Annotated in this window: 50 protein-coding genes, 4 tRNA genes and 2 pseudogenes (1 of these 56 only partly in view); 26 read left to right on the top strand and 30 right to left on the bottom strand. The window is 67.7% G+C overall.

Annotated features, from left to right (window positions below; translation table 11 throughout):
• Window positions 1-177 precede the first annotated feature (177 nt).
• Window positions 178-1845: an FAD-dependent oxidoreductase gene (locus ACFP3H_RS22045; RefSeq protein WP_378608860.1), complete on the bottom strand. Its 1668-nt coding sequence runs from the start codon at window positions 1843-1845 to the stop codon at window positions 178-180.
• Window positions 1846-1958: 113 nt separating this feature from the next.
• On the opposite strand from ACFP3H_RS22045, the gene ACFP3H_RS22040 reads away from it, so the two are divergent.
• Window positions 1959-2450: a SixA phosphatase family protein gene (locus ACFP3H_RS22040; RefSeq protein WP_378608859.1), complete on the top strand. Its 492-nt coding sequence runs from the start codon at window positions 1959-1961 to the stop codon at window positions 2448-2450.
• 2 nt (window positions 2451-2452) lie between these two features.
• On the opposite strand, the gene ACFP3H_RS22035 is transcribed toward ACFP3H_RS22040, so the two are convergent.
• Window positions 2453-2656 (bottom strand): hypothetical protein, encoded by a 204-nt coding sequence (locus tag ACFP3H_RS22035; protein WP_378608858.1) that lies wholly within the window; start codon window positions 2654-2656, stop codon window positions 2453-2455.
• A 48-nt stretch (window positions 2657-2704) separates the two neighbouring features.
• On the opposite strand from ACFP3H_RS22035, the gene ACFP3H_RS22030 reads away from it, so the two are divergent.
• From ACFP3H_RS22030 to ACFP3H_RS22010, 5 genes and pseudogenes are all read left to right on the top strand, one after another.
• Window positions 2705-3073 carry a VOC family protein gene (locus ACFP3H_RS22030; protein ID WP_378608857.1) on the top strand — a complete coding sequence of 123 codons (369 nt, stop codon included), beginning with the start codon at window positions 2705-2707 and terminating at the stop codon, window positions 3071-3073.
• A gap of 88 nt (window positions 3074-3161) precedes the next feature.
• Window positions 3162-3401 (top strand): annotated as a pseudogene (locus tag ACFP3H_RS22025) (MerR family transcriptional regulator); the annotation flags it as partial.
• A 180-nt stretch (window positions 3402-3581) separates the two neighbouring features.
• A complete protein-coding gene (locus tag ACFP3H_RS22020) occupies window positions 3582-4598 on the top strand; it encodes an aldo/keto reductase (RefSeq protein ID WP_378608873.1) in 1017 nt (338 codons plus the stop codon).
• A gap of 307 nt (window positions 4599-4905) precedes the next feature.
• Entirely contained in the window at window positions 4906-5280 is a 375-nt protein-coding gene (locus ACFP3H_RS22015) for a GNAT family N-acetyltransferase (RefSeq protein ID WP_378608856.1), read from the top strand.
• Window positions 5277-6263 (top strand): pirin family protein, encoded by a 987-nt coding sequence (locus ACFP3H_RS22010; protein ID WP_378608854.1) that lies wholly within the window; start codon window positions 5277-5279, stop codon window positions 6261-6263. Before ACFP3H_RS22015 ends, ACFP3H_RS22010 begins: the two co-directional genes overlap by 4 nt.
• On the opposite strand, the gene ACFP3H_RS22005 is transcribed toward ACFP3H_RS22010, so the two are convergent.
• Complete coding sequence (locus ACFP3H_RS22005; RefSeq protein ID WP_378608853.1) at window positions 6264-6743, bottom strand: SRPBCC family protein; 480 nt, start codon at window positions 6741-6743, stop codon at window positions 6264-6266.
• A complete protein-coding gene (locus ACFP3H_RS22000) occupies window positions 6740-7072 on the bottom strand; it encodes an ArsR/SmtB family transcription factor (protein WP_378608851.1) in 333 nt (110 codons plus the stop codon). Before ACFP3H_RS22000 ends, ACFP3H_RS22005 begins: the two co-directional genes overlap by 4 nt.
• Before the next feature lie 124 nt (window positions 7073-7196).
• Here ACFP3H_RS22000 and ACFP3H_RS21995 point away from each other — a divergent pair.
• Window positions 7197-7349 (top strand): annotated as a pseudogene (locus ACFP3H_RS21995) (FAD-dependent monooxygenase); the annotation flags it as partial.
• Window positions 7350-7531: 182 nt separating this feature from the next.
• Here ACFP3H_RS21995 and ACFP3H_RS21990 read toward each other — a convergent pair.
• Window positions 7532-8410 (bottom strand): LysR family transcriptional regulator, encoded by an 879-nt coding sequence (locus ACFP3H_RS21990; protein ID WP_378608849.1) that lies wholly within the window; start codon window positions 8408-8410, stop codon window positions 7532-7534.
• 139 nt (window positions 8411-8549) lie between these two features.
• On the opposite strand from ACFP3H_RS21990, the gene ACFP3H_RS21985 reads away from it, so the two are divergent.
• From ACFP3H_RS21985 to ACFP3H_RS21975, 3 genes are all read left to right on the top strand, one after another.
• The gene (locus tag ACFP3H_RS21985) at window positions 8550-8870 is read left to right on the top strand and encodes a DMT family transporter (RefSeq protein WP_378608848.1); all 321 of its coding nucleotides are present in this window, start codon (window positions 8550-8552) and stop codon (window positions 8868-8870) included.
• A gap of 31 nt (window positions 8871-8901) precedes the next feature.
• Window positions 8902-9291, top strand: coding sequence for a DMT family transporter (locus ACFP3H_RS21980; RefSeq protein WP_378608846.1), 390 nt, complete (start codon window positions 8902-8904; stop codon window positions 9289-9291).
• A 67-nt stretch (window positions 9292-9358) separates the two neighbouring features.
• Window positions 9359-10042: a hypothetical protein gene (locus ACFP3H_RS21975; protein ID WP_378608845.1), complete on the top strand. Its 684-nt coding sequence runs from the start codon at window positions 9359-9361 to the stop codon at window positions 10040-10042.
• Between the two features lie 10 nt (window positions 10043-10052).
• Here ACFP3H_RS21975 and ACFP3H_RS21970 read toward each other — a convergent pair whose 3' ends face one another.
• Complete coding sequence (locus tag ACFP3H_RS21970; protein ID WP_378608843.1) at window positions 10053-10583, bottom strand: CGNR zinc finger domain-containing protein; 531 nt, start codon at window positions 10581-10583, stop codon at window positions 10053-10055.
• 38 nt (window positions 10584-10621) lie between these two features.
• Here ACFP3H_RS21970 and ACFP3H_RS21965 point away from each other — a divergent pair, with 38 nt between their 5' ends.
• Genes ACFP3H_RS21965 through ACFP3H_RS21955 form a run of 3 tightly spaced genes read left to right on the top strand, consistent with a single transcriptional unit; the run spans window position 10622 to window position 12364 of the window.
• Complete coding sequence (locus tag ACFP3H_RS21965; protein WP_378608842.1) at window positions 10622-11623, top strand: EamA family transporter; 1002 nt, start codon at window positions 10622-10624, stop codon at window positions 11621-11623.
• A 43-nt stretch (window positions 11624-11666) separates the two neighbouring features.
• Window positions 11667-12038, top strand: coding sequence for a type II toxin-antitoxin system RelE/ParE family toxin (locus ACFP3H_RS21960; RefSeq protein WP_378608840.1), 372 nt, complete (start codon window positions 11667-11669; stop codon window positions 12036-12038).
• Window positions 12035-12364, top strand: coding sequence for a helix-turn-helix domain-containing protein (locus ACFP3H_RS21955; RefSeq protein WP_378608839.1), 330 nt, complete (start codon window positions 12035-12037; stop codon window positions 12362-12364). The genes ACFP3H_RS21960 and ACFP3H_RS21955 overlap by 4 nt, the downstream gene beginning before the upstream one ends.
• A gap of 99 nt (window positions 12365-12463) precedes the next feature.
• Here the strand turns inward: ACFP3H_RS21955 and ACFP3H_RS21950 are convergent, their stop codons facing one another.
• From ACFP3H_RS21950 to ACFP3H_RS21880, 15 genes are all read right to left on the bottom strand, one after another.
• Window positions 12464-16417: a DNA-directed RNA polymerase subunit beta' gene (locus ACFP3H_RS21950; RefSeq protein ID WP_378608837.1), complete on the bottom strand. Its 3954-nt coding sequence runs from the start codon at window positions 16415-16417 to the stop codon at window positions 12464-12466.
• Between the two features lie 105 nt (window positions 16418-16522).
• The gene (gene rpoB, locus ACFP3H_RS21945) at window positions 16523-20023 is read right to left on the bottom strand and encodes a DNA-directed RNA polymerase subunit beta (protein WP_378608836.1); all 3501 of its coding nucleotides are present in this window, start codon (window positions 20021-20023) and stop codon (window positions 16523-16525) included.
• 576 nt (window positions 20024-20599) lie between these two features.
• Window positions 20600-21682 carry an ABC transporter ATP-binding protein gene (locus ACFP3H_RS21940; RefSeq protein WP_378608834.1) on the bottom strand — a complete coding sequence of 361 codons (1083 nt, stop codon included), beginning with the start codon at window positions 21680-21682 and terminating at the stop codon, window positions 20600-20602.
• 230 nt (window positions 21683-21912) lie between these two features.
• Entirely contained in the window at window positions 21913-22296 is a 384-nt protein-coding gene (gene rplL, locus ACFP3H_RS21935) for a 50S ribosomal protein L7/L12 (RefSeq protein WP_378608832.1), read from the bottom strand.
• A 62-nt stretch (window positions 22297-22358) separates the two neighbouring features.
• Complete coding sequence (gene rplJ / locus ACFP3H_RS21930; RefSeq protein WP_378608831.1) at window positions 22359-22922, bottom strand: 50S ribosomal protein L10; 564 nt, start codon at window positions 22920-22922, stop codon at window positions 22359-22361.
• Between the two features lie 410 nt (window positions 22923-23332).
• The gene (gene rplA, locus ACFP3H_RS21925; RefSeq protein WP_266293661.1) at window positions 23333-24046 is read right to left on the bottom strand and encodes a 50S ribosomal protein L1; all 714 of its coding nucleotides are present in this window, start codon (window positions 24044-24046) and stop codon (window positions 23333-23335) included.
• A gap of 157 nt (window positions 24047-24203) precedes the next feature.
• Window positions 24204-24638 (bottom strand): 50S ribosomal protein L11, encoded by a 435-nt coding sequence (rplK, locus tag ACFP3H_RS21920; RefSeq protein ID WP_019049397.1) that lies wholly within the window; start codon window positions 24636-24638, stop codon window positions 24204-24206.
• A 217-nt stretch (window positions 24639-24855) separates the two neighbouring features.
• Entirely contained in the window at window positions 24856-25704 is an 849-nt protein-coding gene (gene nusG / locus ACFP3H_RS21915; protein WP_378608829.1) for a transcription termination/antitermination protein NusG, read from the bottom strand.
• Window positions 25705-25804: 100 nt separating this feature from the next.
• A complete protein-coding gene (secE, locus tag ACFP3H_RS21910; RefSeq protein WP_378608827.1) occupies window positions 25805-26167 on the bottom strand; it encodes a preprotein translocase subunit SecE in 363 nt (120 codons plus the stop codon).
• Between the two features lie 32 nt (window positions 26168-26199).
• Window positions 26200-26272: transfer RNA gene (locus ACFP3H_RS21905), tRNA-Trp, on the bottom strand.
• Between the two features lie 183 nt (window positions 26273-26455).
• Window positions 26456-27523 (bottom strand): fused (3R)-hydroxyacyl-ACP dehydratase subunits HadA/HadB, encoded by a 1068-nt coding sequence (locus ACFP3H_RS21900; RefSeq protein WP_378608872.1) that lies wholly within the window; start codon window positions 27521-27523, stop codon window positions 26456-26458.
• Window positions 27524-27651: 128 nt separating this feature from the next.
• Window positions 27652-27822: a 50S ribosomal protein L33 gene (gene rpmG / locus ACFP3H_RS21895; protein ID WP_056814348.1), complete on the bottom strand. Its 171-nt coding sequence runs from the start codon at window positions 27820-27822 to the stop codon at window positions 27652-27654.
• 36 nt (window positions 27823-27858) lie between these two features.
• Window positions 27859-27934, bottom strand: a tRNA-Met gene (locus ACFP3H_RS21890).
• Between the two features lie 62 nt (window positions 27935-27996).
• Window positions 27997-28069, bottom strand: a tRNA-Thr gene (locus ACFP3H_RS21885).
• Window positions 28070-28305: 236 nt separating this feature from the next.
• Window positions 28306-28388 (bottom strand) — tRNA-Tyr (locus tag ACFP3H_RS21880).
• Between the two features lie 173 nt (window positions 28389-28561).
• Here ACFP3H_RS21880 and ACFP3H_RS21875 point away from each other — a divergent pair.
• Complete coding sequence (locus ACFP3H_RS21875) at window positions 28562-29053, top strand: YajQ family cyclic di-GMP-binding protein (protein ID WP_056814350.1); 492 nt, start codon at window positions 28562-28564, stop codon at window positions 29051-29053.
• A gap of 119 nt (window positions 29054-29172) precedes the next feature.
• Here the strand turns inward: ACFP3H_RS21875 and htpX are convergent, their stop codons facing one another.
• Complete coding sequence (gene htpX / locus ACFP3H_RS21870) at window positions 29173-30036, bottom strand: zinc metalloprotease HtpX (protein ID WP_378608825.1); 864 nt, start codon at window positions 30034-30036, stop codon at window positions 29173-29175.
• A 36-nt stretch (window positions 30037-30072) separates the two neighbouring features.
• Window positions 30073-31095: a polyprenyl synthetase family protein gene (locus ACFP3H_RS21865; protein WP_378608824.1), complete on the bottom strand. Its 1023-nt coding sequence runs from the start codon at window positions 31093-31095 to the stop codon at window positions 30073-30075.
• A gap of 145 nt (window positions 31096-31240) precedes the next feature.
• Between ACFP3H_RS21865 and ACFP3H_RS21860 the strand changes: the two genes are divergently transcribed.
• Window positions 31241-32506: a geranylgeranyl reductase family protein gene (locus ACFP3H_RS21860; RefSeq protein ID WP_378608822.1), complete on the top strand. Its 1266-nt coding sequence runs from the start codon at window positions 31241-31243 to the stop codon at window positions 32504-32506.
• Between the two features lie 9 nt (window positions 32507-32515).
• Here the strand turns inward: ACFP3H_RS21860 and ACFP3H_RS21855 are convergent, their stop codons facing one another.
• On the bottom strand, window positions 32516-33013 hold the full coding sequence (locus ACFP3H_RS21855; protein WP_378608821.1) for a DUF2505 domain-containing protein: 498 nt from the start codon (window positions 33011-33013) through the stop codon (window positions 32516-32518).
• A 62-nt stretch (window positions 33014-33075) separates the two neighbouring features.
• Between ACFP3H_RS21855 and ACFP3H_RS21850 the strand changes: the two genes are divergently transcribed.
• The 4 genes from ACFP3H_RS21850 to ACFP3H_RS21835 all read left to right on the top strand — a co-directional run bounded on the left by ACFP3H_RS21850 (window position 33076) and on the right by ACFP3H_RS21835 (window position 39908).
• Window positions 33076-33516 carry a DUF3592 domain-containing protein gene (locus ACFP3H_RS21850; protein WP_378608819.1) on the top strand — a complete coding sequence of 147 codons (441 nt, stop codon included), beginning with the start codon at window positions 33076-33078 and terminating at the stop codon, window positions 33514-33516.
• Between the two features lie 74 nt (window positions 33517-33590).
• A complete protein-coding gene (locus ACFP3H_RS21845) occupies window positions 33591-34730 on the top strand; it encodes a glycosyltransferase family 4 protein (protein ID WP_378608818.1) in 1140 nt (379 codons plus the stop codon).
• 51 nt (window positions 34731-34781) lie between these two features.
• Window positions 34782-35495 (top strand): demethylmenaquinone methyltransferase, encoded by a 714-nt coding sequence (locus ACFP3H_RS21840; protein WP_378608817.1) that lies wholly within the window; start codon window positions 34782-34784, stop codon window positions 35493-35495.
• Window positions 35496-35693: 198 nt separating this feature from the next.
• Entirely contained in the window at window positions 35694-39908 is a 4215-nt protein-coding gene (locus ACFP3H_RS21835) for a molybdopterin-dependent oxidoreductase (protein ID WP_378608815.1), read from the top strand.
• A gap of 4 nt (window positions 39909-39912) precedes the next feature.
• On the opposite strand, the gene ACFP3H_RS21830 is transcribed toward ACFP3H_RS21835, so the two are convergent.
• Entirely contained in the window at window positions 39913-40956 is a 1044-nt protein-coding gene (locus tag ACFP3H_RS21830) for an aldo/keto reductase (protein ID WP_378608814.1), read from the bottom strand.
• An 83-nt stretch (window positions 40957-41039) separates the two neighbouring features.
• Between ACFP3H_RS21830 and ACFP3H_RS21825 the strand changes: the two genes are divergently transcribed.
• Complete coding sequence (locus ACFP3H_RS21825; RefSeq protein ID WP_378608812.1) at window positions 41040-41678, top strand: TetR/AcrR family transcriptional regulator; 639 nt, start codon at window positions 41040-41042, stop codon at window positions 41676-41678.
• 136 nt (window positions 41679-41814) lie between these two features.
• On the opposite strand, the gene ACFP3H_RS21820 is transcribed toward ACFP3H_RS21825, so the two are convergent.
• Window positions 41815-42405, bottom strand: a complete 591-nt coding sequence (locus ACFP3H_RS21820; RefSeq protein WP_378608811.1) for a TIGR03086 family metal-binding protein — start codon at window positions 42403-42405, stop codon at window positions 41815-41817.
• Window positions 42406-42596: 191 nt separating this feature from the next.
• Here ACFP3H_RS21820 and ACFP3H_RS21815 point away from each other — a divergent pair, with 191 nt between their 5' ends.
• The gene (locus ACFP3H_RS21815) at window positions 42597-42851 is read left to right on the top strand and encodes a hypothetical protein (RefSeq protein WP_378608809.1); all 255 of its coding nucleotides are present in this window, start codon (window positions 42597-42599) and stop codon (window positions 42849-42851) included.
• On the opposite strand, the gene menD is transcribed toward ACFP3H_RS21815, so the two are convergent.
• From menD to ACFP3H_RS21800, 3 genes are all read right to left on the bottom strand, one after another.
• On the bottom strand, window positions 42848-44479 hold the full coding sequence (gene menD / locus ACFP3H_RS21810) for a 2-succinyl-5-enolpyruvyl-6-hydroxy-3-cyclohexene-1-carboxylic-acid synthase (protein ID WP_378608807.1): 1632 nt from the start codon (window positions 44477-44479) through the stop codon (window positions 42848-42850). The two genes, ACFP3H_RS21815 and menD, sit on opposite strands and share 4 nt — an antisense overlap.
• Before the next feature lie 254 nt (window positions 44480-44733).
• Window positions 44734-45150: a hypothetical protein gene (locus ACFP3H_RS21805; protein ID WP_378608806.1), complete on the bottom strand. Its 417-nt coding sequence runs from the start codon at window positions 45148-45150 to the stop codon at window positions 44734-44736.
• Window positions 45151-45589: 439 nt separating this feature from the next.
• Window positions 45590-46036, bottom strand: coding sequence for a DUF6918 family protein (locus tag ACFP3H_RS21800; RefSeq protein ID WP_378608804.1), 447 nt, complete (start codon window positions 46034-46036; stop codon window positions 45590-45592).
• Between the two features lie 141 nt (window positions 46037-46177).
• On the opposite strand from ACFP3H_RS21800, the gene ACFP3H_RS21795 reads away from it, so the two are divergent.
• From ACFP3H_RS21795 to ACFP3H_RS21775, 5 genes are all read left to right on the top strand, one after another.
• Entirely contained in the window at window positions 46178-47071 is an 894-nt protein-coding gene (locus tag ACFP3H_RS21795; RefSeq protein ID WP_378608803.1) for a 1,4-dihydroxy-2-naphthoyl-CoA synthase, read from the top strand.
• 28 nt (window positions 47072-47099) lie between these two features.
• Window positions 47100-47492 carry a VOC family protein gene (locus tag ACFP3H_RS21790; protein WP_378608801.1) on the top strand — a complete coding sequence of 131 codons (393 nt, stop codon included), beginning with the start codon at window positions 47100-47102 and terminating at the stop codon, window positions 47490-47492.
• A gap of 277 nt (window positions 47493-47769) precedes the next feature.
• Window positions 47770-48897 (top strand): o-succinylbenzoate--CoA ligase, encoded by a 1128-nt coding sequence (menE, locus tag ACFP3H_RS21785; protein ID WP_378608871.1) that lies wholly within the window; start codon window positions 47770-47772, stop codon window positions 48895-48897.
• A gap of 314 nt (window positions 48898-49211) precedes the next feature.
• Window positions 49212-50195 carry an ATP-binding cassette domain-containing protein gene (locus ACFP3H_RS21780; protein WP_378608799.1) on the top strand — a complete coding sequence of 328 codons (984 nt, stop codon included), beginning with the start codon at window positions 49212-49214 and terminating at the stop codon, window positions 50193-50195.
• On the top strand, window positions 50192-51016 hold the full coding sequence (locus ACFP3H_RS21775) for an ABC transporter permease (RefSeq protein ID WP_378608798.1): 825 nt from the start codon (window positions 50192-50194) through the stop codon (window positions 51014-51016). Before ACFP3H_RS21780 ends, ACFP3H_RS21775 begins: the two co-directional genes overlap by 4 nt.
• 48 nt (window positions 51017-51064) lie before the next feature.
• On the opposite strand, the gene ACFP3H_RS21770 is transcribed toward ACFP3H_RS21775, so the two are convergent.
• Window positions 51065-52333 carry the 3' portion of an AfsR/SARP family transcriptional regulator gene (locus ACFP3H_RS21770; RefSeq protein WP_378608796.1) on the bottom strand. It continues 2232 nt past the right edge of the window, so only the last 1269 of its 3501 coding nucleotides appear in the window; the start codon falls outside the window, past its right edge; it ends in the stop codon at window positions 51065-51067.

The following is a 52333-nucleotide window of genomic DNA, read 5'->3' as shown; positions in this document are numbered from 1 at the left end:
TGTTTTTTGGCGGCTGGCGCCGCGGTTCTCGGCGCTTAACTCCGCCTCTTCCCTCGCTCCGGGTACTCCTTCGTCGCACCCTCTACTCAGTCCAGAGGCGGAGGCGCGCCGAGAACACCCAGGTGGGCCTGGCCCAGGTGTTTGAACTGGGTTTATTGGGCTGGCGGGGCTGGGCGGTCAGCCTTTCGCGGCTTTGAGTAGGTCTTCGCGGGTGGTGAGTTTTATGCGGGGGCGGCCTGCTGCTTTGCCTGCTGTCTTCTCGGATTGGTCGATGGTTTTCCAGCCCTTGCGGTCGACCAAGTCGGGTTGGCGTTCGGTGAGCAGGGTGCGTAGGGCGGTGCGGTCGGCGGTGGGGGTGGTGAGTTTGCCTGCGGTGAAGTCGGCGATGAGGGATTCGACGGTTTCCTCGGCGTCGACGCGGTTGGAGCCGATCACGCCGCGTGGGCCGCGTTTGATCCAGCCGGAGACGTAGACGCCGGGGACGGGTTCGCCGTTGTCGATGACGCGGCCGTGTTCGCTGGGGACGACGGCGCGCTGGTCGTCGAAGGGCAGGCCGGGGACGGGTCGGCCGCGGTAGCCGATCGAGCGCAGGACCAGGCCGGTGTCGAGGGTTTCGGTGCGGTCGGTGGGGGTGGCCACCACGTGGCCGTTCTCCTCGGTCAATTCGTTGTGCGCGAACTCGAGGCCGGTGACGGTTGTCGCGCCGTGCACGGCCACCGGGGCGGCCAGGTAGCGGAAGACGATGCGCTTGTTCGCCGGATCGGACTTCGCCGTCGAGCACTCCTGCGCGAGTTCGTATTTCAGGCGCTGTGCGGGCTCGATGTCCGGGTCGTCGAGGGCGGCGCGGCTGTGCGGGTCGAGGTCGAGTTCGGCGGGATCGATGATCACGTCGACACCGGCGCGGTGGGTGAGCGCCAGGAACTCCGGCGAGGAGTAGGCGGCCTGCAACGGTCCACGGCGGCCGAGGACGACGACCTCGCGGATATTGCTGTGGCGCAACGCGTCCAGGGCGTGATCGGCGATATCGGTCGTGGCGAGCTCGTCCGGGTCGGCGGTGAGGACCCGGGCCACGTCGAGGGCGACATTGCCGTTGCCGACGATCACCGCCCGCTCCCCGGACAGGTCGAACACGCGGTCGGCGAAGTCGGGGTGGCCGTTGTACCAGGCCACGAACTCCGTCGCCGAATGACTGCCGGGCAGGTCCTCGCCGGGGATGCCGAGGGCGCGGTCGCTCGACGCGCCGACCGCGTAGATCACCGCGTGGTGGTGGTCGAGCAGTTCGGCGTGGTCGATGTGCTCGCCGATCTCGACATTGAGGTAGTACTGCAGGGTGTCGCGCCGGAACGCCGACTCGAACATCGTCGCGACGCCCTTGGTGCCCGCGTGATCGGGGGCCACGCCCGCGCGGACCAGGCCCCACGGGGTCGGCAGCCGATCGAACATCTCGACCTCGACATCGCTGCGGCGCAACAGTTCATCGGCGGCATAGCAGGCCGCCGGACCCGCGCCGACGATCGCGACTCGCAGCGTGCCCAGGCTCTTGGGCGGGCGCGCGGGAGTGCGCATCGGGTCGAAATTCGACTCGAGCGGGTGGCGCTGGAAGTAGGCGGCGTTGATCTCGCGGTAGCGCGACAGCGAGGCGAGCAGGTCGTCCTCGGAGAAGATCGCGTCCACCGGGCAGGCGTCGACACAGGCACCGCAGTCGATGCAGGTGTCGGGATCGATGTGGAGCATCTCCGCGGTCGCGAACTCCGGTTGGTCCGGGGTCGGGCGGATGCAGTCGACCGGGCACTCGGTGACGCAGCTCGCGTCGTTGCAACAACGCTGCGTGATGACGTAGGCCATGGGTGCGGATCCTCGAAACGTGGTGGTCGGTGGCTCGCGCTGGGGACGCGGCTTTCAGTGTGCCTCGAGTGTGACGGTCCTCTCAGCGGGTCAGGAGGGATTACGGTGGATTCATGGTGGCGACCCTGATTGTGATGCGGCACGGCAAATCGGCCTATCCCGACAATGTCGAGGACCACGCGCGCCCGCTCGCGCCGCGCGGCGAACGCGAAGCCGCGCTGGCCGGGGACTGGTTGCGCGCCACGCAGCCCCGCATCGACGCCGTGCGCTGTTCGACGGCCGAGCGCACCCGCCAGACCCTGGCGGCCACCGGCATCACCGCACCGGTGGAGTACACCGACGACATCTACGAGGCGAACCCGCACACGCTGATCGAACTGATCAGCCTCACCGACGACACGGTCTCCACCCTGCTCGTCGTCGGCCATGTCCCCGGAATCCCGTGGACCGCCTGGGAATTGGCGGCCAACCGCGAATCCGACCAGGCGACCGAACTGAGTCGCAAGTTCCCTACCTCGGCACTGGCGGTGCTCGAATTCGACCGGCCCTGGGCACAACTGGGCCCGGGAACGGGCGAACTCACCACGTTCCACGTGCCCCGCTGAGCTCACTTCAGGAGCTTGCCCCCGACCACGACGCCGACGCCGAGTAACGCGAGGAGCAGGAAGGCGACCCACCCGTTCGTCAGAAACCACACCACCCCGAGCACGAGGACCACCGGCGCTACCGCGATCGCGGTGATCACGGGACTCTCCTTGACCGTTTCCCAGGCCGAACGGGCCCTGATGCGGTCGATATCCTTACCAGCCATGTGATCCACACTACGTTTCTGTCGGACCCAGGTGTCATGCTCGGTCACATGGATTGGAAAATCGAACTCGTTGCCATCCCGGTCACCGATGTCGACCGGGCCAAGGATTTTTACACCAGCATCGGCTTCCACGCCGATCACGACCACACGCCCAGCCCGGAGATCCGATTCGTGCAGCTCACCCCGCCGGGCTCGGGGTGCTCGATCTGTATCGGGCGCGGGCTCACCGGCGCGGCGCCGGGCAGCGTCGAGGGGATGCAGATGGTGGTCGCCAGCGCCCAGCAGGCCTATGAGCAGCTCGTCGCGGCCGGGGTGGAGGCCACGCCCGTGCAGGACATGGGATGGGGGCTGTTCACCTTCTTCAAGGATCCCGACGGCAACCAGTGGGCCGTGCAGGAGCTGCCGAACTACAGCTGAGCCCGCCGTCCCGGCCAGAATCGAGGCTTGCTTGGAGTGCACTCCAGGTCGATAGCGTCGAGGCAGTTCCACGGGAAGGACGAGCACGGTGGATCAGGACGGGGCCCTGCGCGCCGACAGCGAGGATTGGGAACGCCCGAAGTACTCGATCGGTCAGGCAGCCGAACGCTCGGGCCTCAGCCGCGACACCCTGCGCTGGTACGAGCGGATCGGCCTGATGGGCTACATCGGCCGCGACCACACCGGCAACCGCCGGTTCAGCGACCGCGACCTCGAGTGGCTGGCGCTGATCGGGCGATTGCGCCTGACCGGCATGCCGGTGGCCGACATGATCCGCTACGCCGAACTGGTGCGCGCCGGCGAGCAGACCTACCCGCAACGGCTGGCGATATTTCGCCGGACCAGATCCGACGTGCTCGACAAGATCGCGGAACTACAGCAGACCGTGGCCGTACTCGACTACAAGATCGCCGTGTACGAGGGCCGATCCGAGCGAAGGAAGCGATACATGAGCACCACCGCGACACTGCCCACCACCACTCTCGGCGCCGACGGTCCCCGCGTCGGCGCCCAGGGGCTGGGCTGCATGGGGATCAGCGAGTTCTACGGCGACACCGATGCGGCCGAATCGCGGGCGACCCTCGAACACGCGCTCGAACTCGGCGTCACCCTGTTCGACACCGCCGACATCTACGGCTCCGGCCACAACGAGCGATTCCTCGCCGATTTCGTGCGCGCCCACCGCGAGAACCTGGTGATCGCCACGAAATTCGGCATCGTACGCAAAGAGGAGGACCCGTCCTACCGGGGCTTCGACAACTCCCCCGGCTACATTCGCGCCGCCGTCGAGGCCAGCCTGCGCAGGCTCGACGTCGACGTGATCGACCTGTATTACATGCACCGACGCGACCCGGCCGTCCCGATCGAGGACAGCGTCGGGGCGATGGCCGAACTGGTCGCGGCGGGCAAGGTACGCGCGCTCGGCCTATCGGAGGTGACCGGCGAGGAACTGCGCGCCGCGCACGCCGTACATCCCATCGCGGCGCTGCAATCGGAATGGTCGCTGTTCTCTCGCGATGTGGAGCGCACCGCGGTGCCCGCCGCCGCCGAATTGGGGGTGGCGTTCGTGCCGTACTCGCCGCTGGGTCGCGGGTTCCTCACCGGCGCGTTCCGGTCGGCGAAAGACCTCGGCGACACCGACTTCCGACAGTTCCAACCGCGCTTCACCGGCGACAACGCCGAGCACAACGCCGAACTGCTCGCCCCGTTGGCAGCCATCGCCGCCGCGCGCGGCATCACCCAGGCCCAGGTCGCGCTCGCCTGGGTCCACGCCAGGGCGGCCGTGCACAACCTGCCGGTGGTTCCGATTCCCGGCACCCGCAAGCGAACCCGGCTGGCCGAGAACGTCGCCGCGGCGGCGGTGGTGCTGTCCGACGACGAACTCGCGACGCTGGAACCGATCGCCGGGCAGGTGGCGGGCAATCGGTACGCGGATATGTCGTTCACCTCGGCCGGGCGCGAATAGGTTCTCGCGCAGCGGTACGCGGGTCGCGGTTCACCGGTCGCGGTTCACCGGTCGTGGGTCGTCGGTCGCGGTTCACCGGTCGTCGGTCGTCGGTCGCGGTTCACCGGTCGTCGGTCGTCGGTCGCGGTTCACCGGTCGTCGGTCGGTGGCCGAGGGGCGTCGGTCGGTGGTCGCGGGTCTCGGGTCGCGGGTCTCGACTCGCGGCTTACAGATCGTGGATCGGGACGGGTGGAATAGTCGGTGTGGGCGAGTAGTTCTTGGTGACAGAGCGCGGCGATCGTTGGGGTCGCCGTCACGGTGGGCGCGGTTGATCGCGCCGATCATCAGCGCACCGGTACCGGTGTGGGAGGAGCGTCAGCGCATGTCCGAGGCCACCGCCGTCGAACCGGAACGTCGTGTTGTGCGCAATGCCGAGAAGAGCCGTTACGACGTGTTCTTCGACGGTGAACTCGCGGGTTTCACCGAGTACATCGAGCGTGACGACGACACCGATTTCATCCACACCGAGATCGATGAAGCGTTCGCGGGCAAGGGTCTGGGCGGCGTGCTGGCCAAGGGCGCGCTCGAGGACGTGATCGCGCGCGGACGCACCATCACCGCGCACTGCCCGTTCATTCGCGGCTACCTCGGCAAGCACCCCGAGTACGACGCGCACGTGACGGGCAAGGGCGTCGCCTCGTGAGCGACCTGGAGGCCCACCCCGTCGAGGCGCTGTGTGAGCCGTCGGCGGGGGCGGGTCCGGTCGTCGAGGTGTATCCGGCCAGGGAGGTGCCGCTCGGTGGCGTGCGCGGGGTGTACGTGGAACGCACACTGCCGCAACGGGATCTGCCCACCGTCGGGGCGTGGTGTTTTCTCGACCGGTTCGGGTCGGCGACCGTCACGCGGACCGGCGCCTCCCCCGACATCCTGCCGCACCCGCACATCGGCTTGCAGACGGTGACCTGGCCGTTCGACGGGCGCATCCGGCATCGGGATTCGGTGGGTTCCGATGTCGAGATCGAACCGGGCCAGTTGAACCTGATGACCTCCGGGCGCGGCATCGCGCACTCGGAGTTCGGGGTGCCGGGCGCGCACGCGGGCAACGGGCTGCAACTGTGGATCGCGTTGCCCGACAGCGCGACCGGGATCGACCCGCATTTCGAGCAGCATCGGTCGCTGCCGGTCTACGAGCAGCCGGGGGTGCGGGCCACCGTGCTGATCGGGTCGCTGGGTGGGGTCACCTCGCCCGCGCGGGCCTACACCCCGATCGTCGGCGCCGATATCGTGCTCGATCCCGGCGCCGAGGTGCGGCTTCCGGTGCTACGCGAATTCGAGCACGCGGTGTTGGTGACCGAGGGTTCGGTGACGGTCGAGGGCACCGAACTCACCGCCGGACCGCTGCTGTACCTGGGCACCGACCGGGGCGAACTGCGCCTGTCGAGCACCGACGGCGCGCACTTCGCCCTGATCGGGGGCGTGCCGTTCACCGAGGAACTGGTGATGTGGTGGAACTTCGTCGGGCGCAGTCACGAGGAGATCGTCGCGGCGCGCGAGGCGTGGGAAGCCCACGACACCGGTCGATTCGGCGGGGTCGACGGGCACGGGAGCGAGGAGCGCATCCCCGCTCCCCCGCTGCCGCCGCTGCGGTTGAAGCCGCGCAAGCGGGCCACCGGGCGCGCACACTGATCAGCGTTCGGCGGCCAGCAGGGCGTCGAGGGCACGGTAGCTGTCGTTGAGGCCGACCTCCATGCCCGAGGCGAGCATGCCCGCGCATTCCTCGGCCGTGTGGAAGATGCTGTCGGTGACGACCCGGGTGCGGCCGTTGCCGAGGTCGACGAAGGTGGTGTCGTCGATGCTGATGTGGGCGGGCATGCCGTCCCATTCGAAGGACTGCACGATGCGCTGTTTCGGGGTGATCTCGCGGAAGCGGCCCTCGAAACCGTAGGACTCGTCGCCGTCGTGTTCGATGAAACGCCAGTGCCCGCCCTTGCGGAACTCCCAGCGTTCGACGTCGACCACGTGGCCGCGACCCCACCAGCGCGAGAGCTGCTCGATGCGGCTGTAGGCGTCCCAGACCCGGTCGAGCGGGGCGTCGAAATCGCGTTCGATGTGCAGTTGGCGGTCCGAGGTGGAGCTGATGACCGCGTCTTTGGTGGGTGTGCTCATTGCTCTGGCTCCGTTCGTCGCAGGAATTCTCCGAGACGGTCCATCCGGGCTTCCAGCATCTGCCGGTAGCCCTGCATCCAGGCCACCTCCCGATCGAAGACGTGCTCACCGATCCGGCAGTACCGGATCCGCCCACGCTTCTCGGTGACCACCATGCCCGCGTCTTCGAGCAGGCCGATGTGCTTGGAGATGCCGGTGAGGGTCATCTCGAACTGCTCGGCCAACTCGCTGATACTCGCGGGGCCCGCGCCGAGCCGCTCGAGGATGCCCCGCCTGGTGGGGTCCGCGAGCGCCCCGAACGAGGCGTCTAGGAAGTCATACTGAACCATCTAGTTCAGTATTGCGCGCCGCCGGTGCACGGTCAACCCCTTTCGACAAATCCTGGACGGATCCCGGAATCGACTACTACGCTCTGTCGTAGACATTGGCGGGCATCATCGAGGGGGAACACGCATGGACGAGACCACGTGCTGCATCGTCGGCGGCGGACCCGCCGCAACCATGGCCGCCCTGCTGCCGGCCAAGGCCGGAGTCGAAGTCACCGTGTTGGAGAAGCACGCCGACTTCCTCCGAGATTTCCGCTGGGACACCGTGCACCCGCCGACGGAGTTCCCAGCGCGGCGAACACGACCTACTCATCGCGCCCGCGCTGCGCGGGACACTGAACACCGCGCCGCTGCCGTTGCGGATCGTCGATGCCGTGCCGGCGCTCGCCGGGCTCACCGCCTACCTCGGCGGGATCGGCCTTCGCCCGGAGCACGCGCCGAGTTCGCGCGGCGGCCATGAGGTCAGGCGAGGTCGCGGACGATTCGGGCGAAGGTGCGGACCGCGGGGCCGCGTTCGCCGGTGCGCCACAGTAGTCCGTATTCGAATGGGGGCGCGTCGGTCAGCGGGAGGAAGGCGACGTCGGGGCGCGCGTGGTAGTCGCGGGCGCGGGCGGCTACCGGCGTGATGCCCCTGCCCTCGCCGATCAGGCACAGCGCCTCGGGGAAGTCCACTCGGACCGGTAGGTGCTCCACCGGCTTTCCCGATGGCGTGCTGCGCGGGTAGTGGATGTCGTGCAGCGGTTGCGCGGGTGTCGCGAAGGTGATCAGCGGCGCCTGTGCCAGGTCTTCCAGTGACGCCGAATCCTGCTGTGCCAGCGCGTGATCCGCGGGGACGGCGAGTGCGGCGGGTTCGGTGAACAGAACGGGGCCGGGGGTGAGACCCGGTTCGCTGATCGGGAATTCGCTCAGTTGCAGGTCGATCTCACCGGCTTGGATCGGGCCGTAGGGATCGGCCAGCGAGACCTCCCGAATCCGCACCTCACATCCCGGGCACTCGACCTCGAAGGCGTCGGCGGCGCGCACCAGCAGCGTGCCGCACCAGGGGGTCGAGAACGCCACCTCGAGCACCTCGGCCACGCGGTGCGCCGCCGCGGTCGCGTTGCCGATGGCCTGCTGAACCCGCTGGTACGCGGGTTGCAGATCGTCGCGGAAGCTGCGGCCGAGCGCGGTGAGTTCGACCCGGCGGCTCGTGCGTTCGAACAGCGCGCCACCGATTCGGCGCTCGATCTTCTTGATCGTCTGGCTCACCCGCCCCGGCGAAACCCGCACCCGCTCGGCGGTTCTGGCGAAGTGCAGTTCCTCGGCGAGGACGAGGAAGGTCTCGATCTCGTGCCGTTCCATCCCGAGCTCCCTCCGCGAAAGCCGAGTGTAGCCAGCAATCGATTACTTCAGCTAACCGATCACGACGAAAAGTGTCATTGTTCCCGATTCCGTTGGCGCCCATGCTTTTTCTCATAGCCAACCAACAGATCGGAACGACATGAGCTGGATCTACCTCGGTATCGCCGTGATCTTCGAGGTCATGGTCGCCCTGGCCGCGAGCAACGCGAAAGGCTTCACCCGGCCGGGCTGGACCGCCGCGACCCTGGTCAGCGGCGCCATCGCCACCTTCTTCCTGAGCCGGGCACTGCTCACCTTCGACGTGGGCGTCGGCTACGCGCTGTGGACCTCGATCGCCGGCGTCGGGATCGTCGTGGTCGGCGCGCTGTTCCTCGGACAGCGACTGAGCTGGAAGAAGGGGCTCGGCATCGCCATCGTGATCGCCGGCGTCGCCGGGCTCCAGCTCAGCGGTGCCGCGTAATCCACCGTCGACAACCTCGAAAGGACTTCTGATGAACACAACCTCCTCGAACACCCGAGCCTGGCTGATCATGGGACTGGCAGGCGTCTTCGAAGTCGGCTACGCGCTCGCCGTCGGCGGCAGCTCCGGGTTCACCGTGCTCGGCTGGTCGATCGCGGCGGTGGTCTTCTTCCTGCTCACCCTGTTCGCCCTGAGCGTCGCGCTGAAAACCATCGACGTCGGCATCGGCTACGCGGTCTGGGCGGGCATCGGCGCGGTCGGCGCCGCCCTGTTCGGCCCGCTGTTCTTCGACGAGACACTCACCCTGACGCGCGCGGGCTGGCTGGCCGTCATCATCGGCGGGGTGATCTGGCTCAAGCTCGCCGACAGTCCCGCCTTCGCCACCGAGCAGCGCGCCAAGGCCGAACCGGCGCCCGTCTAGCGGCGCATTGTCACCCGGCTCGGCTACCGTTGAGGCCAGGAGTTCGCACGGGTGGGTGGTGATGGAAATGATGTTCGACCCGCTGGCCGATATCGAGCGCGCCCTGGCCGAACAGGCCGGGTGGACGTGGTTCGACGACTACCTGCTGTACACGTGCGGGGTGGCCGATCTGCTCGCGCGCGGCGAGGTCGCGCTGATCCCGCACACGGCCACGCGGGTGCGGATCGAACCGGGCGAGGTGGGGCTGGCCGAAGGGGCGGTCAACTGGTACACGTGGCGGGCCGGCGGCGACGGCGGCCGCACTACCGCGCGACTGCCGGTCGTCGGGCCGCCGCCGATCGCCTTGGCCGCTCAGCTCGGCAACGCGGTCGCCGATCGGACGCGACGCCAGCAGGCCGCGGCGGCCGCGCGACCCCGGTGGGTGTACGAGCGGGCAGGCTCGGTGATGATCTCGGACCGGCGGCTGCACCTGGCCAACCCGGATCGGTCGTTCTCGCTGTACTGGTCGGCCCTGGAATCCATCGACCTCACCGCACCCGATCGGGTCGGCTGCCGATTTCCCGACCGGGAGGGCACGCTGCAGCAGATCCAGGTGCAAACACCGTGGGCGGCACTGATTTTCGTCACCGCCGCGCTGCGACACTTTCCGCATCACCCGGTATTGAAGTCGGGGACGTGGTTGCCGTCAGGGTTCGAGGACAAGTGCCATCTGGCGGGAAAGAAGTGCCCGAAGGTGCGCACTCCGCATTGAGGCACCGCCGTCAGCGTTGGCGGGCGCGATACGCCGCGACGGCGTTGCGGTTGCCACAGGCGGTGCTGCAGTAGCGGCGAGAACGATTGCGAGACAGGTCGAGTACCAGGCCCGCGCAGTCGGAGTCGGCGCAGATCGACAGGCGACTCAGATCGTCGGCGCGGATGAGATCGATCATCGCCATCGCGGTCTCGACGGCTATGCGCACGGGTAGCGGGGCCTGCGGGGGGACGGCGTGCACGTGGTAGTCGACATCGCCGTGGCGGACCAGCTGTGGGAGGGCGCGGTGTTCGGCGAGGGTGTCGTTCACCTGGATGACGGCGGCATCGCGGTCGCTGGTGAGCAGCGCGCGCAGGGGTGCGCGCAGGGCGCGGACCTCGGCCAGTTCGTCGTCGTCGCCGGTGTGGAGACCGGTGTAGGCGTGCCGTTCGAGGAAGTCGGCGAGCTGGGCCGTTTCCGTCAGCGTATCGGGGGCTTCGGCGGAATTGACCAGCTCGACCGCTGCCAGCAGGGCCGCCTCGGTGTCATGAGCGAAAACCACATTGACAGATTACCGCAGGCTGCTTAACGTCATTAGCCATGGTGGCTTTGACTCATGACAGCGCAGCTCGGATTCGGACCGGGCTGTTGTTCGCCCTCGCCTCGGCCACCTCGTTCGGCACGTCAGGACCACTCGCGCGCGGACTGATGGACGCGGGCTGGAGCGCGGCCGCGGTAGTCGCCGCACGGGTGCTGCTCGCCGGAGTCGTCCTGCTGCCCTTGGCCATTCACCAACTGCGGGGCAACTGGCAACTGGTGCGCGACAACGCGCGGCTCATCACCGTCTACGGCCTGATCGCCGTGGCGGGCACCCAGCTCGCGTACTTCAACGCGGTCGCGCGCATGGAGGTCGGCACCGCGCTACTCATCGAGTTCGCCGCCCCGATCGCCATCGTCGGCTGGTTGTGGGCGCGGCACCGGCAGCGGCCGGGCGCGGCCACCATCGCGGGCGCGGCCCTGGGCATCACCGGCCTGATGCTGGTACTCGACGTGCTCTCCGGGGTGTCCACCGACCCGATCGGCATCGCGTGGGCACTGGGTTCGATGGTCGGCGCCGCCGCCTACTTCCTGCTCTCCGCCGAGGGCGGCGCACTCCCCGGCACCGTCCTCGCCGCAGGCGGGCTCCTGATCGGCGGCCTGATCCTGCTCCTGGCGGGCGCCCTCGGCATAGTCTCCCTCCACGCCACCACCAACCCCGCCGAATTCGCCGAATTCACCACCCCCTGGTGGATCCCCATCCTGCTCATCGGCATTGTCACCGCCGCCATCGCCTACGTCACCGGCATCGCCGCCACCCGCCGCCTCGGCTCCCGCCTGGCCTCCTTCGTCGCCCTCACCGAAGTCCTCGCCGCCCTCCTCTTCGCCTGGGCCCTCCTCGGCGAAGCCCCCCGCCCCCTCCAACTCCTCGGCGGCACCCTGATCCTCCTCGGCGTCATCACCGTCCGCCTCGGCGAACCCGAGCCCCTCCCCCTCGGCACCCCGGAAACACCCGCGGACACCGCGATCCTCTCCGATTTCGCCGATTCGCCGCAGAGGGATTGAACCACCTGACGCCACAGTATAAGCTTTGACTTATATTGTGGCGATGGAATGGGAGATCGTGCTACTCGAGCCAGTCGACCGTTGGTTCATGAAGCTGTGCGAGTCCGACCCGGTCTCCGCAGCCTTGATCGAACAGGCCCTCGACCAGCTCTCAGCTGTTGGTCCGACCCTGGGCAGACCGTTGGTCGACACGCTCGAACACAGTCGATTGAAGAATCTGAAGGAGCTCCGGCCCGGTTCGAGCGGACGGTCGGAAATCCGAATGCTGTTCATCTTCGATCCCGACCGGCAAGCGATCATCCTGGTCGGCGGAGACAAGACAGGCCGCTGGACCAAGTGGTATACGGATGCGATCCCGCTGGCAGAACACCGCTACGCCGACTACCGCGCAGAAAGAGAAGGGGAAAGCCGATGACTGGTGCACGAAGCTGGCGCGAAGTGAAGGAAGAGGCGCACCGCTTGCACCCCGAACTGTCCGATCCCGAAGTGCGGGCAACTGCGGCCGAACAGTTGGCCGGGCGCATCGCCGGACATCACCTTCGAGAACTTCGGCAGAAAGTCGGCACGACGCAGGCCGAACTCGCCACCGCACTCGGAGTAAGTCAGGCGCGCATCTCCCAAATCGAGAACGGAGACCTGGCCGCCATGGAACTCGACACCCTCCGCGCGTACGCCCACGCCCTCGGCGGCCGCGTCGACATCAGCGTGAGCGTCGGCCCACACACGATCAAGGTCGCCTGATGCGCCCATCTCGCCGCGCCAACGAACTCTGAGCGGTACCACGAAAACGGCCCCCGCTCTCGAACGAGCGGGGGCCGAAATCTGTTGGCTGCCTAAGGCTTAGCGGTAGTCGCTGAAGCCGTAGTCGTCCAGCGGCACTGCCGCGCCGGTGGAGGAGCCGAAGCTGTCCGGGGAGTAGTAGGTGTCGTCGTAGGACGGCACCGCGTACGCCGCGGCACGGGCTTCCTCGGTGGGCTGAACCTGGATGTTGCGGTACCGGTTGATGCCGGTACCCGCCGGGATCAGCTTGCCGATGATCACGTTCTCCTTCAGGCCGATCAGCTTGTCGGAGCGGCAGTTGATGGCCGCGTCCGTCAGCACTCGGGTGGTCTCCTGGAAGGAGGCCGCCGACAGCCACGAATCGGTGGCCAGCGACGCCTTGGTGATACCCATCAGCACGGGACGGCCCGAGGCCGGCTCGCGGCCTTCGGCCACCACGCGACGGTTCGAGTTCTCGAACTCGGCGCGCTCGGTGAGCGAACCGGGCAGGAACTCGGTCGCACCCGAATCGATGATCGTCACGCGACGCAGCATCTGGCGCACGATGACCTCGATGTGCTTGTCGTGGATCGACACACCCTGCGAGCGGTAGACCTCCTGGACCTCGTGGACCAGGTGGACCTGCACCTGACGGGGACCCATCACGCGCAGCACCTCGTGCGGATCAGCGGCACCCTCGAGCAGCTGCTGACCCACCTCCACGTGGTCACCGTCGGCCAGCAGACGCTCGGAACCGTCGTCGTGCTTGAACACCCGCAGACGCTGACGCTTCGAGAGCTTGTCGTAGACGACTTCCTCGGACCCGTCATCAGGGATGATCGTGATCTTGTAGAAGCGGTCGTCGTCCTCGAGCCGCACCCGACCCGAGACCTCCGCGATCGGCGCCTTGCCCTTGGGGACACGGGCCTCGAAGAGCTCCTGAACACGCGGCAGACCACCGGTGATGTCGTCGCCGGCGACGCCACCCTGGTGGAAGGTACGCATGGTCAGCTGGGTACCGGGCTCACCGATGGACTGGGCCGCGACGATGCCGACGGCCTCGCCGATATCGACCAGCTTGCCGGTGGCCATCGAACGGCCGTAGCAGGTGGCGCAGACGCCGGTGCCGGTGGTGCAGGTCAGCACGGAGCGGACCTTCACCTCGGTGATACCGGCCTCGAGCAGCGCCTCCAGGGCGGGATCGCCCAGGTCGGCACCCTTGGCCACGATCACGTTGCCCTTGGCGTCGATCGCGTCCTGCGCCAGCGTGCGGGCGTAGGTCGAGGTCTCCACGTGCGCGTCACGAATGATCGTGCCGTCCGCGGTGCGCTCGGCGATCGGCACCAGGATGCCGCGCTCGGTGCCACAGTCCTCTTCGCGGACGATGACGTCCTGCGACACGTCCACCAGACGACGGGTCAGGTAACCCGAGTCGGCGGTACGCAGCGCGGTGTCGGCCAGACCCTTACGAGCACCGTGGGTGTTGATGAAGTACTCGAGCACGGTCAGGCCCTCACGGAACGAGGACTTGATCGGACGCGGGATGAACTCACCCTTCGGGTTCGTCACCAGGCCCTTCATACCGGCCAGGGTACGAGTCTGGGTGAAGTTACCCGTCGCGCCGGAGTCGACGATCGTGATGATCGGGTTGTCCGGCGGGTAGTGGGTACGCAGCGCGGCACCCACCTCTTCGGTCGCTTCCTGCCAGATCTTGACCAGGGCGTTGTTGCGCTCCTGGTGATCGAGCGCACCACGCTGGTACTTCTTCTCGATCTGATCGGCCATGGACTCGTAGCGCTCCATGATGTCGGCCTTCTCCGGCGGAACGAGCACGTCCGACATGGAGACGGTGACACCCGAACGCGTGGCCCAGTAGAAGCCGGCGTCCTTGAGCTTGTCGACGGTCTGCGCGACGACGATCATCGGGTAACGCTCAGCGAGATCGTTGATGATCGTGGCCTGGCGCTTCTTCGGCATCGGCTCGTTGATGAACGCGTAGTCCGCCGGGAGCAGATCGTTGAAGATCACGCGACCGAGGGTGGTCTCGGCCAGCCACGCGTCGCCACGACGCCAGCCGTCCGGGAACAGCTCGTTCTCGATGTCGCGCGGCGGGCGCTGCTCGGTCAGTCGCACCTTGATGGTGGACCGCACGGTCAGCTCGCCACGATCGACGGCCATCTGTGCCTCGGCGGGCGAGGAGTACACGCCGTACTCCGGCTCGTCCTTGGTCGCCGGACGGTAGGTGCCCACACCGTTCTCGTCGAGACGAGTCAGGTAGAACAGGCCCGTCACCATGTCCAGACGCGGCATCGCCAGGGGGCGACCCGACGCTGGGGACAGGATGTTGTTCGACGACAGCATCAGGATGCGCGCCTCGGCCTGCGCCTCCGCAGACAGCGGAAGGTGCACGGCCATCTGGTCACCGTCGAAGTCGGCGTTGAACGCCTCACACACGAGCGGGTGCAGCTGAATGGCCTTGCCTTCGACCAGCTGGGGCTCGAAGGCCTGGATGCCGAGGCGGTGCAGGGTGGGCGCGCGGTTCAGCAGCACCGGGTGCTCGGCGATGACCTCTTCGAGGACATCCCACACCTGAGCGCGCTGACGCTCGACCATCCGCTTGGCGGACTTGATGTTCTGCGCGTGGTTGAGATCGACCAGACGCTTCATGACGAACGGCTTGAACAGCTCGAGCGCCATCAGCTTGGGCAGACCACACTGGTGCAGCTTGAGCTGCGGACCGACGACGATGACCGAACGGCCCGAGTAGTCGACGCGCTTGCCGAGCAGGTTCTGACGGAAACGACCCTGCTTGCCCTTGAGCAGATCGCTCAGCGACTTCAGCGGGCGGTTACCCGGTCCGGTGACCGGACGGCCACGACGGCCGTTGTCGAACAGGGCGTCGACCGACTCCTGCAGCATCCGCTTCTCGTTGTTGACGATGATCTCGGGCGCGCCCAGATCGATCAGTCGCTTGAGGCGGTTGTTGCGGTTGATCACGCGGCGGTACAGGTCGTTCAGGTCGGAGGTGGCGAAACGGCCACCGTCGAGCTGAACCATCGGGCGCAGCTCCGGCGGGATCACCGGAACAGCGTCGAGCACCATGCCCATCGGCGAGTTGCCGTTGGTCTGGAAGGCCGCGACGACCTTCAGACGCTTGAGCGCGCGCAGCTTCTTCTGGCCCTTGCCGCTGCGAATGGTCTCGCGCAGCTTCTCGGCCTCGGCGTCGATGTCGAAGTTCTCCATCAGCTTCTGGATGGACTCCGCACCCATGGCGCCGGTGAAGTACTCGCCGTAACGGTCGACGAGCTCGCGGTAGAGCACCTCGTCGACGATGAGCTGCTGAACCGACAGCTTGGTGAAGGTGGTCCAGATCTCGTCGAGACGGTCCAGCTCACGCTGCGAGCGGTCGCGCAGCTGACGCATCTCGCGCTCGCCGCCGTCCTTGACCTTGCGACGCACGTCGGACTTGGCGCCCTCGGCTTCCAGCTCGGCCAGATCGGCCTCGAGCTTCTGCGCGCGGGCCTCGAGGTCGGCGTCGCGCTGATCGGCGACAGCCTTCTTCTCGACCTCCATCTCGGCTTCGAGCGTGGAGAGCTCGTTGTGACGCAGCTCCTCGTCGACGCCGACGATGACGTAGGCGGCGAAGTAGATGATCTTCTCGAGATCCTTCGGCGCCAGGTCGAGCAGGTAACCCAAGCGCGACGGAACGCCCTTGAAGTACCAGATGTGGGTAACCGGAGCGGCCAGTTCGATGTGGCCCATCCGCTCACGACGCACCTTGGCGCGAGTTACCTCGACACCACAGCGCTCACAGATGATGCCCTTGAAGCGGACACGCTTGTACTTGCCGCAGTAGCACTCCCAGTCCCGGGTGGGACCGAAGATCTTCTCGCAGAAGAGCCCGTCCTTCTCCGGCTTGAGCGTGCGGTAGTTGATGGTCTCCGGCTTCTTGACCTCGCCGTAGGACCACTGGCGGATGTCGTCGGCGGAGGCAAGGCCGATCCGGAGTTCATCGAAGAAGTTGACGTCTAGCACGTAACTTCCTTTCCCCTATTCGGGTCGAATTCGAGCAAAAGTTCACTAGTTGTCGAGCGCGGTGCGCGGTGCGGTCGCTTCCACTGCGACCGCACCGCCTACCACCTAGTTCGCCAGATCGTCGATGGTTGCCGCTTCGTTCCTGGACAGGTTGATGCCCAGGTTCGCCGCGGCGCGCTCCAGATCCTCGTCCTCGCCGCCGCCCATCTCGATCGCGGCGCCGTCCGAAGACAGCACCTCCACGTTGAGGCACAGCGACTGGAGTTCCTTGAGGAGCACCTTGAACGACTCCGGAATGCCCGGCTCCGGAATGTTCTCGCCCTTGACGATGGCCTCGTAGACCTTCACGCGGCCGACCACGTCGTCGGACTTGATGGTCAGGAGTTCCTGCAGCGTGTACGCCGCGCCGTAGGCCTGCATGGCCCAGCACTCCATCTCACCGAAACGCTGACCACCGAACTGCGCCTTACCACCCAGCGGCTGCTGGGTGATCATCGAGTACGGACCGGTCGAACGGGCGTGGATCTTGTCGTCGACCAGGTGGTGCAGCTTCAGGATGTACATGTAACCGACCGCGACCGGGTACGGGAACGGCTCGCCGGAGCGACCGTCGAACAGGGTCGACTTGCCGTTCTCGTCGACCATGCGCTCACCGTCACGGTTGGGCAGGGTCGAGGCGAGCAGACCGGTGAGCTCGTCATCCTTGGCACCGTCGAAGACGGGCGTGGCGATGTTCGAGTCGGCCGGTGCGGCCAGCATCTCCTCGGGCAGGGTGGCGGCCCACTCGGGGCGGGTGCCGTCGGCGGCCACGTCGATATTCCAGCCGGCCTTGCCGATCCAACCCAGATGGGTCTCGAGGATCTGGCCGATGTTCATACGACGGGGCACACCGTGGGTGTTGAGGATGATGTCGACCGGGGTGCCGTCGGGCATGAACGGCATGTCCTCCACGGGGAGGATCTTGCCGATGACGCCCTTGTTGCCGTGGCGACCGGCGAGCTTGTCGCCGTCCTGGATCTTGCGCTTCTGGGCCACGTAGACGCGGACCAGCTCGTTCACGCCGGGAGGCAGATCGTCGTCGTCCTCGCGCGAGAACACGCGGATGCCGATGACCTTGCCCGACTCACCGTGGGGCACCTTGAGCGAGGTGTCGCGCACTTCGCGAGCCTTCTCACCGAAGATGGCACGCAGCAGACGCTCTTCCGGGGTGAGCTCGGTCTCGCCCTTGGGCGTGACCTTGCCGACCAGGATGTCGCCGTCGCGGACCTCGGCACCGATGCGGATGATGCCGCGCTCGTCGAGGTCGGCCAGGACCTCGTCGGAGACGTTGGGGATATCGCGCGTGATCTCCTCGGCACCGAGCTTGGTGTCGCGGGCATCGATCTCGTGCTCTTCGATGTGGATCGAGGTGAGAACGTCCTCTTCCACGAGGCGCTGCGACAGGATGATCGCGTCCTCGTAGTTGTGGCCTTCCCACGGCATGATCGCGACGAGCAGGTTCTTGCCCAGCGCCATCTCGCCGTTCTCGGTGCAGGGGCCGTCCGCGAGGACCTGCCCCTTCTCCACTCGCTGGCCCTCGTCCACGATCGGACGCTGGTTGGAGCAGGTGCCCTGGTTCGACCGGTTGAACTTGCGCATCCGGTAGGACTTGCGGCTGCCGTCGTCGGCCATCACCGTGACGTAATCGGCCGAGACCTCTTCGACCACACCGGGCTTCTCGTTGACCACGACGTCACCGGCGTCGACAGCGGCGCGCAGCTCCATGCCGGTGCCCACGATCGGGGACTCCGAACGGATCAGCGGCACGGCCTGACGCTGCATGTTCGCGCCCATCAGGGCACGGTTGGCATCGTCGTGCTCGAGGAACGGGATCATGGCCGTCGCGACCGACACCATCTGGCGCGGCGAGATGTCCATGAAGTCGACCTGCGCCGGCGTCACGAACTCGACCTCTTCGCCCGCACGGCGGACGAGGACCTTCTCCTCGAGGAAGCGACCCTCGGCGTCGACCGGGGAGTTGGCCTGCGCGCGAACGTAGCGGTCTTCCTCGTCGGCGGTCAGGTACTTGACCACGTCGGTGACCTTGCCATCGACGACCTTCTGGTACGGGGTCTCGATGAAGCCGAACGGGTTGACCCGCGCGTACACCGACAGCGAACCGATCAGGCCGATGTTCGGGCCTTCCGGGGTCTCGATCGGGCACATGCGGCCGTAGTGCGACGGGTGGACGTCACGAACTTCCAGACCGGCACGCTCACGGGACAGACCACCGGGGCCGAGCGCCGACAGGCGGCGCTTGTGGGTCAGACCCGACAGCGGGTTGTTCTGGTCCATGAACTGCGACAGCTGCGAGGTTCCGAAGAACTCCTTGATCGCGGCGACCACGGGACGGATGTTGATCAGGGTCTGCGGCGTGATCGCCTCGACGTCCTGAGTCGTCATCCGCTCGCGGACCACGCGCTCCATGCGGGACAGGCCCACGCGGATCTGGTTCTGGATGAGCTCGCCGACGGTACGCAGACGACGGTTGCCGAAGTGGTCGATGTCGTCGACCTCGACGGGCACCTCTTCGCCGCCGGGGGCGGTCATGGTGCGGTCACCGGCGTGCAGACGCACCAGGTACTCGATGGTGTCGACGATGTCTTCCTTGGTCAGGACCGAGGAAGTGACCGGCTCGTGCAGGTGGATGCCGAGCTTCTTGTTGATCTTGTAACGACCGACGCGGGCCAGGTCGTAGCGCTTCTCCTTGAAGAACAGGTTCTCCAGCAGAGTCTGCGCGGACTCCTTGGTCGGCGGCTCGCCCGGACGCAGCTTGCGGTAGATGTCGAGCAGCGCCTCGTCCTGGCCGGGGGTGCTGTCCTTCTCGAGGGTCGACATCATGATCTCGGAGAAGCCGAAACGCTCGACGATCTCCTCGGTGGTCAGACCCAGCGCCTTGAGCAGCACGGTGACCGGCTGACGACGCTTGCGATCGATGCGGACACCGACGGTGTCGCGCTTGTCGACGTCGAACTCCAGCCACGCGCCGCGCGACGGAATGACGCGCACGCTGTGCAGGTCCTTCTCGGTGGTCTTGTCGATGCTGTGATCGAAGTAGACGCCCGGGGAACGGACCAGCTGCGAGACGACGACACGCTCGGTGCCGTTGATGATGAAGGTGCCCTTGTCGGTCATCATGGGGAAATCGCCCATGAACACCGTCTGGCTCTTGATCTCGCCGGTGTTGTTGTTGATGAACTCCGCGGTGACGAACAACGGCGCCGCGTAGGTCATGTCCTTCTCTTTGCACTCGTCGATGGAGGCCTTGACCTCTTCGAAGCGCGGATCAGAGAACGACAGGGACATGGACCCGGAGAAGTCCTCGATCGGCGAGAGCTCCTCGAGCACCTCCTCGAGGCCGCCTGCGAGACCGACGTCGCCGCGAGCGGCTGCCTTCTCGCGCCAGTCGGGAGTACCGACCAACCAGGCGAACGAGTCCGTTTGTAGGTCGAGAAGTCCGGGCACCTCCAAGGGCTCTCGGATCTTCGCGAACGAAACCCTCAACGGGGCTCCGGGGATACCAGCCTTGGTCTGGGTGGAGACTGCCAAGATGCGTCCTTCCAGCACCTCACGCGCGCCGCGTGGTGGTCCGCGACCGTCGCTTGCCTGCTACGTTGTTGAGATTCTCGCTGGTGACAGCCCGAACGAAACCAGAACAAGCAGCAGCGGAAGTAACACCGGAAGGTGGGACTTTCGTGTGCGAATCAAGGTGTGGACAGGAGGCAGCCAGCGCAACGTCCAAACTTACACCCCTAGACAAGGGAGTGTCAACATACCATCCGTGTGACCGCTCGCACGGATAACGCGCCGAAGGCCCGAAACGCTGGCCGCGTCGGATCTCCTCGGCGCCGGGACCGGATGCGTTCCGGTCGCTGGTGCCCCTTAACAGCTATCGCTGCTGTGAATAGGGTGACGGTTCGCGCGCGCCTCGTCAAGTGCGCGGCGGGGTCTGTTCGCGATCTGAGATCGCCTGGCGCCCTTGCCACATCGCCGCGGTGCCCGACTGCTCGGCGGCGGCCATTTTACCCGTGACACACCGTCCGCGCCAACCGCTACAGCGCCCGGTCAGCTGCTGTTTTTCGCCCCGTAACGCCAACGAGCCCCGGCCGGGTGGCCGAGGCTCGACAGCGGTGTGAAAGTGGCTCAGTTGTTGATCTGGCCGTGCGGAATCGTCTTGAAGACCTCGGTGGGCTGATCGTTGCCGCCGTAGTTGGCCATCACCTGATTGTCGGCCTCGGTCTGGTCGAGCGACTCACGGATCGCCACCTGCGCCGCGTGCGGCAGCGTGTGGATGATCTCGCGCACGCGCGCCTGACGACGGAACACCGCCTGGCGGGCGGGCATACCGGGCTCGGCCTTCATCTGCGGGATGATGCCCTCGATCTCCTCGGCGCCACCGTGGTGGTGACCGGCGTCGACGAGCGCCTGCTCGCGCGCCATCTGCGCCTCGTCCTTCTCCTCCGACATACCGATCGGGCCGATCATGCGACCGTTGAGGAACTGCTTGACCACCGGCTCCTCGCTGGTGAGCAGCACCTCGCGGGGGCCGAACATCACCAGGTTGCGGCGGAACAGCATGCCGATGTTGTCGGGCACGGTACGGGCCAGGTTGATGTTGTGCGTCACGATCAGGATCGTGGCGTCGATCTGGGCGTTGATGTTGAGCAGCAATTGCGCCAGGTACGAGGTACGCACCGGGTCGAGGCCCGAGTCGGGCTCGTCGACGAGAATGATCTGCGGGTCGAGCACCAGCGCGCGAGCCAGACCGGCGCGCTTGCGCATACCGCCGGAGATCTCGCCGGGCAGCTTGCCCTCGGCGCCGAGCAGACCGGTGAGCTCGAGCTTCTCCATGACCACGCGACGAATCTCGGTTTCCGACTTCTTCGTGTGCTCACGAAGCGGGAACGCGATGTTGTCGTAGAGGTTCATCGAGCCGAACAGCGCGCCGTCCTGGAACAGGACGCCGAACAGTTTGCGGATCTCGTAGAGCTCCTTGTTGGAGCACGTCGTGATATCGGTGCCATCGATGAAGATGGACCCCCGCTCGGGCCGCAGCAGGCCGATGAGCGATTTCAGGAACACCGACTTACCCGTACCCGAAGGCCCGAGCAATGCACTGACCTCACCCGAAGGGAGCGTGATCGACACGTCCTGCCAAATTCGCTGTGAACCGAAGGATTTCGTTACTCCCTCGGTCCTGACCTCGACGCCCACTGCTACCTCCATTGATCCCTGCGAGCACCCCACCCGCGTTACCGCACGCTCACATCACGGCGGCGCACCACGTCCGATGTGGGTCCGGTCACTGTAACTCATCAGTGAGACGGGGCACACCCCTACATGACTGAAGAGTAACCTAGGCGGCCCACATAGCCCGGATCACTGTCGCATGTCCGAACGAATAGCAAACGGGCGGCCCCGAAGGACCGCCCGTTCACAACAGCACAGGTGCCGAATTACTTGACGGCAACCTTGGCGCCGGCCTCTTCGAGCTTGGCCTTGGCAGCCTCGGCGGCCTCCTTGGTGACCTTCTCCAGGATCGGCTTCGGGGCACCCTCGACCAGGTCCTTGGCTTCCTTCAGGCCCAGGCCCGAGACGATCTCACGGACCACCTTGATGACCTGGATCTTCTTGTCGCCGGCACCCTCGAGGATGACGTCGAACTCGTCCTGCTCCTCAGCGGCCTCGGCGGGGGCAGCGCCACCGACGGCGGCAACGGCGACGGGGGCAGCGGCGGTGACCTCGAAGGTCTCCTCGAAGACCTTGACGAACTCAGCGAGCTCGAGCAGGGTCAGCTCCTTGAAGGCGCCGATCAGTTCTTCGGTGCTCAGCTTGGCCATGGTGGTTCCTTTCGGGAAGTACCTCGCGGCGCGTACGCGCTACGAAGCGGGTAATGGATGTCTTATTCGGCGTCGGCCGCGGGGGCCTCGGCAGCAGCCGGAGCGCCTTCGGCGCTGGTCCGCTTCTCGAGCAGAGCCTGGGCGAGCCGGGCGACCTGCGAAGCGGGGGCGACGAACAGGGCAGCAGCCTGCGCGGGCTTGGCCTTGAAGGCACCGGCCAGCTTGGCCAGCAGCACCTCGCGCGAGTCGAGGTCGGCGATGCGCTCGACCTCGGCCACGGACAACGCGCGGCCGTCCATGTACCCGCCCTTGATGACCAGGGCCTTGTTGTCCTTGGCGAACTGCTTGAGCGCCTTGGCGGCATCGACCGGCTCACCCTGGATGAAGGTGATGGCGGTCGGGCCGACGAACAGCTCGTCCAGACCCGCCACACCGGCTTCGCCGGCAGCGATCTTGACCAGGGTGTTCTTGGCGACGGAGTAGGTCGCGCCAGCGCCGAGCGCGCGACGCAGCTCGGTGAGCTTTCCGACCGACAGGCCACGGTATTCCGTGACAACGGTGGCCGTGGAGTTCTTGAACTGCTCCGCGATCTCCGCGACAGCGGTGACCTTTTCGGGCTTTGCCATACTTCGCCTCCTCTCTGATGTCGGGTTCGTGGTGCACTACCGAATCAGGGGCCAGCGACAGAACAAACGCCCCGGACGCAGGGCGTACCGGGGCGCAAGAGGAAAAATCCTGTGGCCTCAGCTCAACCTGCGTGGGCCGCCAGCAATGTCGCTGGACCTTCGATCGACCCCCGAGCGAACTCGGACATCAACGACCTACGGTCTTCGGTAGAACGATGGTTTGGTCTTCGAGAACGCATACACATTCCGCATGACCGTTGACCAGTGTACGCATACCTACCACGATCTGCCAAAACGGGGTCACCGGTGCGCGAATTCGACAGTGCGCCAACGGGATAGAACGCCGCGAGGGCGAGAACGCGTCCTGCGTTCCCGCCCTCGCGGAAGTGCTACCGAGTCGAGCTAGAAGCTCACGCGTCCTCGTCGAGGAGGTTGCGGGTGCGGTTCGGGTCCACCGGGATGCCCGGTCCGGTGTTCGTCGAAACCGTGATCTTCTTGACGTAGCGACCCTTGGCGGTCGACGGCTTCACACGCAGGATCTCGTCCAGCGCGGCGCCGTAGTTCTCCACCAGCTTGGCGTCGTCGAAGGACGCCTTGCCGATGACGAAGTGCAGGTTGGCCTGCTTGTCGACGCGGAAGTTGATCTTGCCGCCCTTGATCTCGTTGACGGCCTTGGTCACATCGTTGGTGACCGTGCCCGTCTTCGGGTTCGGCATCAGACCACGCGGGCCGAGGACACGCGCGATGCGGCCGACCTTGGCCATCTGGTCCGGGGTGGCGATCGCGGCGTCGAAGTCGAGCCAGCCGCCCTGGATCCGCTCGATCAGGTCCTCGGCGCCCACGGCGTCGGCGCCTGCGGCCTCGGCCTCGGACGCCTTCTCGCCGGCGGCGAAGACGATGACGCGGGCGGTCTTACCGGTGCCGTGCGGCAGGTTGACAGTGCCACGGACCATCTGATCGGCCTTGCGGGGATCGACGCCGAGACGAACGGCGACCTCGACGGTCGCGTCGGTCTTGGTGGTCGCGGTCTCCTTGGCCAGGCGCGCGGCGGCCAGCGGGGAGTACAGGGCGTCGCGGTCGACCTTCTCAGCAGCGGCGAGGTACGCCTTGCTTCGTTTTGCCATGATTTTCTGTCCTTAAGGTTCTGAGTTCAGATGTGGTTTGTTCGGGCCTGGCCGGCCCTCCCACATGAGAGCGAGATTCGCTCAGCCTGCTGCATCTATCCGAAGGCTTCGCTACGCCTGCGTGGTTACGCTGCGCTGCCGCCTACGGCGCTGACGCTCAGCCTTCGACGGTGATACCCATCGAACGCGCGGTACCGGCGATGATCTTCGCGGCCTGATCGAGATCGGTGGCGTTGAGATCCTCGGCCTTGGTCTTGGCGATCTCGCGGACCTGGTCCATCGTGACCTTGGCGACCTTGGTCTTGTGCGGCTCGGCCGAGCCCTTCTGCACACCGGCGGCCTTGAGCAGCAGGCGAGCGGCAGGCGGGGTCTTCAGCTTGAAGTCGAACGTGCGGTCCTCGTAGACCGAGATCTCGACCGGGATGACGTTGCCACGCTGCGACTCGGTCGCGGCGTTGTACGCCTTGCAGAACTCCATGATGTTGACGCCGTGCTGACCGAGCGCGGGGCCGACCGGAGGGGCCGGGTTCGCGGCACCGGCCTGGATCTGCAGCTTGATGATCCCGGCGAGCTTCTTCTTCTTGGGGGGCATCTTTCTTCCTTGGCTTTCTGGGGTTCGGTTCCTTACGGTTGCCGTAAGCCTCGTATCCGCGCACGACTTGACCCCGACAGGTACTGCGGGGAAGTCAGAACACGAACCATCACACTCTACCGGACCAGCAGGTAGACCCGGCAATCGGGTGGTGAGCAGCACAAACGCCGAACGGCACCGCCGGAAAGCGGTGCCGTTCGGGAAAAGCGGGTGAACTCTAGATCTTGGAGACCTGGGTGAAGTTCAGCTCGACCGGGGTCTCGCGACCGAAGATCGACACCAGCACCTTGAGCTTCTGCTGCTCGGCGTTGACCTCGGAGATCGACGCGGGCAGCGTGGCGAAGGGGCCGTCCATGACGGTGACCGACTCGCCGACCTCGAAGTCGACCTCGATGGTGGGCTTGCCCGAGGCGGCCACACCGGCGTCCGAACCCGTCGCGGCGGCCGCGGCGGCCTTCTTCTGCGCCTGCGCACCGGCCGGAACCAGGAACTTCACGACCTCGTTGATGGTCAGCGGGGTCGGCTTGGCGCCGGGGCCACCGCCGGTCATCCCGACGAAACCGGTAACGCCGGGGGTGTTGCGGACCGCGCCCCACGACTCGTTGTTCAGTTCCATGCGGACCAGGATGTAGCCCGGCAGCACCTTGCGGTTGACGTTCTTCTTCTGGCCGTTCTTGATCTCGGTGACCTCTTCGGTCGGCACCTCGACCTGGAAGATGTAATCCTCGAGGCCGAGGTTCTGCACGCGGGTCTCGAGGTTGGTCTTGACCTTGTTCTCGTAACCGGCGTACGAGTGCACGACGTACCAGTCGCCGGGCACGCGGCGCAGCTTGATCTTCATCGACTCGATCGGGTCGGCCTCGGGATCGTCCTCGGTGGCGACTTCGGCGATCACGGCTTCGTCGACGATGTCGGCCTCGACCTCGTCGGCCTCTTCGACAGCGGCTTCGTCGGCGTCGGCGTCGGCGTCGGCGAGCTCGGCCTCGACCTCGTCGGTGGCGGTTTCCGCCACGACAGCGTCGTCAACCGGGAACTCGTCGTTGGTGTCGTTCTCCGGGGTGCTCACTGAGGCACTCGCTTCCTGTGTCGTCACGTACATCCTGGTGGGCCGGGTGCGCTCGGCGGCGCCTCGGTCCGGATCGGCGGCCGGCTAGGGGTGTCGGCGATCAGCCGAACAGCCAGCTGACACCCTTGATGAACGCCACATCGACCCCACTGATGAACGCGACCATGAAGACCACGAACACCAGAACGACGGCCGTATAGGTGACCATCTGCTTCCGGTTGGGCCAGATCACCTTGCGCAGTTCCGCGATGACCTCTCGCAGGAACTTGAGCAGCCGCTTGAACGGGTTGCCCGACTTGGCCTTGTCCGCCTTGCGCGCCGACGGCCGATCCAGCGTGGCCACGGCTCCGGTTTCGGCCGGAGCATCCGACGTGCGCACACGGCGAGCGGACCGCTTGCCACTCGGTCGAGTGGCAGCGGGGGTGTCCTCGCCGTCTTCGCGAGTATCCCGCTCGTCGCTCACGCCATCTCCTTGCTCGTCGCTGGCATTCAGGGCAGGGGCGACAGGACTTGAACCTGCAACCTGCGGTTTTGGAGACCGCTGCTCTGCCAATTGAGCTACGCCCCTTCGGTTGGACTCACGCCCAACCACATCTCGATATTCAATTATCCACGGTGTCACACAACACGCGCGCCGCTTCCGTGAGGAGCGAACTCCCCGGGAAGATCAGCGCGCAGCAGCCGGTGACCCCAGAGCCCCGACTATACGTCACCGCGTGCGGTTATCGCCAATCCGGGACACTCGACCAGGTCAGGACAACTGAACGGTTGCCGTGGCGCGCCCGAAGATCTTTTTGCCCGCCGACTTCGCGGTGATGGCGACGACCGCGGTCCGGGTCTGCGGATCGACCGATTTCACCTTGCCGGTGAATTCGACTTCGGCCGGGATCTCCGAGCCCACGTAGACCGGGCTGGTGAAGCGGACGTTGTATTCGGTCACCGCGCCCGGATCGCCCAGCCACGAGGTGACGAAACCGCCGCCAAGGCCCATCGTGAGCATGCCGTGGGCGACCACGTTGTCCAGGCCGACCAGCTTGACGACCTCGTCGCTCCAGTGGATCGGGTTGGCGTCGCCGGACACGCCCGCGTAGTTGACCAGGTCGCCGCGGGTCAGGCGCACCACCCGCGCGGGCAGTTCGTCACCGACGGCCACGCTGTCGAACGAGAGCGCGTGGTTGCTCACCCGCGGCGCCGGTTCCCTGGTGATCGGATCGGGCGTGATCTCGCCGATCTCGGCGGGCGCGTGATGGGCGGGCTCGTCCTCGCCGAGGCCGTGCATGAGCACATTGCGCACCGCGTCCGACATTCTGGGATCGATGTCACCGCCGCTGCGCCCGATCAGGGTGGTGTAGGTGGTGAGCACGAGTTCGTCGTCCTGGGCGGTGACGATGTTCTTGGTCACGATGATGTCGCCGCCGAAGGCCTGACGGAAGGAATGCAGGTACACATCGCAGGTCAACTGGTCGCCGACCCGGATCGGGCGGTGGAATTCCAGGATCTGGTCGGTCTGCATGATCTGGCTCAGGTCGTAGCCGGTGACGATCTGCTCGAACAGTTTGCGCTGGGCCAGAATGCCGACCAGGGAGATGAAGGTGAGCGGGGCGAGCAGGCCGTCGTAGCCGTACTCGCGCGCGATGTCCTCTTCCCAGTGCACCGGGTGGTAGTCCTGCACGGCGCGGGCGTATTCGCGCACCTTCTCGCGGCCGACTTCGTAGTAGTCGTCGACGCGGTAGTGGTGGCCGACCATCGCGGCCGCGTGGCCGGCCGGATCGAAGGAATCGGCCGCGGCGGGGGCCGCTTCGTGAGTTCCGGTGTGCACTGTCACAACGCCGACCTTACTCACTCGTAAGACAGCACCGAAGTCGACCGGGGAAAAAAACGTGGCGCGTCCGGGGGATGAACGCACAAAGGCCGGACTCTCGTCCGGCCTTCGGCAATGCTGTGAAACTAGCGCGACTCGCGGTGCGCCCGGTGGGTTCCGCAGTTCGGGCAGAACTTCTTCAGTTCCAGGCGATCCGGGTCGTTACGCCGGTTCTTCTTGGTGATGTAGTTGCGGTGCTTGCACTCGTCGCAGGCCAAGGTGATCTTTGGCCGGACATCGGTGGACTTCGCGGCCACGATTTGCCTTCTTTCCGGTCTAGGCTGAGTCAATGTTGGTAGCGATGGCCGGACTTGAACCGGCGACACAACGATTATGAGTCGTTTGCTCTACCGACTGAGCTACACCGCCACGGCGGACCTATCACGATGATGCCGCTACGGTAGGTTGGCGTCACCACCGGCAATCCGGCGAGCCCCCTAACGGAATCGAACCGTTGACCTTTTCCTTACCATGGAAACGCTCTACCGACTGAGCTAAGGGGGCATGACTACGTGGCACAGAGTCTAGATCGGCGGGCCGATCAGCGTGACCCCGTGCTCCGGCGTCCTGAACGAGATTACACAACACCTGGCAGCACTACCAAATCGCCAGCTCAGGACGTGTTTTTACCCGCTTACGCCCGCCGCGAGGTCGCGCTGAGGACGCGGCGGGCCCGGCACCCGGAAGATGCCCGGAAACCAAAGAACCCCGCCGATCTTCATGATCGACGGGGTTCGAGGTGGCAGATGTAGGATTCGAACCTACGTAGGCATAAGCCGACGGATTTACAGTCCGCTCCCATTGGCCGCTCGGGCAATCTGCCGTGCGCCGTTTCCGGTGCGTGGAGCAGCTTACAACGAACCCACCCGAGCAATCAAAACGCCTGCACAACACCCCTGCGAGCACCCCGCGCACCCCGGTGCGGGTACAACTGTCTCGGTGGTGGGCGAACCACTCCCCGGAGTTCGCCCGACCTTCACAGGACAGGAGCGCAGTGTGGCTGATTCGTCATTCGACGTCGTGAGCAAGGTCGATCGCCAAGAGGTCGACAACGCTCTGCACCAGGCCGAGAAGGAGCTGAACTCGCGCTACGACTTCAAGGGCACCGACGCGTCGATCGCCTGGTCGGGCGAGGAGGCCATCGTGCTGACCGCCAATGCCGAGGAGCGGGTGCAGGCGGCCCTCGACGTGTTCAAGGAGAAGTTGATCCGCCGCGATATCTCGCTCAAGGCGTTCGACGCCGGCGAGGCGCAGCCCTCGGGCAAGGTGTTCAAGATCACCGGCACCCTGGTGCAGGGCATCGACACCGAGAAGGCCAAGAAGATCTCCAAGAAGATCCGCGACGAGGGCCCCAAGGGCGTGAAGGCCCAGATCCAGGGCGAGGAGCTGCGGGTGAGCAGCAAGAAGCGCGACGACCTGCAGGAAGTGATCTCGCTGCTCAAGGGCGAGGACTTCGGCATCGCCCTGCAGTTCGTCAACTACAGATAGTTCGGCGGCTGGCGCCGCGGGGTTTTCGGCCCCTTGGGCCTCGAATCCGAGGGGCGATACTCCGCCTTCGGCGTCACGTCTCGCCCCTCGGATCCGAGGCGGCCGAAAACCCGTCGTGGTCAGTGGGGGTGATTTCCGCCTGCCATCTCCTCGAGGCGCTTGATGCGTTCGTCCATCGGGGGGTGGGTGGAGTACCAGCGGGCCACCCGGTCGCCCGCGCGGAACGGGTTGGCGATCATCAGGTGGGACTCGCTGGTGATCTTGGGGTCGGGCGGGAGGGGGGCCGCCTGCACGCCGCGTTCGATCTTGCGCAGGGCCGAGGCCAGGGCCAGCGGGTCGCCGGTGAGTTCGGCGCCGGACTGGTCGGCCTGGTACTCCCGGGATCGGGAGACGGCCAGTTTGATCAGGGCCGCGGCGATCGGGCCGAGCAGCGAGACCAACAGCACACCGATGATGTTCGGACCGTTGCCGTCACGATTGCCGAACGAGCTCGCCAGGAACGCCATATTCGCCAGACCGGTGATGACCGAGGCCATGGCGCCGGCCACCGACGAGATCAGGATGTCGCGGTTGTAGACGTGCGACAGCTCGTGACCCAGCACCGCGCGCAGCTCCCGCTCGTCGAGTAGCTGCAGGATGCCGCTGGTACAGCAGACCGCCGCGTGGCGCGGATTGCGGCCGGTCGCGAACGCGTTGGGGGCACTGGTCGGGCTGATGTAGAGCCGCGGCATCGGCTGGCGGGCCGTCGTCGCGAGCTCGCGCACGATCCGGTACATGACCGGCGCCTCCAGTTCGCTGACCGGTTGCGCGTGCATCGCCTTCAACGCCAGTTTGTCGCTGTTGAAGTAGGCGTAGGCGTTCATCCCGACGGCGAGCACGATCGAGATGACCAGGATCGTCGGGCTGCGGAACATAGCCCCGATGGCGACGATGAGCGCCGACATCCCGACCATCAAGCCGAACGTTTTGATCCCATTGGGCATGAATGAGCAACGCGAATCGCGCCGCGGAAGTTCCGCTCAGCCCACCCGTTCGATGGTGTAGCGGACCAGGCGGGTGAGGGCGTCGTTGGCGGGGCCGGGGGGCAGTGCGGCGAGTTCGCTGTCGGCCAGGTCGGCGTATTCGGCGAGCGTGCGCTTGGCCAGTGCCATGCCGGGTGAGCGGCGCAGCAGTTCCAGCGCCTCGTCGACCTCGGCGTCGGTCTCGAGCGGGCGCGCGAGCAGGGTGCGCAGGCGGTCGCCGTCGGCGCCGGACTCGCGCAGGGCGTAGAGCACCGGCAGGGTGTGCACGCCCTCGCGCAGGTCGGTGCCGGGGGTCTTGCCCGACTGTTCGGCCGACGAGGAGATGTCGATGATGTCGTCGGAGATCTGGAAGGCGGTGCCGACGGCGTCGCCGAGACGGGCCAGGCGTTCGACGTGCTCGGGGCCCGCGCCGGAGAAGGTGCCGCCGAAGCGACCCGCGGCGGCGATGAGCGAACCGGTCTTCTCCCACACCACGCGCAGGTAGTGCTCGACGGGATCCTGAGTCTTCTTGGCGCCCATGGTTTCTCGCATCTGGCCGGTGACCAGTTCGGCGAAGGTCTCGGCGATGATGCGCACCGCGTCGGGGCCGAGGGTGGAGGTCAGGCGCGAGGCGTGGGCGAACAGGTAGTCCCCGGCCAGGATCGCGATGTTGTTGCCCCAGCGCGCATTGACGCTCTCGGCGCCGCGGCGCTGGGTGGCCTCGTCCATGACGTCGTCGTGATAGAGGGTGGCCAGGTGTACCAGTTCCACGACCGTGCCCGCGGTGACCAGGGCGGGATCGGTGGGATTGGGGCCCAACTGGCCGGTCAGCACGGTGAACAGCGGCCGGAACCGCTTGCCGCCCGCCCTGGCCAGGTGCAGGGCCGCTTCCTGGAGGAAATCCTCGCCGTCGGAGAGTTCGTCGACGAGCAGTTTCTCGACCGCGGCCAGTCCGTCGCGCACGGTGATGGCGAGGTCGGGATCGACGAGATCTACCCCGGCAACCACGGTGCTCTCGTCGCTCACAGCCGATGTGCTCATAATCTTCTCCCAGCGATGCGTCCGACCCCGACGGGTAGCAACCTAACGTGTTCCGGCATCACTGCCGATGAACCCGGTCACACAGTGACAATTCCCGGTGTACCCGACACTCTCGCACAGCAACGGCGAGTGCCACTATTGAGCCATGGGTTCACCGGATCTCACCCCTGCCGACACCGCGACGCTGCCCGCCACCGTAGAGGTGCTCGTGGTCGGGGCCGGACCTGCGGGTTCGGCGTCGGCGGCCTGGGCCGCGCGCGGCGGACGTGATGTGCTGCTGCTCGATTCGGCGGTTTTCCCGCGCGACAAGACCTGTGGCGACGGCCTCACACCGCGCGCCACGGCCGAGTTGGAGAAGCTCGGGCTCGGCGAATGGTTGCGCGCGCACACGGTCAATCACGGTCTGCGGATGGCCGGATTCGGCCGCGAGGCGCTGCTGCCGTGGCCGGGCGGGTCGTTCCCCACCTATGGAAGTGCCGTTCCGCGAACCGAACTCGACAACACCCTGCGCGAGACCGCGATCAAGTCCGGTGCGCGGATGGTCGACGGCGCCAAGGTCGTGCAGGTGCACCGCGACGGCGAGCGGGTCACCGAGGTCGACGTGCGGATCGGCGCGAACACCCACACGGTGCGGTGCCGGGTGCTGGTGGTGGCCGACGGCGTGCGCTCCCCCATCGGAAAACAGTTGGGCCGCACCTGGAATCGGCGCTACGCCTACGGCACCGCCGCGCGCGCCTACATCTCCTCGGGCCGCAGCGACGACCAGTGGATCTCCTCGCATCTGGAATTGCGCAACGCCGCCGACGAACTGGTGCCCGGCTACGGCTGGATCTTCCCGCTCGGCAACGGCGAGGTCAACATCGGCGTCGGCTCGCTGGCCACCGAGGCGCGACCCTCGCATATCGCCCTCAAGCCGCTGCTCGAGCACTACACCCGGCTGCGCCGCGAGGAATGGGACCTGCGCGGTGAACTGCGCGCGGTGGCCTCGGCGCTGCTGCCGATGGGCGGCGCGGTATCGAACGTGGCGGGGCCGAACTGGGTGCTGGTCGGCGACGCCGCGGGGTGTGTGAACCCGCTCAACGGCGAGGGCATCGACTACGGGCTCGAAGGCGGGCACATGCTGGCAGGTCTGCTCGACGAGCCGGATCTGAGCCGGGTGTGGCCGCAGCTGCTGCGCGAGCGCTACGGGCGCACGTTCTCGGTGGCGCGCAGACTGGCCGGACTGGCGACCCACCCGAGGATGGTGCCCCTGGGCGGGCCGCCGGTGATGCGGTCGAAGTACTTGCAGCGCACGGCCGTTCGCGTGATGGGCAACCTCGTCACCGACGAGGATCTCGACCTCACCGCGCGCCTGTGGCGCACGGCGGGCCGAGCCTCGTTGCGGGCCGACGAGGTGGCGCCCTTCAGCTGAGCCGGGCGGTCACTGCGAGACGAACCAGTTCTCGAAGAACTTGCGTTCGCTGTGCAGCACCCGCTGGTGCAGCTGTTCGGCCAGCGGCTCGATGGCGCCGCCGACGAACGGAACCTTCACCTTGACGGTGCCGACGACCTCGATCTCGCTGCCTTCGGCGGTGGGGCGCAGTTCGTAGGTGCCCGCCATCTCGGTGGCGATGCCGCTGGTGGTGCCGGTGAAGGTGCCCTTGGCGGTCTCGCCCTGCAGGGGCTGCCAGTTGTCGGTGCGTTCGAGCACGAGATCGCTCTTGAGCACCTTGCGGACCAGGCCGGGAACCTTGTCCCGGCCGGGCTTTTCGGTCATATGGAGGGTAATCGAGTCCGGTCCCTCGGGATGGGACAGTTCTACGGTCGCGGTGTCGGCGACGGCGAAACGCGCCTGCCAGACCGCGTCGTCGACTAGTGCCCGGTGAAGCTCTTCGACCGGGACGGTGTAGGGCACGGTGAAGCTGAATTTGCGGGACATGCTGGGAATGGTAGCGGCGGCCCTCGCGGCGGCCTCGGGCGGAATTCCAGTAGGGTGCGGTGGTGTCGGAAACCAGCCTCGCGCAGCGGCGGAGTACGCGCCTGCGCCGGGTCAGGGCGTGGGTGATCGGCGCTGCCACGGTGATCAGCGTGCTCATGGTGCTGCTGGTCCTCGCGGCCTGGCGCAATGACTTCGAGATCGAGCGCAATCGGGGCGTGACCTCCGGTGAGGTGCTCTCGGCGGGCCGGTTGCGCTCGGCGGTCACCTACGTGACGCCCGACAGCGTGACCCACAATCCCAAGGTCGGCATCCTGTATCCCACGAATCTGACAGTGGGTCAGCGGATCAATGTCGAGTACAGCACTCGCGATCCCGACCTGGTCCGGGTGGCGGGGCGCGATGCGCGGGTGGCGATCATTCCGGCCGCGTCGGTGATCGTGGTGGCCTGGGCACTCGCGCTGCCGGTGCTGTGGGTCGTGCGGCGCAAACAGCGCGAGGCGTAACTTTCCCCTGCTGTTCGCCGCGGCTTCACGTGCGCGTTGGGGGTGGGGCGAGCTGCGGTGGGCACCCTGGGAGGGTGCGCGTAGCCATCGTCTCGGAGTCGTTCCTGCCGAACATGAACGGCGTCGTCAACTCCGTGTTGCGGGTGTTGGACCACCTCGATGAGCACGGTCACGAGGCCATGATCGTGGCGCCCGATACGTTGCGCGGCGTGCCGCCCGCACCCCGCTTCCACGACCGCTTCCCGGTGCACCGGGTACCCGCGATGATGGTGCCGAGGGTGAGTTCGCTGCCGGTGGGCCTGCCACAGCCGGGGATCACCGCCGCCATCGCCGACTTCGACCCCGATGTGGTGCACCTGGCCTCGCCGTTCCTGCTCGGCGCCGGTGGGCTCGCGGCCGCGACGCGCCTGGACCTGCCGACCGTGGCGGTGTATCAGACCGATGTGGCCGGGTTCGCCAAGAGCTACGGGCTCGGGCTGGCCTCGCGCGCGGCTTGGGCCTGGACGCGGCGGATCCACGAGGGCGCGACCCGCACGCTGGCGCCCTCGACCGCGGCGGCGCACGACCTCGCCGAACACGGCATTCCGCGCGTGCACCGGTGGGGTCGCGGCGTGGATATCGCCCGGTTCACCCCGGCGGCGCGCAGCGAAACGTTGCGGGCGAGCTGGGGCGCCGACGATCGGTTGGTGGTCGGTTTCGTGGGCAGGCTCGCGCCGGAGAAGCACGTGGAGCGGCTGGCCGCGTTGGCCGGCGACCCGTCGATCCAGCTCGTGGTGGTGGGCGACGGACCCGAACGCGCGCGCCTGCGCACGCTGATGCCGACGGCGGTGTTCACCGGCGAGCTGGGCGGTACCGAGCTGGCCGAGCACTACGCGAGCCTGGACGTGATGGTGCATCCCGGCGAGCACGAGACGTTCTGTCAGGGCGTGCAGGAGGCGCTGTCGTGTGGCGTGCCGGTGATCGGGCCGGACGCGGGCGGCCCGCGCGATCTGATCGCACACTGCCGCAACGGTTTCCTGCTGCCGGTCGAGCGGTTCGCCGAGCTGCTGCCCAGTGCGGTGTCGGCGCTGCGGGACCCGCGTCAGCGCGCGTTGTTCGCCGGCGCCGCGCGCAAGTCGGTGCTGCGGCGCACCTGGCCCGCGATCTGCACGGAGCTGATGGGCCACTACGCCGATGTCACCGGAACGCGAGAGCGATTGCCCCGCACGGCCTGAGTGGCCAAACCCACTCGTACCGTCGCGGCGGAAAAACTCTAAGCTCGGTACGTGGCGACAACAGAGCAGCGGGAACCGATTCGGGCTTCGCTGGACAAGCAACCCCACGAGGTCGCGTCGATGTTCGACGGTGTGGCTAAACGCTACGACCTCACCAATACGGTGATCTCCGGTGGCCAGGATCGGTACTGGCGGTGGGCGACGCGACGCGCGCTCGGGCTGCGGCCCGGTGAGCGGGTCCTCGACCTGGCCGCGGGTACCGGGGTGTCTACCGTGGAGCTCGGCAAGTCGGGCGCGTGGTGTGTGGCCGCGGACTTCTCCCAGGGCATGCTCGCGGCGGGCCGGTTCCGTCGGGTGCCGATGGTGGCCGGTGACGCGATGGCGCTGCCCTTCGCCGACGATTCCTTCGACGCGGTGACGATCTCGTTCGGCCTGCGCAATGTGGCCGATATCGATGTGGCGCTGCGCGAGATGCTGCGGGTGACCAAGCCGGGCGGGCGGGTGGTGGTCTGCGAGTTCTCCACCCCGGTGTTCGGCCCGTTCCGCACCCTCTACATGGAGTACCTGATGAAGGCGCTGCCGCGGGTGGCGCGCGCGGTGAGCTCCAATCCTGACGCGTACGTGTACCTGGCCGAGTCGATTCGCGCGTGGCCCAATCAGCGCAGGCTGGCCCGCCGGATCGCCGACGCCGGCTGGGACTCGGTGCAGTGGCGCGACCTCACCGGCGGTGTGGTGGCGCTGCACCGCGGCTACAAACTGGGCTGAGAATCGGTGCGCGGGCGGGGTGAGGCTGCTCACCCCGCCCGACGCGCGTCGGTGCGTCGATGCCCCCGCAGGTACCCTGATCAGCGGCGATATTCCCGCCTCGACCTCACCGTCGGGATTTCGGCGTGTGAGGTCGATTGTCACCTGGACATAACGTTCGGTAAATCGAGCGCAACGACGAGTGCGGATGATCGAACCATGACAGGGGAAGCGGACAGACGCGACACGGACACTGTGCGTACGCAGTGCTCGTATTGCGGCGTCGGCTGCGGCATAAGCGTCCAGACCAAGACTGATCAGTCCGGTGCACGGGTGATCGCGAAGGTCAGCGGCGACAAGCTGCACCCGGCGAACGCGGGCCGACTGTGCACCAAGGGCGCCACCCACGCGGAGATGATGGCCGCGCCCGGCCGAATGGACACCGCCTACCGGCGCCCGGCCCGCGACCAGGTCCCGGTGCCGCTGCCGGTCGACGAGGCCGTACGCGAGACCGCGGGCCGGCTGCGCGCGATCCTCGACGAACACGGCCCCGACGCGATCGCCCTGTACGTCTCCGGCCAGATGTCGCTGGAAGCGCAGTACCTGGCCACCAAGCTGGCCAAGGGCTACCTGCGCACCCAACACATCGAAGCCAATTCGCGCCTGTGCATGGCCAGCGCGGGCACCGGCTACAAGCAGTCCCTCGGCGCGGACGGGCCGCCCGGCTCCTACGACGACTTCGAGCACGCCGACCTGTTCCTGGTCAGCGGCGCGAACATGGCCGACTGCCACCCCATCCTGTACCTGCGCATGGCCGACCGGCTCAAGGCGGGCGCCAAGCTGATCGTGGTCGACCCGCGCCGCACCGAGACCGCCACGCGCGCCGACCTGTTCCTGCAGATCGCCCCCGGCACCGACCTCGCCCTGCTCAACGGCCTGCTGCACCTGCTCGTCGCCGACGGCGCGATCGACACCGACTTCATCGCCGAGCACACCGAGGGCTGGGCAGCGATGCCGGAGTTCCTCGCCGACTATCCGCCGGCCCGGGTGGCCGAGCTGACCGGGCTGGCCGAGGCCGATATCCGCACCGCCGCGTCGATGATCGCCGAGGCGGGCGAGTGGATGTCGCTGTGGACGATGGGGCTCAACCAGTCCACCCACGGCACCTGGAACACCAACGCCCTGGTGAACCTGCACCTGGCGACCGGGGCGATCTGCCGCCTCGGCAGCGGCCCCTTCTCGCTCACCGGGCAACCCAACGCCATGGGCGGGCGCGAAATGGGCTACATGGGCCCCGGCCTGCCCGGCCAGCGCAGCCTGCTCTCCCCCGCCGACCGCGCCTTCGTCGAAACCGCGTGGGACCTGCCCGAGGACACCCTGCGCACCGAGGCGGGCCCCGGCACGATCGACATGTTCCGCGGGCTGGCCGACGGCGAGATCAAGGCCGCGTGGATCATCTGCACCAATCCCGTTGCCACCGTGGCCAATCGCAAGACCGTGATCGCCGGCCTCGAGGCGGCCGAACTGGTGGTGGTGCAGGACGCCTACACCGAAACGGCCACCAACTCCTACGCCGATCTGCTGCTGCCCGCCGCGCTGTGGGCCGAGACGGACGCGGTGATGGTGAACTCCGAACGCAACGTCACCCTGCTGCGGCAGTCGGTGGACCCGATCGGCGACGCGCGCCCGGACTGGGCGCTGATCGCCCAGGTCGCCACCGCGATGGGCTTCCCCGGCTTCGACTTCGCCTCCAGCGCCGAAGTTTTCGCCGAGTTGCAGCAGTTCACCAACCCGGCCACCGGGTACGACCTGAGCGGCATGAGCTACGAGCGCCTGGCCGAGGGGCCGATGCAGTGGCCGTGCGCCGACGCCGACACCCCGCGCAATCCGATTCGCTACCTCAACGACGGCACCCACCAGCCGCTGCACGTGGCGGCCGACGGCACCACCCCGCGCCTGGCGTTCGCCACGCCGAGCAGGCGCGCGGTGTTCTTCCCCCGCCCGCACCTGCCCGCCGCCGAACTGCCCGACGACGACTACCCGTTCCTGCTCAATACCGGTCGCCTGCAACATCAGTGGCACACGATGACCAAGACCGGCAAGGTCGCCAAGCTGACCAAGCTCAACGGTGACCCGTTCGTGGAGGTGCATCCCACCGACGCGCGCCGCCTCGAGCTCGAGCCGGGCGACCAACTGGAGATCGCCTCGCGCCGGGGACGTGCCGTCCTGCCGGTGCGCATCAGCGATCGGGTTCGACCTGGTGATTGTTTCGCTCCCTTCCATTGGAATGACGAACAGGGCGAATATCTGACGATCAACGCGGTCACCAATGACGCGGTGGATCCCGCGTCGCTGCAACCGGAGTTCAAGGCGTGCGCGGTGGCGTTGCGCCGGGTCGGCCCCGCCGCCACCCCGGAGCAGGCGCCCGCGCAACCCGACCGCCCGGCCGCCGCGCACCCGCTGGCGGGCATCCTCGGCCTGGACGCGGGCACCTCGCCCACGCTCAGCGAGACCGAGCGCGTCTACCTCGGCGGTTACCTCGCCGCCCTGCAATCCCTGCCGGTGACCGGCCAGCCGGTGCTGCCGGTGAGCGCGCCGATGTCGGACCGGTCGCGACTGTGGGTGGACGGGCTCCTGGCCGGCATGTACTCGCGCACCAGCGCCGCCGGTCCCGCCGGCGAGACCGTCGAAAGCGCTGTGGCCCAGCCGGTTACCGTGCTGTGGGCCTCGCAGACGGGTAACGCGGAGGAACTCGCCGCCACCATCGCCACCCGGCTCCAGGAGGCCGGACTCACGCCCGCCCTGCTCGACATGGATTCGTGCGAGTTGACCTCCCTCGCCGGTGACGTCCTGATCGTCACCAGCACCTTCGGCGACGGTGGCCCGCCCGACAACGGCGCGGACTTCTGGACTCGCTTGGAAGACAGCATCATTCGCCTCCACGGTGTTCGCTACGCGGTGTTCGCACTCGGTGACTCCTCCTACGACGACTTCTGTGGACACGGCCGCAAACTGGACACCCTCTTCGCCGAACGTGGCGCGAAGCGGCTGCTGGCCCGGGTGGACAGCGAGCCCGACTTCGCCGACGCCGCCGACCAGTGGGTCGACGAGGTCGTAGCCGCGATCACGGGCGGATCACCCGTCGACGACTCCGCCCCCGCCCGCGCACCCCGCGACGGCGGCCCCGCCGGCCCCGTCGGCGCGCCACCGAGTGCGGGACCGGCCCTCTCCTCGCCCACCGGCCGTGGTGGCGCGATCGTGCTCGACCGACCGACCACCGCCCCCGCCCGCACCCAGCGAGCCCCCGCCGCGCCGTTCACCCGCCAGTCCCCCGTACGCGCCACCCTGATGCGCAACGAAGTCCTCAGCGCCCCGGGTTCGTCGAAAGAGGTGCGGCGCTTCGGTTTCGACCTGCACGATCTCGAGGCGGGCTACGAGGTGGGCGATTCGCTGGGCGTGCTGCCCACGAACTGCCCCGAACTCGTCGCGGAGTGGCTGACCTGCACCGGCCTCGACGGTGCGCGCACGATCGAGGTCGACGACCGCGAACTCACCCTCACCGATGCCCTGAGCACCCACTTCGACATCACCAAGGTGAGCCAGGACCTGCTCGGCTTCCTCGGCGAACGCAACCACCACCCGCAGCTGGCCAAGCTGCTGCGCCGCGACAACCGCAACGAACTCGCCTCCTACCTGTGGGACCGCCAGGCCGTCGACGTGCTGCGCGACTTCCCGGTGCGCACCGACCTGGTGGACTGGCTCGGCACGTTGAAAAAGCTGCAGCCCCGCCAGTATTCGATCTCCTCCAGCCCGCTGACCACCCCCGACGAGGTTCAGCTGACGGTCGGGATCGTCCGCTACGGCGACCCCGTCGGCACCTCGTCGCGGCGCGGTGGGGTGTGCTCGACCTTCCTGGCCGACCGTGACACCACCGAGGTGCCGATCTTCTTGCAACGGGCCCCGCATTTCCGCCCGCCCGCCGACCCGAACGCCCCGATGATCATGGTGGGACCGGGTACCGGCATCGCTCCCTTCCGCGGTTTCCTGCACGAACGCCGCGCCATCGGCGCCACCGGACGCAACTGGTTGTTCTTCGGTGACCAGCACGCCGCCCAGAACTTCTATTACCGCGCCGAGCTCGAGGACATGTTCCGCTCCGGCTTCCTCACCCGCCTCGACCTGGCCTTCTCCCGCGACCAGCGCGAACGGGTCTATGTGCAGCACCGGATGATCGAGCACGGCGCCGAGCTGTGGTCGTGGCTGCGCGACGGCGGCCACTTCTACGTGTGCGGCGATGCCGCCCGCATGGCAAAGGACGTCGACGACACGCTGCTTCGCATCGCCCAGATCCACGGAAAACTGGATGAGGCGGGTGCGCTGGCCTTCAAGAAACAGCTCGTGGCCGAGAAACGCTACGTGCGCGACGTGTACTGACCGCTCAGGCCGCGCTGGTCAGCGGCGGATTGAGCCGGGCGAAGTCGGGCAGGCGGTGGTACGGGTAGTAGGGGTAGGGCGGGGTGGTCGCGCTGGCGGCATCGAGCGCGGCCAGGTGATCGGGGTCGAGCTGCCAGCCGACGGCGCCGAGGTTCTGCCGGAGCTGTTCCTCGGTGCGGGCGCCGATCAGCACCGTGGCCACGGTGGGCCGGGTGAGCAGCCAGTTCAGGGAGATCTGCGCGACGGTGCGGCCGGTGTCGGCGGCGATGCTGTCGAGGACGTCGACGATGTCGTAGAGCTGTTCGTTGTCGACCGGAGGGCCGGCCTCGGCCGTTTCGTGCAGCCTGCTGGTGACCGGAAGTGCCTGGCCGCGACGCACCCCGCCGGTGAGCCTGCCCCACCCGAGCGGACTCCACACCACCGCGCCGACACCCTGATCGGCGGCCAGCGGCAGCAGTTCCCACTCGTAGTCGCGCCCGGCCAGCGAGTAGTAGACCTGGTGCGCCACCGGCTTCTCCACGCCGAGGGCCTCGGCGGTGGCGAGGGTTTTCATCAGCTCCCACCCGGCGAAGTTGGAGACGCCGAGGTAGCGGATCTTACCCGTGCGTACGAGATCGCTCAGGGCCGTGAGGGTTTCGGTGAGCGGGGTGCCCGCGTCGAAGGCGTGCAGCTGGAACAGGTCGAGGTAGTCGGTGCGCAGGCGCCGCAGCGAGGACTCGACGGCGCGGATCAGGCGAGCCCGGCCCGAGCCCGCCTCCTGGGGGCCGGGACCGGTGGGCAGTGCCGATTTGGTGGACAGTAGGACCTGATCGCGGCGGCCCTTGATCGCCGCGCCGAGGACCTCCTCCGAGGCGCCGTCGGAATACACGTCGGCCGTGTCGAACAGGGTGACACCGGCCTCGAGGCTGATGTCGATCAGGCGCCTGGCCTGGGTGGCGTCGGTATCGCCCCACGCGCTGAACAGGGGGCCGCGGCCGCCGAACGTGCCCGCCCCGAAACCCAGTGCCGGAACCAGAAGACCGGAGGCGCCGAGTCGTCGATAGTCCATCTGAACTCCTAAAAGGTCCGGTAGTGTCGTTAACACGATCGACCCTACACCCGATTCGCCGTAAACGAAACAGGAGTTCCGTTATGGATCACGATATCGCCTGGCCCGGTTCCGTCCGGCCGGGTGGACGCACCGCCCGCGTGCGCGAATCCGTGCTGGAAGTGGCCGGTGACCTGCTGGCCGACCGCGGGTTCGCCCACCTGGACCTCACCGAGGTCGCCGCGGGCGCCGGGGTCGGCAAGACCACCGTCTACCGTCGCTGGCGCACCCCCGCCGGCCTGGTCGCCGACCTGCTCGTGGAGATGGCCGACCAGTCACTGCCCCGCGCCGACACCGGCTCCCTGCTCGAAGACCTGACCGCCAATGCCCGACTGGTCGCGAAAACCCTCACCGACACCCGCCAGAGCAACCTCTTCCGCGCCGTGATCGCCGCCGCCACCTGCGACGACGCGGCCGCCGCCGCCCTGCACGCCTTCTACGACACCCGCCTCACCGAATGGGCGCCCTGCGTCGAAGACGCGGTCACGCGCGGCGAAGCACCGGCAGGCACCGACTCCCGCGCCGTCCTGTCGGCCGTCTCCGCACCGCTGTACTACCGATTACTCGCCAGCGGCGACCCGATCGACGTCGACATCGCCGACCGCTCGGCCAGAGCGGCCACCCTCGCCACCATCGCGGGCACCTTCGTGACCACCGCCGACGCCGTAAGCAGCGTGCCGTGAGAATGTCCGCGCCCCAACGACATTCGAGGAGGTCGCCGATTGCTCACTGAGACGGTCATCGACACCGGCGCTCGCGACGGCACCGTAAGTGGCACCACCGCGCGCCGGAAAAACTCGCCGGCAGCAGCCGAGGTCTCTAAACGACACCCGCCGGATGCCAGGCGGGGTCGCGGCCGGTCAGGCCGAGGACGCGATCGAAAGGTGCTGCATCGGCGGGGATTTCGACTGTCGGGCCGAACAGGCCGGGAGTGCCCTCGGGATCGGTGTCGCGCAGGAACTCGTGCAGGATCGCGACGGTGGTCGGATCGACCGTGAGCTGTTGGCCGGTGGCGGCGGCGAGATCCCAGCCGTGGATGGCGAGTTCGTCGAGGGCGACCATGGCCATGATCGCGGCGGGCAGTTCGACACCGCCCGCCTCGGTGTCGCCCTCCCACGCCTCGGGGACGCGCCACGCGGCGGTCAAGGCGTCGAGTTGGGCCGGGATGAGGGTGCGCCACGAGTCGGGCAGGGGGCTGTCGGCGCCGCTGGGCGGCGGGGCCGAGTGGCCGATGGCCTCCTTGGTGGCGGCCTGGCGGAAGGCCTCGGTCAGGCCGACCACGTGGGCGAGCAGATCGCGCACCGTGGACTCGGCACAGGGCGTGGGCCCGGTGAGCTGGTCGTCGGCGATGCCGTCGACGATCGCGGCCAGCGACCGAGCGGCGGGTTCGAGGTCGAACTGCGGTTCCATGTGTACTCCTCATCCATGACGTGATGCCTACGTTCATGAAGACGACGTGACAGTCGCGAACTCATCGCCGTCGGGGTTGCCGTCCGCCCCGGATCGGCGCACCCTGGATGACGCGGGGCAGCGACACCCCCGCATCACAGCACGTCGAGGCAATCCAGGTCCGAGGCAACGCCGACGAACGAGGAGCACCGATGATCGAGTACGAGACCGCTCGCCCGCTCGACGAGGTCCCCGAGGCCGACCGGGTGGAACAGGAGCAGTCCGCGTTCCGCGACGACGACCCCGACGATCCGGCCTACTTCGACGCCGCCGACTACACCGACGAGATGGCGGCCAATATCGCCCGCGACGCCGACACCGCCAACCCGGCCGACGTCATCGAACAGACCATCCCCGTGCCGTTCGACGAGGGCGCCGAGGGTTTCACCGTCGCCGAGGACAGCTAGCCGGCGATCCTCGTCCGCAGGCCCGCGTGCAGTTCACGCAGGCTGGACCGCTCGGTCGCGACCTCGAGCACGCGCATGCCGTGCGCGTCGGCGGCCAGTTCCACGGCCAGTTCGGCGGGGTCGACCTGGCGGTGCGGGATGCGGTAGGCGGCGCACAGCGCGGCCAGATCCATGCCGTGCGGGGTACCGAAGACCCGCTCGAACACGCCCGCGTACTGCGGGTCGCCCTGTTCGAGCAGTTCGAAGATGCCGCCGCCGTCGTCGTTGGCGACCACGATGGTGAGGTTGTCCGGGCGGGGTTCGCCGCGCCCGATCAGCAGCCCGGCGGCGTCGTGCAGGAAGGTGAGGTCGCCCATCATCGCCACCGTGCGGCCCGGGTGGGCCAGCGCGGCGCCGACCGCGCCGGAGACCGTGCCGTCGATCCCGGCCACGCCGCGATTGGACAGCACCCGGATGCCGGGGCGCGGGTTCGACACCAGGGCGGCGTCGCGCACCGGGTTCGATGCCCCGAGCAGCAGTTGGTCGCCTTCGCGCAGGGCGTCCATCACCACGGCGGCCACGTGCAGGCCGGTCGCCTTGGGGTGGCCCGCCAGTTCCGAGTGCACCACCGAGACGGCCTGCCGGTTCAGTTCGGCGCACCGCGCCAGCCATTCGGGGCTCGGCGCGCCGGTGGTGACCGCGCGGGTGCCGGTGCCGACGACATTGCCGGAGACATCGGGCCAGCGGGGGCCGGTGGTGAGGGCGAATACGGTCACGTCCGGGTCGGCGAGCACGCGCGAGACCTGCCGGTGCAGGGTCGGGCGGCCGGTGATGATCGCCTGGGTCGGCTTCACCAGCGACAGCGCGAGCGGATGCAGGGCGGGCCCGTGCATGGGCGCGGTCGGCTCGGCCACCGTCGGCAGCGCGGCCAGTTCGGGGAGCAGGCGGGCGCCGTGGCCGGAGATGACGACGGTATCGGGGGTGAGGTCGATGTCGAGGGGCACGTCGAGGGTGGCGTACTGGGTGGCGGTCCACGGGCGCTCGCCCTCGCGACCGGCGGGTAGCGGATCGTCGGACAGTTCGGGGACCAGCGGTTCGCGCAGGGGGATGTCGAACTGCACCGGACCCGCGTTGCCCGAGCGGGTGCCACGGGCGGCGGCGAGCACCCGGCACACCGAGGAGCGCCACACGCTGTTCTGTCGGGGATAGGCCGACTCGCCCGCCTCGGCTTCGGCCAGGCCGAGGCTGATGGTGGCGCGCACCTGCGAGCCGAACAGGCCGAGCTGTTCGACCGTCTGGTTGGCGCCGGTGCCCAGCATCTCGTAGGGCCGGTTCGCGCTGATCACGATCAGCGGCACCCGCGCGTAGTTGGCTTCCAGCACCGCCGGGCCCAGGTTCGCCACGGCCGTGCCCGAGGTCATCACGACCGGAACTGGTCGACCCGCCGACACCGCGAGCCCGATCGCGAGGAAGCCGGCGGTGCGCTCGTCCACCCGCATGTGCAGGCGCAGCTGCCCGGCCGCGTCGGCGGCCTGCAGCGCGAACGCCAAGGGCGCGTTGCGCGATCCGGGGCACAGCACGACTTCGCGCACACCCCCGCGCACGAGTTCGTCGACGACCACCCGAGCCTGCGCTGTTGACGGATTCACAACCACCAGCGTGACAGACCGACCGGTGTGGCGCCGCCCTCGGCCCCTGTTACCCGGGACACGCACGCGGCAGCACGGGCGGCGAAGAGTCCGCAAAGCGCTGTGCCGCAATCGAATCGATTCGAGAAGACAGCGGGAAATGCGTCAGCAATTGCCCCGCTATCGATATTTATATTGATCTTGATTCGAACAAAGAAAAGCGGTGGCGAACCGTAGTTCGCCACCGCTTCAATTTTCCTACTGCCCTAGATAATTCAGGCAGGGGCGTTCAGGTCGCGCAGGCCGAGCAGGATGTCGATAACGTTGACACCGGTGCCGGTCATGTTGTTCAGCGCCGAGCTGCCGGTGTCGAGGATGCCGACACCATCGGCGAGGGCGGCCGAACCGGTGGCGAGGCCACCGAGGGCGGCCGAGCCCGCGCCGAGCGCGGCGGAGCCGGTGCCCGCGCCGGTGGCGGCGAGAGCGGCCAGGCCGGTGCCACCGCCGAGGGCGGCCGAACCGGTGCCACCTGCACCGGCAGCAGCCGAGCCGGTGGCGCCGAGGGCAGCCGAGCCGGTGGCGCCGAGGGCGGCCGAACCAGCGGAGGAACCAGCGAACGCGTTCGCGGCGGCGGCGGGGCCGGCCACGGCGATCGCGAGAGCACCGGCGACGACGAGAGACTTGCGAATCATGAGAGTTCCTTCCAGGCCCGCCGCAGGGCTGTAACGCGATGTGGCGGAATGCAATGTGGCGATCCGAACGACTATCCGCTTTTCGCTGCGATCTGCGGACAACTGAAAGGTAATCGATTCAGGACCGCCTTTGCCAATCCGTTATACGTGGCGATAATCACGGTAAACATCGCGCTACTCGCATATTTTCCCCGCGTTAACTCCGCGTTATCCCCGGAAGTCTCGGGGAAATGTAAATCATGGCTATCAGCGGGCGAAATCATGGCAAACCTCCGGCGGCGGACCCGGACCCCACCGGCGCCGAAGGTTACGAATGTTAATGACCGATCTGTGACCGGAAGCACTCCAGGCCGCACACCCCGAGGGTGTACGGCCTGGAGAACATCCACTCACGACCGTCGGCGAGCCCGCGAGGACCCGCCGACGAACCGCGAAACGATCAGCCTGCGTGCTTCTGCACCAGGTCACCCACGCGCGGCAGGGCCTCGATGACGTGCTTCTTGGCCGAACCGCGCATCGACGAGTACACCTTCTTCAGCGCGGGCCGGGTGGACGCCTCGGCGCGGGCATCGGTGACGGCCAGCAGGGCCTCGGCGACCTCGTCGGACTTCGCGACGAGCAGATCCGCGAAGGTACCGGCGCCGGAGGTGGTGAACTCGGCCCAGTACGGCTGGAGCTGATCGAGCAGTTTGGGCGCCAGCGAGGCCAGACCGTCGGGAACGATGGTCGGGCTGATCTTCTTGACCGCCGCGTAGCCACCCTTCACGGCCAGGCCGGACGCACCACCCTTGTCCGAGACCTCGGCGTCGAGCACCTCGACGGCGTCAGCAAGGAAAGCCGGACGCTTGGCGTCGTCGAGCAGGTATTCAGACAGTGCTGCAACCACTTTCAGGTTCCTCCGGATCGGTTCGATGTACGAGCAGGCGCAACTATACGCATCGGGGATCGCACTGACGCGCTGACTGCTCGACCTGCAGTGTTACCAGCATGTACCGGCCACCGCGCCGATAGGGCAATAATCGTGGTCGTGACTTTCGATCCGAAGCTGTGGCAGACCGTTCCGGGGTTCGAGGACCTGACCGACATCACCTATCACCGCCATATCGAGCAGGGCACGGTGCGTGTGGCCTTCGACCGGCCGGAGGTACGCAACGCGTTCCGCCCGCACACCGTCGACGAGCTGTACCGCGCGCTCGACCACGCCCGGATGAGCCCGGACGTCGGCGCGGTGCTGCTCACCGGCAACGGCCCGAGCCCCAAGGACGGCGGCTGGGCGTTCTGCTCGGGCGGCGACCAGCGCATCCGCGGCCGCAACGGCTACCAGTACGCCGAGGGCGAGACCGCCGACACCGTCGACGCCGCGCGCGCGGGTCGGCTGCACATCCTCGAGGTGCAGCGCCTGATCCGGTTCATGCCCAAGGTGGTGATCGCGCTGGTCAACGGGTGGGCCGCCGGTGGCGGGCACAGCCTGCACGTGGTCTGCGATCTGACGCTGGCCTCGCGCGAGCACGCCAAGTTCAAGCAGACCGACGCCGACGTCGGCTCCTTCGACGGCGGGTACGGCAGCGCGTACCTGGCCAAGATGGTCGGCCAGAAGTTCGCGCGCGAGATCTTCTTCCTCGGCAGGCCCTACACGGCCGAGGAGATGCACCAGATGGGCGCGGTGAACAAGGTCGTCGATCACGACGAGCTCGAGAACGTCGCGCTCGAGTGGGCCGCCGACATCAACGGCAAATCGCCGCAGGCACAGCGCATGCTGAAGTACGCGTTCAACCTGCTCGACGATGGTCTGGTCGGACAGCAGTTGTTCGCGGGCGAGGCGACCCGCCTGGCGTACATGACCGACGAGGCGGTCGAGGGACGCGACGCGTTCCTCGAGAAGCGCAAGCCCGACTGGGCGCCCTACCCCTGGTACTTCTGAGCCCCGGTCCCTCGAGAACGGACACCCGATGGACATTCTCAGCAGCCGAATCATCCTGCGGCCCACCGACTACGCCCGCACGCTGGCCTTCTACCGCGACGGCCTCGGTCTGGCGATCGCGCGGGAGTACCCCGGCGGCACGGTGCTGTTCGCCGGGCAGTCGCTGCTCGAGGTCGCCGCGCACGGCGGCAGCGGGCACGCGGGCAGCTTCGACGGCGCCATCTGGTTGCAGGTGCGCGACCTCGACGCCGCGGCGACGGAGTTGGCGGACAACGGAATCGAGCTCGAACGCGCCCCGGTACTCGAACCGTGGGGGCTGCGCGAGATGTGGGTGCGCGATCCCGACGGAGTCGCGATCGTGCTGGTGCAGATTCCCGCCGAACATCCGATTCGGCGGGATCCGCGCTGGTCAGCTGAGTGAGCGGGCTCGGCGCGCGGTCGAGCCGACTTGCCGAAGCCGGTTCGGCCACGCACGATAACAGCGAGCCCGCGCCCGACCGTCGATGTCCGGACCGCAGTCGCAGTCGTGCCCGTCTACTGAATCGCAGTGGTGATGTCTGGCTTTTCCGACCCGTTTCCCGGCAAACCGACCCGTTGGCCGGGTCTTGTCGGTCGCATGACACGATCGAACTCGTGAGGGCGCGCAACGTGCAGTATCCGGAGGTGTCGGGGTGAGTAAAACCCTGCGGACGTTGCAGATGCCAACCGGTTCGGGGGTCAGCGAAGTACTTCCCCACCTGCGCCAAGCGCTCGACGGCGGCGGCCCGGCCTGGTTGCCGATCCCGACCACCGACCGGCGCGAGGCACGCAGGCTCTCCGACGCGCTCAAGCCCGGCGAGCCGATCGATGACGACGTCGCGCTCGTGGTGACGACCTCGGGCACGACCGGCATCCCCAAGGGCGCGCTGCTCAGCGCCGACGCGCTGCGCACCAGCGGCACCGCCACCCACGATCGACTCGGCGGACCGGGCAGTTGGCTGCTGGCGCTGCCCACCCACCACATCGCCGGCATCCAGGTGTTGTTGCGCAGCATTCTGGCCGGGACCGAGCCGACCGTGCTCGATGTCTCGGGCGGGTTCCTGCCCGAGGCGCTGGCCGGGGCGGTGGCCGCGATGCGCGGGCCGCGCCGCTACACCGCGCTGGTGCCGACGCAGCTGATCAAGTCGCTGGACTCGCCGGTGGCGTCGAAGGCGCTGGCCGAACTCGACGGCGTGCTCGTCGGCGGCGCGGCCACCCCCGCCCCGGTGCTCGACCGGGCACGCGAAGCCGGCATCACCGTGGTGCGGACCTACGGGATGAGCGAGACCTGCGGCGGGTGCGTGTACGAGGGCGTGCCGCTCGAGGGCACCGAGGTACGCATCGAGGACGGGCGCGTGATCCTCGGCGGGGCGATGATCGCGCGCGGGTACCGCAACCTGCCCGATCACCCGGCCTTCGCCGAACCCGGCTGGTTCCGCACCGAGGACGCGGGCACCTTCGAGGACGGGGTCCTCACCATCTCCGGGCGCCTCGACGAAGCCATCATGACCGGTGGGTTACTGGTGATTCCGCAGGTGGTGGAGGCGGTGCTGGCCCATCACCCCGGAATCCGCGAATGCATTGTGCTCGGCCTGCCCGATGAGCGGCTGGGACAGCGGGTCGCCGTCGCGGTGGTGCCGACGCCGGGTGCGACGGCGCCTACGCTCGACGAACTTCGCGCGCACGTGGTGGCGGAACTCGACTCGATCGCGGCGCCGCGTGAGTTGGCGGTGCTTTCGGAGATACCGCTGCGTGGACCGGGTAAACCGGACCGGACGGCTGTTCGGAAGCTACTGCTGGCTGAGTAGTCGGCGGCTGGTGCTGTGTTTTTGGCGGCTGGCGCCGCGGTTCTCGGCGCTTAACTCCGCCTCTTCCCTCCCTCCGGGTACTCCTTCGTCGCACCCTCCGGTCAGTCCAGAGGCGGAGGCGCGCCGAGAACACCCAGGGGTGCCTGGCCCAGGTTTTTGAACTGGGTTATTGGCGGCTGGCGCTGTGTTTTTGGCGGCTGGCGCCGAGAACACGCAGGTGGGGGCGATCGCGCGCAGGGTCGGGGTCTCAGTGCAAGTGGTGGCGACAGGGGTGTGCAAGGGCGGTGCAAGGTGGGGTGGGCACCGTTGTTCCCATGACTTTCACACCCACTTCACCCCTTGCCGTCGAGGCGGACGGGCTGGTCAAGGTGTTCGGCAAGCAGCGGGCGGTCGACGGCGTGAGCCTGGCTGTGCCGCGTGGGGCGGTGTACGGCGTGCTCGGTCCCAACGGGGCGGGTAAGACCACCACCATCAAGATGCTGGCGACCCTGCTCCGGCCCGACAGCGGCAGTGCCAGGATCTTCGGTCGCGACGTGGTGGCCGAGCCGAACGCGGTGCGCTCCCTGATCGGGGTCACCGGCCAGTACGCCTCGGTCGACGAGGAACTCTCCGCGACCGAGAACCTGCTCATCTTCGGCCGTCTGCTCGGTTTGAGCCGCGCCGACGCCCGCCGCAGGGCCACCGAACTGCTCGACGAATTCGACCTCGCCGAGGCCGCCGCCAAACCGTTGAAGAACTTCTCCGGCGGCATGCGCCGACGCCTCGACCTGGCCGCCAGCCTCATCGCCACCCCGCCGCTGCTGTTCCTCGACGAACCCACCACCGGCCTGGACCCGCGCACCCGCGCCCAGATGTGGGACACCATCCGCCGACTCGTCCGCGAGGGCGCCACGGTGGTGCTCACCACCCAGTACCTCGACGAGGCCGACCAGCTGGCCGACCGGATCGCGGTGATCGATCACGGCCGGGTGATCGCCGACGGGACCGCCGACGAACTCAAGTCCTCCATCGGCGGATCCTCGGTGCACCTGACCATCGACCCCGCCCAGCTCGAAGAAGCCCGGCGCATCGTCGGCGACTTCCTCGGCGTGAGCACCCAGGTCAGCCCCGAAGCGGGCAGGCTCACCGCGGCACTGCCCGACCCGAACCTCACCGCCGACCTGCTGATCCGGTTGCGCGACTGGGAGATCGGGGTCGAGGAGATCACCGTGAGCAAACCGACCCTGGACGAGGTCTTCCTCACCATCACCGGCCACCCGGCCGACGAATCCGACGACACCGAACGGAGCGCGGCATGACCGCAGTACTCACCGCTCCCACCCCCACCGACGACCTCGCCGCGGTCTCCGACCGGATCAGCCTGCGCGACACCGTCTCCACCTCGCTCACCATGGCCTATCGCGGCCTGCTCAAGATCAAACACAATCCCGAACAGCTCTTCGACGTGACCGTGCAGCCGATCCTGTTCACGGCGCTGTTCACCTACATCTTCGGCGGCGCCATCTCCGGCAGCGTCGAGGACTACCTGCCCGTGCTGATCCCCGGCATCCTCGTGCAGACCGTCGTGCTGACCTCGGTGGTCACCGGCACCCAGCTGCGCGAGGACATGGACAAGGGCGTGTTCGACCGGTTCAAATCGCTGCCCATCGCCCGGGTTTCGGCCCTGGCCGGAGCACTGCTGGCCGATATGGTGCGCTACGCCATCGCCTCGACCCTGACCGTGCTGGTCGGGCTGATCCTGGGATACCGGCCCGCCGGCGGCGTGGTCGGGGTGGTCGCGGCCTGCCTGGTGGTCGTGGTGTGCTCGTTCGCGGTCAGCTGGATCTGGGCGCTGGTCGGCGTCACCGGCAAGAGCGCCGCGTCGGTGCAGGGCATCTCGATGATGGTGATGTTCCCGCTGACGTTCATGTCCGGCGCGTTCGCCCCGGTGAGCACCATGCCGGGGTGGATGCAGGGGCTCAACCACGTCAACCCGGTGTACTACATGGTCAACGCCAGCCGGGAACTGATGAACGCCAACAGTTACGGCACCGACCTGGTGTGGTCGCTGGTCGGTTCGCTGGTGGTGATCGCGATCTTCGCCCCGCTGGCAGTGCGGGCGTATATGCGTCGCGCGTGAATCTCGCTGCTCGACAATGGCACCCGATCTCGGGTGCCATTCGTCGTGTCAGGGCTTGTCGGCGATGAGTTCGATGATGCGCCGCGCGGCGGTGATCCGGCGCAGGCCCGCCGCCCGGCGCAGGGCCTCGTCCATCGCGGCATCGCCCACCGTGGCTCGGTGCAGCGCGAGGTGACAGGCCACTTCCATCGACGGGCCGTCCTGGCGAGCACTGGATTTGGTTGCCAGCGTGAGCAGTTCGAGACCACGATCCGGGTCGGTGCCGGTGCCGAGCAGGTAGGAACCCAACGCGCACCCGACCGCGCCGATCTGGGGCAGATCGAAGAACTGGGCCAGTCGTCGATCGGCGGACGCGAACAGCCGATCCGCCAGGTCGACGGCGTCGGACGCGCGCCCGTGCAGGGCATGGGCATCCACCGCGGCCGCCGCGATCATCAGCGCGCCCGGACCGGGCGTCGGTTCGAAACCGGGCCAGCCGAGCAGTTCGAGAGCGCGGCGGTAGTGACCGAGACCCGCGTCGAGCTCACCGCCGGCGAGTTCGAGTTCGGCGATGGCGGTGGCGGCGTTCGCGAGCCGATGATTGCGCCGCACGGCCGGATCGTCGACCGGACCGACCCCCGCATCGTCGGGGCGCAACGCGAAATCGAGTTCGGCGCGCGCCTGCTCGAGCTGCCCGCTGCCCACCAGCACCGAGGCCAGATAGCAGCGGATCTCCATGATCTCGTCGTGCACGCGCAGCCGGTCCAACGGCGCGAGCGCGCGCCGGTAGTACGTCACCGCCTCGCCGTAGCGGGCGGACTGGCCGCACAGTTGGGCCAGGTGCTGGCACACCATCGCGGTGCCCCACACCTGCGTCGGGTCGAGGTGGTCGAGCGCGCGCAACGCGTCGCGGGTCGAACCGGCGATATTGCCGCCGTTCTCCCAGAAGTTGGCGCGCGCGAACAACGCGGCGAGCCGGACGAACCGGTGCGGTGAGCGCGTCCCCCGCGCGAACAACCGACCCAACCGCCACCCGCTGGGCCGCACCGTGATCAATTCGCCGAGGAAGGCCAGGGCCGGATCGAGGCCGGGATAGGTGCGCAGCCGCCGCGCTCGCGTGCGCACGATCGCCACCGCGCGAGCGCCGCCCTCGTCGACGAACTGCATGTGCAAGAACGTCATCAGGTGCGCGATCATCTGCAGATCGGCGTCCTCGGCCGAGGACGGTTCGTCCGGTTCGAGCGCGACCAGCCGCAGCGCCCAGCCGAGGAACTCCCGGTGCGCGCCGCGCATCATCCACACCATGCTGACCACCGGGAACACCGCGTACGCGGTCGC

It is taken from the genome of Nocardia lasii, assembly GCF_042658545.1.
In the GTDB taxonomy this organism is placed as follows: Bacteria; Actinomycetota; Actinomycetes; order Mycobacteriales; family Mycobacteriaceae; genus Nocardia; species Nocardia lasii.
Note: the sequence above shows the minus strand (reverse complement) of the source record. Positions and strands in the feature narration are given on the sequence as shown.

What these genes read in the sequence shown, in the direction of transcription:
- ACFP3H_RS21985 (WP_378608848.1), top strand. Translation starts at nt 8,550, where the DNA reads ATGAGCTGGATCTACCTCGGTATCGCCGTGATCTTCGAGGTCATGGTC.
- ACFP3H_RS21965 (WP_378608842.1), top strand. Translation starts at nt 10,622, where the DNA reads ATGGTGGCTTTGACTCATGACAGCGCAGCTCGGATTCGGACCGGGCTG.
- ACFP3H_RS22000 (WP_378608851.1), bottom strand. Translation starts at nt 7,072, where the DNA reads ATGGTTCAGTATGACTTCCTAGACGCCTCGTTCGGGGCGCTCGCGGAC.
- ACFP3H_RS21865 (WP_378608824.1), bottom strand. Translation starts at nt 31,095, where the DNA reads ATGAGCACATCGGCTGTGAGCGACGAGAGCACCGTGGTTGCCGGGGTA.
- ACFP3H_RS22040 (WP_378608859.1), top strand. Translation starts at nt 1,959, where the DNA reads ATGGTGGCGACCCTGATTGTGATGCGGCACGGCAAATCGGCCTATCCC.
- ACFP3H_RS21825 (WP_378608812.1), top strand. Translation starts at nt 41,040, where the DNA reads ATGGATCACGATATCGCCTGGCCCGGTTCCGTCCGGCCGGGTGGACGC.
- ACFP3H_RS21990 (WP_378608849.1), bottom strand. Translation starts at nt 8,410, where the DNA reads ATGGAACGGCACGAGATCGAGACCTTCCTCGTCCTCGCCGAGGAACTG.
- ACFP3H_RS22035 (WP_378608858.1), bottom strand. Translation starts at nt 2,656, where the DNA reads ATGGCTGGTAAGGATATCGACCGCATCAGGGCCCGTTCGGCCTGGGAA.
- ACFP3H_RS21830 (WP_378608814.1), bottom strand. Translation starts at nt 40,956, where the DNA reads ATGGACTATCGACGACTCGGCGCCTCCGGTCTTCTGGTTCCGGCACTG.
- ACFP3H_RS21980 (WP_378608846.1), top strand. Translation starts at nt 8,902, where the DNA reads ATGAACACAACCTCCTCGAACACCCGAGCCTGGCTGATCATGGGACTG.
- ACFP3H_RS22030 (WP_378608857.1), top strand. Translation starts at nt 2,705, where the DNA reads ATGGATTGGAAAATCGAACTCGTTGCCATCCCGGTCACCGATGTCGAC.
- ACFP3H_RS21860 (WP_378608822.1), top strand. Translation starts at nt 31,241, where the DNA reads ATGGGTTCACCGGATCTCACCCCTGCCGACACCGCGACGCTGCCCGCC.
- ACFP3H_RS21780 (WP_378608799.1), top strand. Translation starts at nt 49,212, where the DNA reads ATGACTTTCACACCCACTTCACCCCTTGCCGTCGAGGCGGACGGGCTG.
- rplK (WP_019049397.1), bottom strand. Translation starts at nt 24,638, where the DNA reads ATGCCCCCCAAGAAGAAGAAGCTCGCCGGGATCATCAAGCTGCAGATC.
- ACFP3H_RS21775 (WP_378608798.1), top strand. Translation starts at nt 50,192, where the DNA reads ATGACCGCAGTACTCACCGCTCCCACCCCCACCGACGACCTCGCCGCG.
- rplJ (WP_378608831.1), bottom strand. Translation starts at nt 22,922, where the DNA reads ATGGCAAAGCCCGAAAAGGTCACCGCTGTCGCGGAGATCGCGGAGCAG.
- ACFP3H_RS21855 (WP_378608821.1), bottom strand. Translation starts at nt 33,013, where the DNA reads ATGTCCCGCAAATTCAGCTTCACCGTGCCCTACACCGTCCCGGTCGAA.
- ACFP3H_RS21815 (WP_378608809.1), top strand. Translation starts at nt 42,597, where the DNA reads ATGATCGAGTACGAGACCGCTCGCCCGCTCGACGAGGTCCCCGAGGCC.
- ACFP3H_RS21805 (WP_378608806.1), bottom strand. Translation starts at nt 45,150, where the DNA reads ATGATTCGCAAGTCTCTCGTCGTCGCCGGTGCTCTCGCGATCGCCGTG.
- ACFP3H_RS22045 (WP_378608860.1), bottom strand. Translation starts at nt 1,845, where the DNA reads ATGGCCTACGTCATCACGCAGCGTTGTTGCAACGACGCGAGCTGCGTC.
- ACFP3H_RS21835 (WP_378608815.1), top strand. Translation starts at nt 35,694, where the DNA reads ATGACAGGGGAAGCGGACAGACGCGACACGGACACTGTGCGTACGCAG.
- ACFP3H_RS21820 (WP_378608811.1), bottom strand. Translation starts at nt 42,405, where the DNA reads ATGGAACCGCAGTTCGACCTCGAACCCGCCGCTCGGTCGCTGGCCGCG.
- ACFP3H_RS21790 (WP_378608801.1), top strand. Translation starts at nt 47,100, where the DNA reads ATGGACATTCTCAGCAGCCGAATCATCCTGCGGCCCACCGACTACGCC.
- ACFP3H_RS21955 (WP_378608839.1), top strand. Translation starts at nt 12,035, where the DNA reads ATGACTGGTGCACGAAGCTGGCGCGAAGTGAAGGAAGAGGCGCACCGC.
- rplA (WP_266293661.1), bottom strand. Translation starts at nt 24,046, where the DNA reads ATGGCAAAACGAAGCAAGGCGTACCTCGCCGCTGCTGAGAAGGTCGAC.
- ACFP3H_RS22020 (WP_378608873.1), top strand. Translation starts at nt 3,582, where the DNA reads ATGAGCACCACCGCGACACTGCCCACCACCACTCTCGGCGCCGACGGT.
- ACFP3H_RS21960 (WP_378608840.1), top strand. Translation starts at nt 11,667, where the DNA reads ATGGAATGGGAGATCGTGCTACTCGAGCCAGTCGACCGTTGGTTCATG.
- ACFP3H_RS22005 (WP_378608853.1), bottom strand. Translation starts at nt 6,743, where the DNA reads ATGAGCACACCCACCAAAGACGCGGTCATCAGCTCCACCTCGGACCGC.
- rplL (WP_378608832.1), bottom strand. Translation starts at nt 22,296, where the DNA reads ATGGCCAAGCTGAGCACCGAAGAACTGATCGGCGCCTTCAAGGAGCTG.
- htpX (WP_378608825.1), bottom strand. Translation starts at nt 30,036, where the DNA reads ATGCCCAATGGGATCAAAACGTTCGGCTTGATGGTCGGGATGTCGGCG.
- ACFP3H_RS21975 (WP_378608845.1), top strand. Translation starts at nt 9,359, where the DNA reads ATGATGTTCGACCCGCTGGCCGATATCGAGCGCGCCCTGGCCGAACAG.
- menE (WP_378608871.1), top strand. Translation starts at nt 47,770, where the DNA reads ATGCCAACCGGTTCGGGGGTCAGCGAAGTACTTCCCCACCTGCGCCAA.
- ACFP3H_RS21940 (WP_378608834.1), bottom strand. Translation starts at nt 21,682, where the DNA reads ATGGAGGTAGCAGTGGGCGTCGAGGTCAGGACCGAGGGAGTAACGAAA.